Annotated in this window: 50 protein-coding genes and 1 pseudogene (2 of these 51 running past the window's edge); 20 read left to right on the top strand and 31 right to left on the bottom strand. The window is 70.0% G+C overall.

Going from position 1 to position 56810, the window contains the following annotated elements; genetic code table 11:
- Both ACIQBL_RS09070 and ACIQBL_RS09065 read left to right on the top strand, forming a co-directional pair.
- A protein-coding gene (locus ACIQBL_RS09070; protein WP_401938553.1) for a helix-turn-helix transcriptional regulator crosses the window boundary here: on the top strand, positions 1–215 show its end. It extends 661 nt beyond the left edge of the window; the window shows 215 of its 876 coding nt (coding positions 662–876); its start codon lies off the left edge, out of view; it ends in the stop codon at positions 213–215.
- Complete coding sequence (locus ACIQBL_RS09065; RefSeq protein WP_401938552.1) at positions 212–709, top strand: NUDIX domain-containing protein; 498 nt, start codon at positions 212–214, stop codon at positions 707–709. The genes ACIQBL_RS09070 and ACIQBL_RS09065 overlap by 4 nt, the downstream gene beginning before the upstream one ends.
- Positions 710–731: 22 nt before the next feature.
- On the opposite strand, the gene ACIQBL_RS09060 is transcribed toward ACIQBL_RS09065, so the two are convergent.
- The 3 genes and pseudogenes from ACIQBL_RS09060 to ACIQBL_RS09050 all read right to left on the bottom strand — a co-directional run bounded on the left by ACIQBL_RS09060 (position 732) and on the right by ACIQBL_RS09050 (position 3188).
- Complete coding sequence (locus ACIQBL_RS09060) at positions 732–932, bottom strand: type II toxin-antitoxin system VapB family antitoxin (protein ID WP_401938549.1); 201 nt, start codon at positions 930–932, stop codon at positions 732–734.
- Positions 933–1070: 138 nt separating this feature from the next.
- Positions 1071–1964: pseudogene (locus tag ACIQBL_RS09055) on the bottom strand (ATP-binding protein); the annotation flags it as partial.
- Positions 1965–3011: 1047 nt separating this feature from the next.
- Positions 3012–3188: a hypothetical protein gene (locus ACIQBL_RS09050; RefSeq protein WP_401938547.1), complete on the bottom strand. Its 177-nt coding sequence runs from the start codon at positions 3186–3188 to the stop codon at positions 3012–3014.
- A gap of 558 nt (positions 3189–3746) precedes the next feature.
- Between ACIQBL_RS09050 and ACIQBL_RS09045 the strand changes: the two genes are divergently transcribed.
- From ACIQBL_RS09045 to ACIQBL_RS09030, 4 genes are all read left to right on the top strand, one after another.
- The gene (locus ACIQBL_RS09045) at positions 3747–4193 is read left to right on the top strand and encodes a hypothetical protein (protein ID WP_401938544.1); all 447 of its coding nucleotides are present in this window, start codon (positions 3747–3749) and stop codon (positions 4191–4193) included.
- The gene (locus tag ACIQBL_RS09040) at positions 4190–5578 is read left to right on the top strand and encodes a hypothetical protein (RefSeq protein ID WP_401938541.1); all 1389 of its coding nucleotides are present in this window, start codon (positions 4190–4192) and stop codon (positions 5576–5578) included. Before ACIQBL_RS09045 ends, ACIQBL_RS09040 begins: the two co-directional genes overlap by 4 nt.
- A gap of 62 nt (positions 5579–5640) precedes the next feature.
- A complete protein-coding gene (locus ACIQBL_RS09035) occupies positions 5641–5889 on the top strand; it encodes a hypothetical protein (RefSeq protein ID WP_401938540.1) in 249 nt (82 codons plus the stop codon).
- A gap of 235 nt (positions 5890–6124) precedes the next feature.
- Positions 6125–6862 carry an SIR2 family NAD-dependent protein deacylase gene (locus tag ACIQBL_RS09030; RefSeq protein ID WP_401938538.1) on the top strand — a complete coding sequence of 246 codons (738 nt, stop codon included), beginning with the start codon at positions 6125–6127 and terminating at the stop codon, positions 6860–6862.
- On the opposite strand, the gene ACIQBL_RS09025 is transcribed toward ACIQBL_RS09030, so the two are convergent.
- The 3 genes from ACIQBL_RS09025 to ACIQBL_RS09015 all read right to left on the bottom strand — a co-directional run bounded on the left by ACIQBL_RS09025 (position 6859) and on the right by ACIQBL_RS09015 (position 9695).
- Positions 6859–7632: a DeoR/GlpR family DNA-binding transcription regulator gene (locus ACIQBL_RS09025; RefSeq protein ID WP_401938536.1), complete on the bottom strand. Its 774-nt coding sequence runs from the start codon at positions 7630–7632 to the stop codon at positions 6859–6861. The genes ACIQBL_RS09030 and ACIQBL_RS09025 overlap by 4 nt on opposite strands.
- A gap of 94 nt (positions 7633–7726) precedes the next feature.
- Entirely contained in the window at positions 7727–8212 is a 486-nt protein-coding gene (locus tag ACIQBL_RS09020; RefSeq protein WP_401938533.1) for a methylated-DNA--[protein]-cysteine S-methyltransferase, read from the bottom strand.
- Positions 8213–8228: 16 nt separating this feature from the next.
- On the bottom strand, positions 8229–9695 hold the full coding sequence (locus ACIQBL_RS09015; RefSeq protein WP_401938531.1) for an AlkA N-terminal domain-containing protein: 1467 nt from the start codon (positions 9693–9695) through the stop codon (positions 8229–8231).
- Positions 9696–9870: 175 nt separating this feature from the next.
- On the opposite strand from ACIQBL_RS09015, the gene ACIQBL_RS09010 reads away from it, so the two are divergent.
- Positions 9871–11157 (top strand): aminotransferase class I/II-fold pyridoxal phosphate-dependent enzyme, encoded by a 1287-nt coding sequence (locus ACIQBL_RS09010; RefSeq protein ID WP_401938528.1) that lies wholly within the window; start codon positions 9871–9873, stop codon positions 11155–11157.
- A 112-nt stretch (positions 11158–11269) separates the two neighbouring features.
- The gene (locus ACIQBL_RS09005) at positions 11270–11656 is read left to right on the top strand and encodes a luciferase family protein (RefSeq protein WP_401938526.1); all 387 of its coding nucleotides are present in this window, start codon (positions 11270–11272) and stop codon (positions 11654–11656) included.
- Positions 11657–11760: 104 nt separating this feature from the next.
- Here the strand turns inward: ACIQBL_RS09005 and ppk2 are convergent, their stop codons facing one another.
- The 3 genes from ppk2 to ACIQBL_RS08990 all read right to left on the bottom strand — a co-directional run bounded on the left by ppk2 (position 11761) and on the right by ACIQBL_RS08990 (position 14119).
- Positions 11761–12651 (bottom strand): polyphosphate kinase 2, encoded by an 891-nt coding sequence (gene ppk2, locus ACIQBL_RS09000; RefSeq protein ID WP_401938523.1) that lies wholly within the window; start codon positions 12649–12651, stop codon positions 11761–11763.
- 62 nt (positions 12652–12713) lie between these two features.
- Positions 12714–12947 carry a hypothetical protein gene (locus ACIQBL_RS08995; RefSeq protein WP_401938520.1) on the bottom strand — a complete coding sequence of 78 codons (234 nt, stop codon included), beginning with the start codon at positions 12945–12947 and terminating at the stop codon, positions 12714–12716.
- 17 nt (positions 12948–12964) lie between these two features.
- Positions 12965–14119 (bottom strand): anion permease, encoded by a 1155-nt coding sequence (locus ACIQBL_RS08990; RefSeq protein ID WP_401938518.1) that lies wholly within the window; start codon positions 14117–14119, stop codon positions 12965–12967.
- Positions 14120–14411: 292 nt separating this feature from the next.
- Here ACIQBL_RS08990 and ACIQBL_RS08985 point away from each other — a divergent pair, with 292 nt between their 5' ends.
- The gene (locus tag ACIQBL_RS08985) at positions 14412–16301 is read left to right on the top strand and encodes a M1 family aminopeptidase (RefSeq protein ID WP_401938515.1); all 1890 of its coding nucleotides are present in this window, start codon (positions 14412–14414) and stop codon (positions 16299–16301) included.
- A 56-nt stretch (positions 16302–16357) separates the two neighbouring features.
- Here the strand turns inward: ACIQBL_RS08985 and ACIQBL_RS08980 are convergent, their stop codons facing one another.
- Positions 16358–16555: a hypothetical protein gene (locus tag ACIQBL_RS08980; RefSeq protein WP_401938512.1), complete on the bottom strand. Its 198-nt coding sequence runs from the start codon at positions 16553–16555 to the stop codon at positions 16358–16360.
- Positions 16556–17055: 500 nt separating this feature from the next.
- Between ACIQBL_RS08980 and ACIQBL_RS08975 the strand changes: the two genes are divergently transcribed.
- The 5 genes from ACIQBL_RS08975 (at position 17056) to ACIQBL_RS08955 (ending at position 24294) form a co-directional block, all read left to right on the top strand.
- Entirely contained in the window at positions 17056–18846 is a 1791-nt protein-coding gene (locus tag ACIQBL_RS08975; protein WP_401938511.1) for a serine/threonine-protein kinase, read from the top strand.
- 108 nt (positions 18847–18954) lie between these two features.
- Positions 18955–19740, top strand: a complete 786-nt coding sequence (locus tag ACIQBL_RS08970) for an IclR family transcriptional regulator (RefSeq protein WP_401938508.1) — start codon at positions 18955–18957, stop codon at positions 19738–19740.
- A gap of 161 nt (positions 19741–19901) precedes the next feature.
- Positions 19902–21956 carry an FAD-dependent oxidoreductase gene (locus tag ACIQBL_RS08965; RefSeq protein WP_401938505.1) on the top strand — a complete coding sequence of 685 codons (2055 nt, stop codon included), beginning with the start codon at positions 19902–19904 and terminating at the stop codon, positions 21954–21956.
- A 50-nt stretch (positions 21957–22006) separates the two neighbouring features.
- Entirely contained in the window at positions 22007–23260 is a 1254-nt protein-coding gene (locus tag ACIQBL_RS08960) for an aromatic ring-hydroxylating dioxygenase subunit alpha (protein ID WP_401938502.1), read from the top strand.
- The gene (locus tag ACIQBL_RS08955) at positions 23257–24294 is read left to right on the top strand and encodes a 2Fe-2S iron-sulfur cluster-binding protein (protein WP_401938499.1); all 1038 of its coding nucleotides are present in this window, start codon (positions 23257–23259) and stop codon (positions 24292–24294) included. The genes ACIQBL_RS08960 and ACIQBL_RS08955 overlap by 4 nt, the downstream gene beginning before the upstream one ends.
- 21 nt (positions 24295–24315) lie before the next feature.
- On the opposite strand, the gene ACIQBL_RS08950 is transcribed toward ACIQBL_RS08955, so the two are convergent.
- From ACIQBL_RS08950 to ACIQBL_RS08920, 7 genes are all read right to left on the bottom strand, one after another.
- The gene (locus tag ACIQBL_RS08950) at positions 24316–24831 is read right to left on the bottom strand and encodes an O-acetyl-ADP-ribose deacetylase (RefSeq protein ID WP_401938498.1); all 516 of its coding nucleotides are present in this window, start codon (positions 24829–24831) and stop codon (positions 24316–24318) included.
- A complete protein-coding gene (locus ACIQBL_RS08945; RefSeq protein ID WP_401938495.1) occupies positions 24828–26237 on the bottom strand; it encodes a phytoene desaturase family protein in 1410 nt (469 codons plus the stop codon). Before ACIQBL_RS08945 ends, ACIQBL_RS08950 begins: the two co-directional genes overlap by 4 nt.
- A 109-nt stretch (positions 26238–26346) precedes the next feature.
- Positions 26347–27189, bottom strand: coding sequence for an inositol monophosphatase family protein (locus tag ACIQBL_RS08940; protein ID WP_401938493.1), 843 nt, complete (start codon positions 27187–27189; stop codon positions 26347–26349).
- 106 nt (positions 27190–27295) lie between these two features.
- Positions 27296–29095 (bottom strand): gamma-glutamyltransferase family protein, encoded by a 1800-nt coding sequence (locus tag ACIQBL_RS08935; protein ID WP_401938491.1) that lies wholly within the window; start codon positions 29093–29095, stop codon positions 27296–27298.
- Positions 29096–29130: 35 nt separating this feature from the next.
- Positions 29131–31140 carry a LamG-like jellyroll fold domain-containing protein gene (locus ACIQBL_RS08930; RefSeq protein ID WP_401938489.1) on the bottom strand — a complete coding sequence of 670 codons (2010 nt, stop codon included), beginning with the start codon at positions 31138–31140 and terminating at the stop codon, positions 29131–29133.
- Between the two features lie 191 nt (positions 31141–31331).
- A complete protein-coding gene (locus tag ACIQBL_RS08925; protein WP_401938488.1) occupies positions 31332–32039 on the bottom strand; it encodes a response regulator in 708 nt (235 codons plus the stop codon).
- Positions 32036–33151: a sensor histidine kinase gene (locus ACIQBL_RS08920; RefSeq protein ID WP_401938485.1), complete on the bottom strand. Its 1116-nt coding sequence runs from the start codon at positions 33149–33151 to the stop codon at positions 32036–32038. Before ACIQBL_RS08920 ends, ACIQBL_RS08925 begins: the two co-directional genes overlap by 4 nt.
- Before the next feature lie 165 nt (positions 33152–33316).
- Here ACIQBL_RS08920 and ACIQBL_RS08915 point away from each other — a divergent pair, with 165 nt between their 5' ends.
- Together ACIQBL_RS08915 and ACIQBL_RS08910 are read left to right on the top strand one after the other, a co-directional pair.
- Positions 33317–34312 carry a carboxymuconolactone decarboxylase family protein gene (locus ACIQBL_RS08915; RefSeq protein WP_401938482.1) on the top strand — a complete coding sequence of 332 codons (996 nt, stop codon included), beginning with the start codon at positions 33317–33319 and terminating at the stop codon, positions 34310–34312.
- Positions 34313–34475: 163 nt separating this feature from the next.
- Positions 34476–35147 carry a hypothetical protein gene (locus tag ACIQBL_RS08910; RefSeq protein ID WP_401938479.1) on the top strand — a complete coding sequence of 224 codons (672 nt, stop codon included), beginning with the start codon at positions 34476–34478 and terminating at the stop codon, positions 35145–35147.
- Positions 35148–35173: 26 nt separating this feature from the next.
- Here the strand turns inward: ACIQBL_RS08910 and ACIQBL_RS08905 are convergent, their stop codons facing one another.
- From ACIQBL_RS08905 to ACIQBL_RS08860, 10 genes are all read right to left on the bottom strand, one after another.
- A complete protein-coding gene (locus tag ACIQBL_RS08905) occupies positions 35174–36724 on the bottom strand; it encodes an NCS1 family nucleobase:cation symporter-1 (RefSeq protein ID WP_401938477.1) in 1551 nt (516 codons plus the stop codon).
- Positions 36725–36850: 126 nt separating this feature from the next.
- Positions 36851–37870, bottom strand: a complete 1020-nt coding sequence (locus ACIQBL_RS08900; protein WP_401938476.1) for a TIGR03842 family LLM class F420-dependent oxidoreductase — start codon at positions 37868–37870, stop codon at positions 36851–36853.
- 11 nt (positions 37871–37881) lie between these two features.
- A complete protein-coding gene (gene hydA, locus ACIQBL_RS08895; protein ID WP_401938473.1) occupies positions 37882–39285 on the bottom strand; it encodes a dihydropyrimidinase in 1404 nt (467 codons plus the stop codon).
- Positions 39286–39382: 97 nt separating this feature from the next.
- Entirely contained in the window at positions 39383–40225 is an 843-nt protein-coding gene (locus tag ACIQBL_RS08890; protein WP_328676852.1) for a nitrilase-related carbon-nitrogen hydrolase, read from the bottom strand.
- Between the two features lie 155 nt (positions 40226–40380).
- Positions 40381–41943, bottom strand: a complete 1563-nt coding sequence (locus tag ACIQBL_RS08885) for a PucR family transcriptional regulator (protein WP_401938470.1) — start codon at positions 41941–41943, stop codon at positions 40381–40383.
- Between the two features lie 24 nt (positions 41944–41967).
- The gene (locus ACIQBL_RS08880) at positions 41968–43254 is read right to left on the bottom strand and encodes an aspartate aminotransferase family protein (RefSeq protein ID WP_401938469.1); all 1287 of its coding nucleotides are present in this window, start codon (positions 43252–43254) and stop codon (positions 41968–41970) included.
- Positions 43251–44093: a nitrilase-related carbon-nitrogen hydrolase gene (locus tag ACIQBL_RS08875; RefSeq protein WP_401938466.1), complete on the bottom strand. Its 843-nt coding sequence runs from the start codon at positions 44091–44093 to the stop codon at positions 43251–43253. The genes ACIQBL_RS08880 and ACIQBL_RS08875 overlap by 4 nt, the downstream gene beginning before the upstream one ends.
- Before the next feature lie 158 nt (positions 44094–44251).
- Positions 44252–46000 (bottom strand): hypothetical protein, encoded by a 1749-nt coding sequence (locus ACIQBL_RS08870; protein WP_401938463.1) that lies wholly within the window; start codon positions 45998–46000, stop codon positions 44252–44254.
- A 315-nt stretch (positions 46001–46315) separates the two neighbouring features.
- Positions 46316–46528, bottom strand: coding sequence for a hypothetical protein (locus ACIQBL_RS08865; RefSeq protein ID WP_401938461.1), 213 nt, complete (start codon positions 46526–46528; stop codon positions 46316–46318).
- A 197-nt stretch (positions 46529–46725) separates the two neighbouring features.
- Positions 46726–46977, bottom strand: a complete 252-nt coding sequence (locus ACIQBL_RS08860) for a helix-turn-helix domain-containing protein (protein ID WP_043678733.1) — start codon at positions 46975–46977, stop codon at positions 46726–46728.
- Between the two features lie 32 nt (positions 46978–47009).
- Between ACIQBL_RS08860 and map the strand changes: the two genes are divergently transcribed.
- Entirely contained in the window at positions 47010–47780 is a 771-nt protein-coding gene (gene map, locus ACIQBL_RS08855) for a type I methionyl aminopeptidase (RefSeq protein WP_401938458.1), read from the top strand.
- 135 nt (positions 47781–47915) lie between these two features.
- Entirely contained in the window at positions 47916–50438 is a 2523-nt protein-coding gene (locus tag ACIQBL_RS08850) for an ATP-dependent Clp protease ATP-binding subunit (protein WP_401938456.1), read from the top strand.
- Between the two features lie 62 nt (positions 50439–50500).
- Here ACIQBL_RS08850 and ggt read toward each other — a convergent pair whose 3' ends face one another.
- Positions 50501–52300: a gamma-glutamyltransferase gene (gene ggt / locus ACIQBL_RS08845; RefSeq protein ID WP_401938454.1), complete on the bottom strand. Its 1800-nt coding sequence runs from the start codon at positions 52298–52300 to the stop codon at positions 50501–50503.
- 143 nt (positions 52301–52443) lie between these two features.
- Here ggt and ACIQBL_RS08840 point away from each other — a divergent pair, with 143 nt between their 5' ends.
- Positions 52444–53199 carry a hypothetical protein gene (locus ACIQBL_RS08840; RefSeq protein ID WP_401938451.1) on the top strand — a complete coding sequence of 252 codons (756 nt, stop codon included), beginning with the start codon at positions 52444–52446 and terminating at the stop codon, positions 53197–53199.
- A gap of 120 nt (positions 53200–53319) precedes the next feature.
- Positions 53320–54888: an alpha/beta fold hydrolase gene (locus tag ACIQBL_RS08835; protein WP_401938449.1), complete on the top strand. Its 1569-nt coding sequence runs from the start codon at positions 53320–53322 to the stop codon at positions 54886–54888.
- A gap of 36 nt (positions 54889–54924) precedes the next feature.
- Here ACIQBL_RS08835 and ACIQBL_RS08830 read toward each other — a convergent pair whose 3' ends face one another.
- The 3 genes in view from ACIQBL_RS08830 to ACIQBL_RS08820 are tightly spaced (at most 11 nt apart) and all read right to left on the bottom strand, a layout consistent with a single transcriptional unit that may run on beyond the window.
- Positions 54925–55782: an amino acid ABC transporter permease gene (locus ACIQBL_RS08830; protein WP_401938447.1), complete on the bottom strand. Its 858-nt coding sequence runs from the start codon at positions 55780–55782 to the stop codon at positions 54925–54927.
- Entirely contained in the window at positions 55779–56423 is a 645-nt protein-coding gene (locus tag ACIQBL_RS08825) for an amino acid ABC transporter permease (RefSeq protein WP_401938446.1), read from the bottom strand. The genes ACIQBL_RS08830 and ACIQBL_RS08825 overlap by 4 nt, the downstream gene beginning before the upstream one ends.
- 11 nt (positions 56424–56434) lie before the next feature.
- On the bottom strand, positions 56435–56810 hold the end of the coding sequence (locus ACIQBL_RS08820; protein ID WP_401938443.1) for a glutamate ABC transporter substrate-binding protein. 536 nt of this gene lie beyond the right edge of the window; 376 of the gene's 912 nt are visible here — the last part of the coding sequence; its start codon lies beyond the right edge, outside the window — the gene reads right to left on this strand; its stop codon occupies positions 56435–56437.

The following is a 56810-nucleotide window of genomic DNA, read 5'->3' as shown; positions in this document are numbered from 1 at the left end:
GCCCGCACTTCGCCCGCCGGTGGGAGGCGCACGAGGTGGTGGAGTTCCGGTCCTCCCTGCGCCGCTACCACCACCCCCTCGCGGGTGACATCGAGGTGTCGTTCGTACGGCTCGCGGTGCAGGAAGCGCCCTGGCTGAGCCTGATCTGTCACTTCCCGGAGCCGGGCAGCGAGTCGGAGAGGCGGCTGCGCGGGCTGGTTACCCTTCCTGAATGACCACCACGCAAGACTTCGCCACGTACCTCGCGGGCCTCCCCCGCATCCTCGCCGGGGCCGCCGCCCTCTTCCGCGACACCGAGGGCCGTGTCCTGCTCGTCGAGCCCAACTACCGTGAGGGCTGGGCCCTTCCGGGCGGCACGATCGAGTCGGACGACGGCGAGACACCACGCCAGGGCGCACGCCGCGAGACCCTGGAGGAGATCGGCCTCGACATCGAACTCGGCCCCCTGCTCGCCGTCGACTGGGTCTACCACGGCCCGACCTACCCGCCGCTGGTGGCCTACCTCTACGACGGCGGCCTCCTCACCCCGGACGACCTCAAGTCGATCCAGCTCCAGGAGGAGGAGCTGCTGTCGTGGCGCCTCGTACCGCGCGAGGAACTCACGGAGTACCTGCCGGGTTCGCTGGGGCTTCGGGTGCTGGTCGCGCTCGATGTGCTGGAGGAGGGGGCGGGGACGGCGGAGTTGGAGAACGGGAAGCGGGTCGGCTGAGACCCTTACGGCCCGGGCGGGTTCAGCCCTCGACCTCCCGGGGTTTCACCTCCACCTCGCGCAGCGCGTCGTCGCGTGCCTCGGCCCTTGCCTCCGTGCGGTGGCCGCGCTGGATGTAGTCGCGGACGACGAGTTCGACGGCGTCCCGCGGGTTGCCCACGCCCGCGAGGACCATGACTTCCACGACGAGCGCTGCGTCGAGCGAGACGGTCACCTTGGCCATGCGTGGGACGCCAGCACCCACCGGCGCACGCCCGATATCCGCTCGCCGCCCCCAGCCCACCCCACCTACGCTCGACCGCATGAGCAAGCCTCTTGCCGTCCTTCTCACTGGGGCCAGCATCTCCACCGGCTACGGCACCCCGCCGGCCACGGCCCAAACCGGCAACGTCACCAAGGCAGTCGTGCCGACCTGGTCATCGGAGGGACGTAGATAAACGAGGATGCCGTGCCGACCGGACAGCCTGCCGACTATGTACAGGCCCATGCGCTGGGGAATCTCGACGCCCACGGTCGGCGGGCCAGACAGCTTGTCGTTGATGTCCGCGAAGTCCTCGGCGGTGAGACCGATGCCCTTGTCGTGGATCTCGAACCTGACCAGACCGTCGGGGAGACACGTGGCGATCACGCGGACCATGGTCTGCGCGGAGGAGAACCTCGTCGCGTTCTCCAGCAACTCGGCCAGCAAATGCACGAGGTCGGTGGCCACACGACCGTCGACTTCGGCCTCGGAGAGGCCGTACAGCTGGATGCGCTCATGCTCCTCGACCTCGGAGCAGGCGGCACGCAGCACATCGCTCACCGCGACCGGTCGGCCAGTGCGGTGCCCAGGCTCCACGCGCGTCAAAGTCAGCAGGTTCTCAGTGTTGCGCCGCAGACGAATCGCGAGGTTGCCCAGCCGGTTGAGGTTCTCCAACTGGTGCGCGTCGGTTTCGCCCCTCTCCAGGTGAGTGATCAATGTCAACTGGTGAGCGATCAGCGACTTGGTTCGGTGCGAGAGGTTGGTGACGATTGCCTTGCTGTTGCTGCGCAGCAGTACCTGCTCGGCGGCCAGTCGGACAGCCTCACGGTGTACTTGGTCGAAGGCACGGGCGACCTCTCCGATCTCGTCGGTGGTGGTGATGGGGATCGGAACGACCCTGGTGTCGACCTGGCTGAAGTCAGTGTGCGAAAGCTGGTCGATCAGCGTCGGCATACGCTGCTCAGCTATGTCGACTGCCCTGTCCCGCAAGAGGCGCAGGGCGGCAGACCTCCCCACTACCGAGGGCCGGATCCTCGTCACTTTGACAGTGGCCTCCTCGATGATCTCTCTCGCCTTCGCTTGTGCTTCTTCGAGTCGCGCGGCGGCGTCCCGAGCTGCTGCGAGACGTATCCGTTCAGCTTCCCTCTGAACACGCTCAAGATCGGCGAGCCGCTGATCGGCAACACCGGCGGCCTTCACAAGACGCAGCCGTTCCTGCTCTGCCTGCCGCCGCAGTTCCTCACGCTCCGCCAGGTCCTGCGCCACCGCGAGTTCCGCCTCCAGCTCCGCACAGCGACTCTGCGCGGCATCGCGTTCGCGTACTGCTTCGTCGAGAGCCGTCTCCAGCGCCTCGATGGTCTCGCGTAGCTGTTCGCGCTCGTCCACAAGGTCGTCTTCCTGACGTCCGTGCAGAACCAGCTCGGCTCCGAGACCGTGGCGCTCACGGGTACCGGTTGCCTGCACCTGCCGAATCCACTCCTCACGTTGCTGCAACTGACTTCTCTGGGACAAGAGTTCGCCCCGAAGCTCGTGGATCTGCAGCTCGGCCTGCTCCTTCTGCAGGACCACCTCCTCCAGGCGATCGCTGGCCATCTGCTCGCGATACCTGGCAGGCTGGATGGCGAGCAGCGCCTCACGATGGAGCTGGTAGATGTGTCCAAGCACCTCTGACGTGACGTCTTGGCCATGGGCCTCGCAGGCGAACTCCATCAAGGAGTCAAGAAAGTGTTTCTCCGAGATCCGTTCTCCAGATAAGTAGCGACAGACCGTAGATGGTCCGAAGTGCGCGCGAGCAGCGAACGTGCGCAGTGACATCCCAGTGGCCTTGAACAGCCCCCGTAGGGCGAGTGCCAGATCGCGTACCTCCGGCGCGAGGTTGCCTGACAACTCTTTGAAACCCTTGAGGTCGTCCGCGTCCCCGAAGGGAACGCCTTCGCTGCAGGGCCCGTGCTTTCCCATCTCTCTCCTGTCCAGATCGCCATTGGTTCGCCGTACCGAGGGAGGGGCGGCCAGTGATGACCCGAGAGGGCCGTTGTCGGCGGCCGACCGACTGCACAGGGGTCAGTCAACGAGCGTATTGAAGAAGGGAACTGCGAAGCCAAGCGCTGCCATACCGGACAGCACCGCTCCCGCAGGGCTTGCTCCGGTGAAAGCGGTCAGAATTCCTGTTCCCGTGCCGCAGAGAATGCCCAGCAGGAAGATGAGAGCCGATCTCGTGGTCAGCAACGTGCGGTTCACAACAGATCTCCTTGCCTCAGTCGGCATATGGCCACAGACGTCGTCCTTGCCTCGAAGTGCGAGAGGCAACCTGCAGCCGATAGTGGCTGTCCCAGAACGGGAACAACTGGTGTTTCCGCTGGTCGGGAACACGCTTGTTGTCATGCTGCGGTGTTCCCGACCGAGAACGAGTCGACGCGTGGGACCCACTGGACAGTCAGCCGGGACCGGACTCCTGGCCCCGTACCGCACGCTCGATGCGAAGCACATCCCACGACCCTGCCGCAGCGGCGGCATCGAGCTGAAGGCCAGGCGGCCGAACGCGCACTGCGTCAACGGGGCCGTGCCGCTGCGTCCGACAGCCGACGGGTTGCCCACAACCTTCGACTGCCGGTTCAAGCAGGAAGGTCGAAGGTCTGGCCCCATGACCACCCCGGACAGAGAGGTTCGCGGGCTCCAGCCGGCAAGCATTCGCGTCAGTCCTCAACTCGGTAAAGAGGTAACGAGGTTTCGGCAAAGCCCCTCTCAATGGCATGATCGACTGGTTGTTCGAGACAACGAGCTGGAGGGGGAACGGAGTTGTCTTTCGACGAGGAGTGGGCCCAGCTGAAAGCCGATGCCCTGGCGCGCCGGGCGACGGGCATGCAGATCGACCAACTGCCTGCGGATGGGGGCGGCTTCGTGGCTCCGGCCGCAGGATCCCTGGTGGCCAAGACCGACTCCATCAACGGCAACGCGAACCTGCTGATCGAGATAGCAGGCCTCCTCCAGGAGGGCCGGCCGGATGCCGAACTCACCACCATGGCCCGTGAGCCCAGGGCTCACGAGGACGTGGCCACGCAGGTGGCCCGGTTCGCAGAGTTCACGGATGACCAGTACCGGGACGCGGTCGCTCTCTTCGCAGCACTCTCCACTCGCCTGCGCACAGCGGGCAGCGACTTCGTGAAGACCGACGACGGCACGGCGCAGCACTTCCTCGACGACGTCCTGCGCTACGGTCAGTACGTCGCCCCGGAGGCACGATGAACGGCGGTATCAGTCACCGCAGGGACGTCGACTATCTGGAAGGCTGCAACCCTCCCCTCGTCGAGCGAAACGCGGCCGAGTTCAAGCGCCTGCACGACATGCTCGTGGCGGTCGATCCGTCCGCAGAGCGGGCCGAGAAGCACACGCAGTGGAAGAGCGAAGGCAGCCAGCACTACGAAGCCCGGCTCACTGAGGCACGCAAACTACTCACGCAGCTCGCCGAGGGCTACAACAAGGCTGCCTGCGCCCTGACCGACTACGCCTTCGCGCTGCAGGTCGCCAAGGCGCACTACTCCCATGGCAGGGCGAACGAGCAGAACCTCGCGAACCTGATCCACACCAAAGGTACGGCGATCACCCGCGAAGCCCAGGAGGCGGAGCCGATGCGTCAGTGGGAGGACATGCGGGCCACCACCGGCGTCATGGACTTCTTCGCCGAACTCACCATGGATGTCGACGACATCCGCGACGACGCGAACCGACTGCACGATGCCGCAGGTGGCGATTTCCATCTGGCGAAGACCACGGAGCAGGAGGCACGTGAGCTTTGCGTCCACCAGCTCAAGCAGGCGTACGACCTGCTGCCGGACTTCCGCATGGGCTTCATCCAACGGGTCGACATCGTCTCGGCCATCACGAACCTGCGCCGCGAGGCGGCCGAAGCGCGTGCAAACTCGCTGACGCATCTGCCCGGCAGCAGCCCCAAACAGGACTACTCCCCCATCGCCGGGAGCGACATCGTCTCCCCGACTCTGCGCGACATCCGCCTCCAGATCGCCAACCTTCCTGGAGCAAAGGACAGTTACTGGAACCCACCCGCCAATGCCCAGGAACGCACCGACTGGATCGCGGCGAACAAGGACATCATCAACGCGGCGGCACGGAACTCGGGGCTCCCACCGGACATGGTCGCCGGTATCGCCTGGCAGGAGATCGGCGGACAGCCCGGCGTCCTGGACGACATCACCGACACCATCCGCGAACAGGCCGACTCGCCGCTCAGCCCGATCGCCCCCGAGAGCCTCCCCTGGCGCCTCGGAGGCGATCCCGACAACACGTCCATGGGGCCCATCGCCATCCAGGTGCGACGCGGCGCCGAGGTCCTCGGCTACGACCCCGACCACCTCACCGACCAGCAGCGCAGCATGGTGGAGGAGTCCCTCCAAGACCCTGCTCAGAACATCTTCGTCGCCTCGGAGTACCTGGCCCAGCTCAAGGCCGAGAGCGAGTTCGCCGACGTGCCGGCCGAGGAGATGACCCCGGCCCAGTACCAGGAGCTCGCCGCGCGCTACAACGGGGGCCCGTACTGGCAGACCGACGATGCCCAAGCCTACGGGCGTGGCTTCACGAACAACCTGGCCGACGCAAGGAACGCACTGCGCTGATGACTCAACCCGCTCTTCCGAACGACGACCGCGGCTGCCTCCGCCTGGTCCTCGCGGTACCAATGACCCTGCTCACCCTTGTCGCCGCGTACTTCTGCTGGACGGCGCTGACCATCCGCCCGTTGGGCTCTTGGGACAACGACGCGTACGCCGGCATCGTTCTGTCCTGCGTTCTCACCATCGGGGCAGCCGGTGCGGCGGCGATGTTGTGGCTGCTGCCGCCTGTACGCCGCGTCCTCCGGTGGTGGTGGGTGAGCCCGGCCGTGTTGTTGGGTGTGATCGCAGTGATCCGGTGGGTGACGGGCGCCTAAGCCCCGAGTATTCCGAATGCTCCTTTGTGCTACATCCATCGATGCCTTGCGAACCGAACGTTCCGTCAGCTTCTTCGCCGTACGCCCGCCCGGCAGTGAGCGCACCTGGTGCCGACGGACGTCGGTCTGAGATCAGCGAGGCATAGCGGGATACGGCTGAAGCAGTGCGCCGGGGACCCAACCGCACCTTGATATCCGTTCGCCTCCATCGGCGCAGGCGACCTACCCTCGCCCCATGAACAAGCCTCTCGTCGCCCTCCTAAGTGGCGCGGGCATCTCCACCGACTCCGGGATCCCCGACTACCGCGGTCCCAACGGGCTGTGGCGGCGGGATCCCGAGGCCGAGAAACTCGTGACGTACGAGTACTACATGGGCGACCCCGAGATCCGGCGCCGCTCGTGGCAGATGCGCCGCGACAACCGCGCGCTCCAGGCCGAACCGAACACCGCGCATCGGGCGATCGTCGAGCTGGAGAAGTCCGGCGTACCCGTGCGGGTCATCACGCAGAACGTCGACGGACTGCACCAGCTCGCCGGCCTGCCCGCCCGCAAACTGCTCGAACTGCACGGCACCGCCCGGGAGTTCAGGTGCACCGGATGCCATGCGCACGGACCGATGCAGGACGCCCTCGCCCGGGTCGCGGCCGGCGAGGCGGATCCGCCGTGTCCGGAGTGCGGCGGGATCCTGAAATCGGCGACCGTCTTCTTCGGTGAGCGACTCGACCCCGTCGTCCTCGGCGAGGCCGTCGCCATCACCAAGGCCTGCCAGGTGTTCATCGCCGTGGGCAGCAGCCTCCAGGTCCAGCCCGCCGCCGGCCTCGCCGGAGTCGCCGCCGACCACGGGGCACGGCTGATCATCGTCAACGCCGAGCCGACACCGTACGACGAGCGAGCCGACGAGGTCGTACGGGAGCCGATCGGGACGGCTCTGCCCGAACTGCTGCACCGGCTGAGTCAGGAGCAGGACTGCTAGGCGCCGACGGCATCGACGGGATTCGCCCGGATCACGTCCACGCCTGCTTCCTCGAAAGCCGTCCAGGCCGCGGCGCCGGGCACCGCGTTGGTCACGACGACATCCAGGTCCTCCGGACCGCAGATCTTGACCATGCCGGTGCCGGGGAACTTGGTGTCGTCGACGAGCAGCGCCACCTTGTCACTGGCGGCGATCATGGCCCGCCTGGCCGGCACTTCGGCGACCGTGGTGTCCATGACCTGAGCACCCGCACGGACCCCGCAGGCTCCCATGAAGAGCCAGTCGGCTTGCACCTGGCGAAGGTTGTCCTCCGCCATGAAGCCGTCCAGCATGCGCGACTCCCGTACGACCATGCCGCCGAGCAGCATGAGTTGGACGTGCTCGTCCTGGACGAGTTCGTCGTACACCGCCAGGTTGTTGGTGATCACGGTGATCCGGCGCCCGTGCAACCGACTGGCGAGCCGGTGGACCGTCGAGCCGGAGTCCAGGATGATCGACTGGCCGTCCTCGATCATCCTGGCCGCTTCGACGGCTATGGCGTCCTTGGCGTCCACCTGGGCCTTCTCAGCCTCGGTGAACGGCGCGGGGGCCTCCTCTACGACCGCCCCGCCATGCACCCGCGTGAGCAGCCCGTCCGCTTCCAGCTTGAGGAGGTCACGACGGATTGTCGCGGCACTGGCGTCCAGGTGGCCGGCGAGATCCGTCACGGTGACAGTGCCGCCGGTTCTCAAGGCCCGCAGGATGAGTTGGTGTCGTTGTTCAGCCAGCACGCGACAGGACACTACACGGACCTGCCGAACGACTCCTTTCAACTTCCTTGTCCGCAAAGCACTTTGGCTGGTCCGGCGCCCTTCGGGTGAGCGCTCAGAGAAGCGCCGCCCCGCTCTCGAAGTCCAGCAGCCGCTGCTTGCGGTCGAGGCCGCCGCCGTAGCCCGTGAGGCTGCCGTTCGCGCCGACGACACGGTGGCAGGGGACGATGATCCCGATGGGGTTCTTGCCGTTGGCGAGGCCTACGGCTCGGGAGGCGCCCGGGTTGCCGAGGGCGTCGGCGAGGTCGCCGTAGGAGCGGGTCTCGCCGTAGGGGATGCGGCGGAGCTGGTCCCAGACCGTGCGTTGGAACGGGGTGCCGTGCAGGCGCAGTTCGAGGGTGAACTCCTTCAACTTGCCCGCGAAATACGCCTGTAGCTGGTCGATCGCGGCGAGGAAGGAGGTGTCTTCGCGGGTACCGAAGTTCTCCTCCGGAGGGCGGTGGCGCTGGTCGACCATGTAGAGGCCGCAGAGGGTGCCGTCCTCGTCGGCCACCAGGGTCAACGGGCCGTACGGGCTGTCGATCACGGTGTGGTGCTTCATGTCGTCCGCAATCCCCTTACACGGGAAGGAAGTTGATCGGGCGGCTGTCCGTCGCCCACAGGTACTGGACCGCGTACGCCCGCCACGGACGCCACGCCGCCGCGCGGGCGGTGAGGGCGGCCGGGGTCGACGGGAGGCCCAACTCCTGGGCTGCGCGGCGGATTCCGAGGTCGGTGGGGAGGAAGGCGTCGGGGTCGCCGAGGGCGCGCATGGCGATGACGTCGACCGTCCAGGGGCCGAAACCGGGGAGGTTCAACAGTTGCGTTCGCGTCTCCGCCCAGTCGCTCTCCACGCCCAAGTGGACGGTTCCGTCGGCCAGTTGGGAGACCAGGGTGGCGAAGGTCGTGCGGCGGGTGTGCGGCATCGCCAGTGACTCCGGGTTGACCGCCGCGAGGGACTCCGCGGACGGGAACAGATGGGTCAGGCCGCCCTCGGGGTCGTCGACCGGTTCGCCGTGCGCGGTGACCAGGCGGGCCGCGTGGGTGCGGGCCGCCGCCGTGGAGACCTGTTGGCCGAGGACTGCCCGTACGGCGAACTCGGCCTCGTCGACCGTGCGCGGGACGCGTCGGCCCGGGGCCTTGTCCACCAGCGGCGCCAGTACCGGATCCGTGCGCAACTGGTCGTCGACCGCGACCGGATCGGCGTCCAGGTCGAGCATGCGGCGGCAGCGGCTGATCGCCACGGGCAGGTCGCGCAGGTCGCTGAGGGTGAGGCGGCAGGCGATGTGGTCGGACTTGGGGGTGAGGGACGCGATGCCGTGGCCGTAGGGGAGGCGGAGGGTGCGGCGGTACGCGCCGTCCCGCCACTCCTCCACGCCCGGTACGGCGGTCGCCGCCAGGTGGCCGAAGAGGTTGTCGGGGTTGAGGGGCGCGCGGAACGGCAGCCGGAGGGTGAGCGTGCCGGGGGTCAACACGGTTGTCTTCGGGCGCCTGTTGCGCAGCTCGCTCGGGGACAGGGCGAAGACCTCGCGCACGGTGTCGTTGAAGGTGCGGATCGAGGAGAAGCCGGCGGCGAAGGCGATCTCCGCCATCGGGAGCGCGGTCGTCTCGATCAACAGCCGTGCCGTCTGGGCACGTTGGGCACGGGCCAGCGCGAGGGGGCCGGCGCCGAGTTCGGCGAGGAGCTGGCGTTCGATCTGCCGGGTGCTGTAGCCGAGGCGGGCGGCGAGGCCGGGGACGCCCTCGCGGTCCACGGTTCCGTCGGCGATCAGGCGCATCGCGCGGGCGACGAGGTCGGCCCGCTGGTTCCACTCCGGGGAGCCGGGGCTGGTGTCGGGGCGGCAGCGCTTGCAGGCCCGGAACCCCGCCTGCTGGCAGGCCGCCGCGCTCGGGTAGAACGTCATGTTCTCCGGCTTGGGCGGGACGACCGGGCAGCTGGGCCGGCAGTAGATGCGGGTGGTCGTGACGGCCGTGAAGAACCAGCCGTCGAAACGCGCGTCCTTGGACTGGACCGCGCGCACGCAACGCTCCGTGTCGGTGTGCATGCCGTTCTGCATACGTCCAGCATCCGGTACCGGGCGGGCCGGGGCTGGCGGGAATCCGACGTCAACCTTGTGTGGCCTGGTCACGGGCGGATCACCGTACTACGGCGGGAGGTGTAAGGGGCGTCCGCGGTGATGCGTTTGTGGTGTGACTCCCGGCTTTGTAGCGTCGACCTCCGTGACCCCTCCCTCACCCGCCCACACCGCCGATTCCCTCCCGGCCCGTCTCGACGCGGCCCGGAGCGACTACGAAGCCCTCCTCGCGAAGAAACTGTCGCTCGACCTGACCCGGGGCAAGCCGTCCGCGCGGCAGCTCGACCTGTCCGCCGCGCTGCTCTCGCTGCCCGGCGACCGCTACACCTCCGCCGACGGCACGGACTGCCGCAACTACGGTGGCGCGGAAGGGCTGTTGGAGCTCCGGGAGATCTTCGCCGGGTTCCTCCAGGTGCCGGCCGGGCAGCTGCTCGCCGTGGGCAACTCCAGCCTGGAGCTGATGCACGACTGTCTGGTGCACGCGCTGCTCGGCACGCTTCCCGGGGCGGCGCGCCGCTGGGCGGACGAGGAGCGGGTCGCGTTCCTGTGCCCGGTCCCCGGGTACGACCGGCACTTCGCGCTGTGCGAGCGGTTCGGCATCGAGATGATCCCCGTGCCGATGACCGCCGAGGGCCCGGACATGGCGGTCGTGGAGCGGCTGGTCGCCGAGGACCCGGCGGTCAAGGGGATCTGGTGCGTGCCCAAGTACAGCAATCCGGACGGGACTTGCTACAGCGACGAGGTCGTACGGCGACTCGCCGCCATGCCGACGGCCGCGCCCGACTTCCGGATCTTCTGGGACAACGCCTACGCCGTGCACCACCTCACGGACGAGGAGGTGGAGATCGCCGACATCCTGGCCGCCTGCGCCGACAGCGGGCACCCGGACCGGGTCTTCGTCTTCGGGTCCACCTCGAAGATCACGCTGGGCGGTGCGGGCGTGGCGTTCTTCGGTTCGTCCCCGGCCAACGTGGCCTGGCTGCGCGGCTACAGCGCGAAGCGCTCCATCGGCCCGGACAAGGTCAACCAGCTGCGGCACGCGATGTTCCTGCGCGATCCCGACGGGGTGCGCGCCCATATGCGCAGGCACCGTGAGCTGTTGGAGCCCAAGTTCGACACGGTGCTGCGCATCCTCGCCGACCGGCTCGGCGACACCGGTCTCGCCACCTGGTCCACGCCCCGGGGCGGCTACTTCATCACCCTCGACGTCCCCGACGGCTGCGCCCGCGAGGTGGTGCGCCGCGCGGCCGACGCGGGTCTCGCCCTGACGCCGGCGGGCGCCACGCACCCGTACGGCGACGACCCCAGGGACCGTACGATCCGGATCGCCCCCTCCTTCCCGGACCTCTCGGAGATCGAGGAGATCATCGACGGGGTGGCCACCTGTGTACGACTGGTGGGCTACGAAAAGCTTGTGGCCGACGGGAGTTGACCAGCGGCGGGTACCGCACACCGGACGGTCCTCAGGTGTGCGGTACCTCACGCCCCGGTTACAAATCGCTCAACCTCTGGTTGCGAAGCGGTGAGCAGTACACCATGGGCACATGACCCTGGCCGAGAGAGCCATGCAGCGACTGGAAGGCTGGCGCGACCTCAGCGCGGTCCCGGCGAGTTGTGGCACGGGGCGGGCACTGCGGTCCGCCCACAGCGAGATCGTGCATTTCCACTCGGACCACGATGTGGACCTGCATCTCACGGTCGGGGCCATCCTGCGGTTCCACCACGACCTCAGCGAGTCGACCGCGATCCGGATCATCCCGGGCTCCCGCTGGGTGACCGTCCACCTGGACTGCGAGACGGACGTCGACCTGCTGCTGAGCCTGGTCAGCGTCGCCCTCAAGGCACACGCGGGCGGGCCCCCGTCCGGGAACCCGCCCGCGACCGGCTGCAATTTCCACCGGGTGACACTGGTGCCGCGCGACGGCGACTAGGCGCTCCGCCAGAGGTGCCGCGATGTGCCGTCGTTCTTTTGCTATCGCGCCGTCGTGGCTTGTCGCGCAGTTCCCCGCGCCCCTTACGGGGTGCTGAGGCCCCCCTAAAATACCGCCGCCGTGTCGTCCTCCCCCGCCTCCAGCAGCGTGGCCGCCGCGCCGACGACGCGTGGATCGGGGCTGCCGACGACCTCCTCGTCCTTGTCGGCGTAGTCGAAGCGGGCCAGCACGCTGCGCATGGCCTCGACGCGGGCCCGCTTCTTGTCGTTGCTCTTCACCACGGTCCAGGGCGCCTGCTCGGTGTCGGTCTCCCGGAACATGGCGACCTTGGCGGCCGTGTAGTCGTCCCAGCGGTCCAGGGACTCCAGGTCCATCGCGCTGAGCTTCCACTGCCGTACGGGATCCACCTGGCGGATCGTGAAACGGGTGCGCTGTTCACCTTGTGAGACGGAGAACCAGAACTTGATCAGGTCGATGCCGTCGTCCGCCAGCATCCGCTCGAACAGCGGGGCCTGGCGCATGAAACGGCGGTACTCGTCGTCCGAGCAGAAGCCCATCACGCGCTCCACGCCCGCCCGGTTGTACCAGGACCGGTCGAACAGCACGATCTCGCCGGCGGTCGGCAGGTGCTGGACGTACCGCTGGAAGTACCACTGCCCGCTCTCGCGCTCGCTCGGCTTCTCCAGCGCCACCACGCGGGCGCCGCGCGGGTTCAGGTGCTCGGTGAACCGTTTGATCGTGCCGCCCTTGCCGGCCGCGTCGCGCCCCTCGCAGACGATGACGAGACGGCGGCCGGTCTCCTTGACCCAGCGTTGCAGCATCAGCAGTTCTATCTGCTGGAGCCGCTTGTGCCAGTCGTACTCCTTGCGCTCCATGCGCTGTTCGTACGGGTAGTTCTCCCGCCAGGTGTCCACCGGGCTGCCGTCGGGCCGGATCAGCACCGGGTCGTCCTGGTCCGTGTAGTCGACGCGCAGCCCCGACAACAGCTCAGTCATCCCGGCCTCCTTCTCGATGGTGTTCGGTTGATCAGTGGTGGCATCAGTGGCATGAGCGGCGTTCAGTGGAACTGCGGCACGATGAGATATATGCCGTATGCCACGACAGCCGCACAGGCGAGAAAGCACAAGCCCGCCTGCGCGATGCCGAGCGCATGCGTGCCGCCGTCCCGTTCGCGGGCGGTCTCGACCTGGGCGACGCCGAGCACGCCCAGCGCGAAGACGACGACCACACCGACGGTCACTCCGACGCTCACCGCGGCGACCTCGCCGAGGGCGTTCCAGTCCAGACTCATTCCTCAACTCCCTTGACTCAGGCGGCCGTACGGACGTCGGTGGACGCCCCGCCGCGGAGGGTGACCTCGTGGGTCTCGTTGACGTTCTCCGCGTGCACGGGGTTGCGACGCGAGGCGATCACGATGAATCCGGCCACGGCGGCGGCGATCAGGGCGATCAGGGCCGTACCGAGGTTTCCGCCGTGCTTGACGACGGTCGCGGACAGGCCGCCGACCAGGGCGGCGGCCGGCAGGGTGACCAGCCAGGCGATGACCATGCGGCCGGCGGTGCCCCAGCGCACCTCGGCCAGGCGCCTGCCCAGTCCCGCGCCGAGGATGCCGCCGGAGCAGACCTGGGTGGTGGAGAGCGCGAAGCCCAGGTGCGCGGAGGTGAGGATGACGGTCGTGGAGGCGGCCTCGGCCGCGAAGCCCTGCGGGGACTGGATGTCGGTGAGGCCCTTGCCCATCGTGCGGATGATGCGCCAGCCGCCGATGTAGGTGCCGAGGCCGATCGCGAGTCCCGCCGCGGTGATGACCCACACCGGCGGACCGGCGTCGTGGCCGAGCGCGCCCACGGAGATCAGGGTCAGGGTGATGACGCCCATCGTCTTCTGGGCGTCGTTCGTGCCGTGCGCGAGGGAGACCAGCGAGGCGGAGGCGATCTGGCCGAGCCGGAAGCCCCTGGTGACCGAGTCCTTGCGGGCGCGGGCGGTGATCCTGTACGCGAGGTAGGTGGCGAGGAGAGCGGCGATTCCGGCCACGAGCGGGGAGGCCACCGCGGGGATCAGGATCTTCGCCACGACCTTGTCGAAGTGGACCCCGCCCGAGCCCGCGCCGACCCACACGGCGCCGATCAGGCCACCGAACAGGGCGTGCGAGGAACTGGACGGCAGTCCCAGCAACCAGGTCAGGAGATTCCAGAGGATCGCTCCGACGAGCCCCGCGAAGATCATCCCGGGAGTCACGAGGGTGTCGTCGACGATGCCGCCGGAGATCGTCTTGGCCACTTCCGTGGACAGGAAGGCGCCGACGAGGTTGAGGGCACCACTGATCAGAACCGCCGTTCTGGGCTTCAGCGCCCCGGTGGCGATGGACGTCGCCATCGCGTTGGCGGTGTCGTGGAATCCGTTGGTGAAGTCGAAGGCCAGGGCCGTGACGATCACGACCGCCACGAGGAACGTGATGTGGTCCATCGTTCGATGGAAGCAATCGAAGGCGTACATTCGGCCAAGCCGAGGCCAATTCCAGGCATGGCCCGGTCAACGCGGGCGTGCACACGTCTCCCCTCCGCCCGCCGTTCGCACCTTCCCCCACTTCATGCGCACACTTCCTTCTTTTTATGGCATGCCCCGGTCAAATCTGCGAAGCTTCCCCCGCGATCACGCAACCGCAACGCGCACCCCGCGACCGCCCACCGGCACACCCAGTCCGGCCGGGCGGCCACCGAGCAGGCCGGGATCCCGGCCGCCGTAGAAGGAGTTCCGTGTGAGATCGACCCCCCACAAGGCCCCAGGGCCTGTCGCGAAAGTCCCGTCCGCCCTCGCCGCCGGCGTCTTCGCCGTCGCCGCGCTGGCCGCCCTCTCGCTCCCCGTCACCCCGGCCGCCGCGGCACCGTCCGCGGCTCCCCTGGCCGCCGCCTGCACCCCGGCGCAGGTGGTCACGGGCGGCGACTTCGAGAGCGGCACCTCGTCCTGGACCCAGTCCTCGACCAGTGTCATCACCAGCCGTACCGGCCAGAGTGCCCACGGCGGCACCAGCTTCGCCTGGCTGGACGGCACCGGCGGCACGCACACCGACACGCTCTCCCAGAGCGTGACGATCCCGTCCGGCTGCAGCAGCGCCACCCTCACCTTCTGGCTGCACATCGACACCGCCGAGACGACCTCGTCCACCGCGTACGACAAGCTCACGGCGAAGATCGGCAGCACGACTCTCGCGACGTACTCGAACCTGAACAAGGCCACCGGCTACGTCCAGAAGTCGTTCGACGTGTCGTCGTTCGCCGGCCAGACCGTGAGTCTCGCCTTCTCCGGCGTCGAGGACTCCAGCCTCCAGACCAGCTTCGTCCTCGACGACATCGCCCTCAACACCTCCGGCGACACGGCCCCGCCGGCCGACTCGACGCGCACACCGGCCGCCCCGGCGTACACCGTGAGTCTGAGCAGCAACACCGCCGGTACCGTCTGGACCGGCCACGAGAGCACGACCTTCACCAACGCCTCGGCGACCCCGCTCACCGAGGTGTACCTGCGGCTGTGGGACAACTACCACGGCACCTGCTCCGCGCCGCCGATCACGGTCACCAATGTCACCGGCGGCACCGCGGGCGCCCTCTCGGTCGCCTGCACGGCCCTCCAGATCGCGCTGCCGACCCCGCTCGCACAGGGTCAATCCACCACCATCGGCTTCGACTTGGGGATCACCGTCCCGAGCGGCGCCGACCGGTTCGGCTACGACGGCGCGTTCAGCATGATCGGCAACGCGCTGCCCGTCCTCGCGATCAAGGACGGCTCGGGCTGGCACCTGGACCCGTACACGAACAACGGCGAGTCCTTCTACTCCCTGGCCGCCGACTTCAAGGTGACCCTGGACCACCCGACCACCCTGCTGGTCCCGGCCACCGGCACCTCGGTCGACACCGCCGGCTCCAGCGGCCGTACGATCACCACGGCCACCGCGTCCAAGGTCCGCGACTTCGCGTGGGCGGCGGGCCCGTTCACCAAGATCTCCGGTACGTCGACCGCGGGCACCCCGATCAACATCTACTCGGTCACGGGCATCAGTTCGTCCAACGCCCAGTCGATGCTCACCACGGCCAAGTCGGCGGTCGACGCCCACGCCGGACGCTTCGGCGCCTACCCGTACGGCGAGTTGGACGCCGTCATCGACAACAACTTCTGGTTCGGCGGCATGGAGTACCCCGGCTTCGTCCTCGACCTGGTCAGCACCACGGCACTCACCCATGAGATCGGCCACCAGTGGTTCTACGGCATCGTCGGCGACGACGAGTACAACAGCCCCTGGCTGGACGAGGCGTTCACCGACTACGCCACCGACCTCGCGCAGGGACTGACCGGCACCAACTGCTGGAACAACGTCTCCTGGGCCTCCTCCGCGGAGAACATCACCAACTCGATGGCGTACTGGGACGCCCACTCGTCCCGCTACTCCACCGTCGTCTACGGCTACGGCAAGTGCGCCCTGCACGACCTGCGCCGCACCCTCGGTGACACGGTGATGGCCAAACTCCTGAAGGACTACGCCACTTCGCACTGGTACGGCGTCTCGACCACGGCCGAGTTCAAGGCGGCGGCCCAGGCCGTGACGACCACGGACCTGACGTCGTTCTGGACGACGCACCGCATCATCGGCTGACGGAAGGGGAGTTGGCGGTGCGGTCGGGTATGCGCACCGCCAACTCCCTTTCGCGGTCAGGCCCGTCGCGTAGGCGCCGCCGCAGTCGGCGGTACGGCGATCCCGCCGGCCTCCGTGCGCCACGCGTCCGCGAGTTCGGCGGGGAAACGCCGGCCGCTGCGGGTGAGGACGACACCGGAGGGGAGTTCGACCTCGTCGCCGGGCCGGAAGGACCGGTCGGCACCCGGCGGCAGCCTCTCCCCGGAGCCGGGCACGCCTCTACGACCGGCTCTGCGCGTCCGCGTCCCGTACGTGCTGACGTCGCGAACAAGGACCGTCCCGCCCCGCGCGGAGACCGCCCCGCGCCGACGGCTGACCTGCGCGGCGACCTCCGGGGGCAGCAGGCTGTGCAGGGCGATGCCCTCCGGTCCGGGCAGGCGTCCGACGTGCGCAGTCGGCGGATCTCGGCCGGGTCGCCGAACTCCCGGTGCCCGCCCAGCAGACTGGTGCCGGCGACGAGGTAGACGGTGACGTCGGGGTCCCCGGGGGCCGACGGAGGTCTGGCGTACGACGTTGGAGAGTTCCACCAGATAGCCGGCGCCCTCCGCCGAAGGGGACAGATGTTGTTCCGGGCACGCCTCCGGGTCCGACGAGACCACTCAACTGCCCTGATTCTCCCGGGCTTTCGCCCTTGTTGCTTGATCTCCTCGGATACTTCCGGATGACCGGGTCGCGCCGGTACGATCACTCGCCTGGCGAGGGGGGGCTGAACATCTTGAACAACGCTGGAAACGCCGACCACTTGAGACCTCTGGGCCCCGACGACCCGCGGGACGTGGCAGGTTACCGGCTCCTCGCCCGGATCGGCGAGGGCGGCATGGGTTCCGTCTACCTCTCGCGCACGCGCGGCAACCAACCGGTCGCCCTGAAGGTGATCCGCCGGGAGTACGCCCAGGACGAGGGGTTCCGCCGCCGCTTCGAGCAGGAGGCGACCTCCGCCCGCCGGGTGCAGGGCTACCACATCGTCCCGGTCGTCGACCACGACACCACCGGCCCACAGCCCTGGCTCGCCACCGTCTACGTCCCCGGCCTCGCCCTGGACCGGGTCCTCGCCCTGCACGGGCCGCTCCCGTTGCCCACGGTGCTCCACCTCACGGGCTGTGCGGCGGAGGCGCTGCACGCCGTGCACAAGGCCGGCGTGATCCACCGGGACCTGAAGCCGAGCAACATCCTCATCGGCTCCGACGGCCCCTGGATCATCGACTTCGGCATCGCACGGGCCGCCGACGCCACCCGGCTCACCCGCAGCGGCGGACTCATCGGCACCCCCCAGTACATGTCGCCCGAGCACGCAGGCGGCCAGGAACAGACCCCGGCCGCCGATGTCTTCTCCCTCGGCCTGATCGCCGCCGTGGCCGCGACCGGCCGCCATCCGTACGGCGACTCCGGGGCCATCACCCTGGCCGCGAAAATCGCCAACACCGAGTTCCGCCCACCGGACCTGACGTCGTACCCCGAGCCTCTGCGCTCGGTCCTCGAACGCACACTGGCCGCCGACCCGGCCGCCCGGCCCGCACCCTCCGAACTGGCCGCCCTGTGCCAGGAGTTGGCCGAACGCCCGTTGCGGGACTTCGGCGACTGGCTGCCGGCGGTGGTCGCGGCGGACATCGCTCGGCTGGAGCAACTTGCGGGTGAGCAAGGGGAGTTGGCGGGTGACGTGGGTCTCGCGAGTGCCTCGCCGGGCGCGGGCGCGGCGGGTGCGACCACCGTGCCTCCCGCCGCTGCGGCATCCCGCTCCTCGGCGCCCGGTGGGTACACGCCCACGCAAACGCCGGGATCCGACCAGTCGACACAGGGCGCCCCGGCACGGCAGCCAGAGCCGGTCGCAGGCCCGGCGCCCTTGTTCCCGCCCGGGGCACCGCCCTCACCTGCGGCTCCGAACCGCGGCCGGACCCCGCTGGCGGTAGGCGCCGCCGCGCTGGCCGTGGTCGTCGTAGCGGCGGCGGCCTGGGTCTTCACCCGTGACGACAGCAAGGACACCGGCGCCCAGGGAAAGGGAAGCACCGGCCGGACCGACTCGTCGTCCCCCGCCGGCGCCTCCGCATCCCCCTCCACGAGCGCGACGACGGCCGGCTACACCGCGGTCTTCAAGGACAAACCGCTCACCCTGCGCGCCCAGTTCACGACCGGCCGCAGCTCGTACACCAACGTCGACCTGGACTCACCGCGGATCGACACGCACGCCTCCAGCTCGACGACGGGGGCCGAGGTGCAGTACGCGGAGTGGGGCACCGCCCACACGCTGAACCTCGTGACGACCACGGGAAAGAGCGCGGGCCCCACCCCCGAGCAGTGCGCCGAGGGCGCGGCGGCGAACGCGCTGCCCTCCCAACTCGCCGATGCCGACCAGGACAAGGAACTGACCAAGGGCACACTGCTGTGCACCGTCACCGACGAGAAGAACCTGGCGATGATCGAGATCAAGGACGTCGTCGTCCAGAAGGACGCGTCCGGCGTCAGGGCCCGCGACTACGTCACCGAGCTGACGCTCTGGAAGACGCCCTGACGGTCGAGTGAGGGCCTGACGGCCGAGTCGGGCACCCGCGCACGAGGGTCCTGGAAGCAGGCGCCCGGGGCTCGCTGCCGGTGTCCGCCGCTCGGTTACCCTTCCGCCATGACCAGCAACGGGACCCGCCCACGTGATCACTCGGTGCAGTCCGTCGACCGGGCGGTGTCGATCCTCCAGGTGCTGGCCACGCGGGGTCCCAGCGGTGTGACGGAGATCGCCGAGGAACTGGGCATCCACAAGTCGACCGTGTTCCGGCTGCTGGCGACCCTGGAGTCACGGGGCCTGGTCGAACAGGACACCGAGCGCGGGCGGTACCGCATCGGGTACACGATGGTCGAACTCGCCGCCGGGGCGAGCAAGGTGAACGACCTGTCCCTGCTGAGCCGCCCCGTCTGCCAGGAACTGGCCGCGGCCGTGGGCGACACCGTGAACGTGGCGATCCACGACGGGCACGACGTGATCAGCATCGACCAGGCGATCGGCGCGGCGGCCATCACGAGCATCGACTGGGTCGGCCGGCGCACCCCCCTGCACGCCACCGCGGCGGGCAAGCTCTTCCTGGCGCACATGACTCCCGACCAGGTCACGGAGGTCTTCGCCAGGGGGGCGGAGAAGTACACCCCGCATACGATCGTCGACGCGAGGGTCCTTGCGGCGGCGCTGGAGACGATCCGCGAGCGGGGCTACGCCACCACCAGCGAGGAGCACGAGATCGGGCTGGCCGCCATCGCCGCCCCGATCCGCGCGCTGGACGGCAAGGTCATCGCAGCCGTGACGCTGTCCGGACCGACCTTCCGCATCGACGAGGACACCGTTCCCGGTCTCGCGGAGCAGCTGCTGGCTGCCGCCGCGAAGATCTCCTGGCGCCGGGGGTATGTGAAACGCGGATGAGCACCGTGGCCACGTGAAACGCGGATGAGCGCAGCACGCACGGCGAGTTAACACGGCGGGCTCTTGACGGCCGGGATTCCCAGCTCCACCATTTGTCTCGTATGGCGATGCTGTTCTGCATCGCGAAACAGACGCGCCACAGCATCCTTCGAGGAGCAGCCGTGCCCTCAGCCATCCTGGATCCCCTGCTCCAACCCTTCCGGCTCAAGCATCTCACCCTGCGCAACCGCGTGGTCAGCACCTCCCACGAACCGGCGTTCGGCGAAGACGGCATGCCCAAGGACCGCTACCGGGCCTACCACGTCGAGAAGGCGCGGGGCGGGGTCGGTCTCACGATGATCGGCGGCTCGGCGGTCGTCTCGCCCGACAGCCCGCCGGCGTTCGGCAATCTGCTCCTGTACCGCGACGACATCGTCCCGTGGCTGCGCCGGCTCGCCGACGAGGTGCACGAGGCCGGGGCCGCCGTCATGTGCCAGGTCACCCATCTCGGCCGCCGCACCAGCAACTTCACCGGCGACTGGCTCCCGGTGGTGTCCGCCTCACCCCTGCGCGAACCCGCGCACCGCGCCTTCCCGAAGGCCGCCGAGCCCTGGGACCTGGACCGGATCGTCGCCGACTACGCTTCCGCGGCGGTCCGTTGCCGGGAGGGCGGTCTCGACGGCATCGAACTGGAGGCGTACGGCCATCTGTTGGACAGCTTCCTGTCCCCCGCGACCAACCACCGCGACGACGAGTGGGGCGGCGGCCTGGAGAACCGCATGGCGTTTCCGCGCCGGGTGATCCGCGCGGTGCGCGAAGCCGTCGGCCCGGATTTCATCGTCGGGATCCGGATGTCGCTGGACGAAGCACAACCCGGCGGCCTCACTTTCGACGAGGCACTCACCGCCGCCCGGCGATACGCCGCCGACGGCATCGACTTCATCAGCACCGTCCACGGCTCCATCGAGCGGGACGCCTCCCTGGCGAAGGCCATCCCGTCCATCGGCACCCCGCTCGGCCCGTACCTGGACTTCACCGGCGAGATCAAGCGACGCCTCTCCGTCCCCGTGATGCACGCGGCCCGCATCGCCGACGTCGCCACCGCGCGGCACGCCCTGCGCGAAGGACTGCTCGACCTGGTCGGCATGACCCGCGCGCAGATCGCCGATCCACACCTGGTCGCCAAGGTGAGGGCCGGCCAGGAGGACCGCATCCGGCCCTGTGTCGGGGCGAGTTACTGCCTCGACGCGATCTACGACTCCGGCGACACCAAGTGCGTCCACAACCCGGCAATCGGCCGCGAACTCCACCTGCCCCACATCGTCCCCCGCACAACCGGCCGTCATAGAAAGGCAGTTGTCGTCGGGGGCGGTCCGGCCGGGCTGGAAGCAGCACGCGTGCTGGGCGAACGCGGCCACGACGTCGTCCTGTTCGAGGCGAGCGACCAGCCGGGCGGGCAGATCAGGCTCGCCGCGTCGAACCCGCGCCGGGCCGACCTGATCCAGATCGTCGACTGGCGCCTCGCCGAGTGCAAAATCCTCGGCGTCGACCTACGACTGGGCACGTACGCCGAGGCCGACGACGTCCTCGCCGAACACCCCGACCTCGTGATCGTCGCCACCGGTGGCCTGCCCAACCGCAGCTTCCTCACCGCCGGCGAGGACCTGGTCTCCGACACCTGGGACGTGCTGACCGGCTCGCTGCGCCGCCCGCGCGGCGAGATCCTGGTCTACGACGACCACGGCGGCTACCCGGCGATGGACGCCACGGAGGTGCTCACCGCCTCGCCCGACGTCCGGATCGAGTACGTCACCCCGGAGCGCGCCCTCGCCCCCGACGTCGGCAGCATGAACTCCCCCGCCTACCTAAGGGCGTTCACCGCCCACGGTGTCACCATCACGCTCGCCCGGCGGCTGCGCTCCGTGCGCCGCACCGGGGACGGACGGCTGGCCGCCACCCTCTACAGCGAGTACGCGGACACCGAGACCGAGCGGCTCGTGGACCACGTGATCGTGGAGCACGGGACCCTGCCGACGGACGAGCTGTACGTCGAACTCCTCCCCGGATCAAGCAACTTGGGCGAGGTCGACCACCGCGCCCTGCTGGCCAACGAGCAGCAGTCCGTGGTCCGCAACGAGGCGGGCCGCTACCAGCTCTTCCGCGTCGGCGACGCCGTCGCCTCCCGCAACATCCACGCCGCGATCCACGACGCGCTGCGGTTGTGCCTGCCGGCCTGAGCGCCACGCCCGTCCGCACGTCAACTCCCCAGTCGTACCGGAGAGATGAGATGAAGCAAGCGACCACCGACGTCGGCGACCTCGTCGCCCGACGTACCGCCGGTCAGAGCCTCGAAGCCCCGTTCTACGTCGGCGAGGAGTTCTTCGACCTCGACATCGAGGCCGTCTTCGCCCGGAGTTGGCTCTTCGTGGCCGCCGAGGCGGAGCTTCCCGAACCCGGCGACTACGTGACGGTCGACCTCGGGTCGTACTCCCTCATCGTCGTGCGCGACGACGACGAGGACGTCCGGGCCTTCCACAACGTCTGCCGCCACCGCGGGGCGCGCATCCTCAACGAGGAGCGCGGCTCGGTGGGCAACATCGTCTGCGGTTACCACCGTTGGACGTACGGCGTGGACGGCAAGCTGCTGTACGCCGAGTCCCAGGCACCCGGCTTCGACCCGTCGTGCTTCGGGCTGCGGTCGGTGCACGCGCGCACGGTGGCCGGGCTGGTCTTCGTCTGCCTCGCCCAGGAGCCGCCGGAGGACTTCGACGAGGTCGCCGCCCGCATCGCGCCGTACCTCGCACCGCACCGCCTGGCCGAGGCGAAGGTCGCCACGCAGATCGACCTGGTCGAGAACGGCAACTGGAAGCTGACCATGGAGAACAACCGGGAGTGCTACCACTGCGTGGGCCACCCCGAACTCCAGGCCTGCTACTTCCCCATCTACGGCTACCAGGAGAAGGACATCCCGCCCGCGCTGCGCCCCGCCTACGAGCGCTTCCTCGTGGCCGACGCCGAGGCCCGCGAGACCTACGACTCCCTGGGCCTGCCGTATGCCGAGATCGAGGAACTGGACACCCGGCCCACCGGTTTCCGCATCCAGCGCGAACCCCTCGACCTCGCCGGGGAGTCGTACACCCCCGACGGCACGGCCGCGTGCGCACGCCTGCTGGCGGACTTCCCCACGGCCCGCCTGGGCCGCCTGTCCATGCACATCCAGCCGAACGCCTGGTTCCACTTCATGGCCGACCATGCGATCACGTTCTCCGTGATCCCGCTCGGCCCGGACCGCACGCTCGTCCGCACCACCTGGCTCGTCCACGCCGACGCCGTCGAGGGGATCGACTACGACCTCGACACCCTCACCAAGGTGTGGAATGCCACGAACGACCAGGACGCGGTGCTGGTCGCCCGCGCCCACCAGGGCATCAGCAGCCCGGCCTATCTGCCGGGACCGTACGGTCCGACCGAGGAACAGGTCGAGGCGTTCGTCAACTGGTACGTGACCAGGCTCAGGGCACACCTGGAGCTCCGGCCATGAGCGAGACCGATGAGCTGCTGGTGTGCCGTCAGGTGCAGCCGCTCACGCACGACGTCACCACGTTCGTGTTCGCGTGCGCCGAACCCCGGCTGTCCCGGCACGACCCGGGCCAGTTCCTGACCCTGACCCTCGACATCGACGGCCGGCCGGTCCAGCGCTGCTACACCATCTCCTCACCGCCCACCCGCCCCTTCCTGCTCTCGATCACGGTGAAGCGCGTACCGGGCGGGCTCGTCTCGAACTGGCTGCACGACCACCTCGGGCCGGGCGACACCGTACGGGCGCGCGGACCGCTCGGCGAGTTCTCCACCGCCCGGCATCCGGCACCCAAGTACCTCTTCCTGTCCGGGGGCGTCGGGGTGACGCCGTCGATGGCGATGACCAGGACGCTGTACGACCTCGCGGACCCCGCCGACGTGGTGTTCGTGCACAGTGCGCGCACCCCGGCGAACATCGTCTTCCGCCACGAACTCGACCTCATCGCCGCGACCGCGCCCGGCATCCGGATCGTCCACATCTGCGAGGAGGACGACCGCCCGTACGCCCCCTGGGGCGGACACCGCGGCCGGCTGACGATCGAGGCGCTCCGGCAGATCGCGCCGGACTTCCTCGAACGGGAGGTCTTCACCTGCGGCCCCGCCCCCTACATGGCCGCCGTACGGCACATGCTGTCGGACGCGGGCCTCGACATGGACCGCTACCACGAGGAGAGCTTCACCTTCGAGACACCGACCGGGCAGGCCGACGCCTCGCTCGCTGCCGCTACGGACACCGGTTTCAAGGTCGAGTTCACCCGCACCGGACGGACCGTCGAGTGCGACGCCGACACCTCGCTCCTCGCCGCCGCGTCCCGAGCCGGCCTCAGCCTGCCGGCCTCGTGCGCCCAGGGCATGTGCGGCACCTGCAAGACGACCCTGCTCTCCGGCTCCGTCGACATGCGGCACAACGGAGGCATCCGGCCACGCGAGATCGCCCAGAACAAGATCCTGCTCTGCTGCTCGAAGCCGTTGGAGGACGTCGTGATCGACGCGTGAGCACCATCCCACCAAGCTCTGTCAGCGGACCTGCCGGTCGAACGCCTCGTACGCCGCCTCGTCGAACAGCACGAACGTGACCTCCTCGACCGCCGTCTCCGCCGCCCGCACGGTTGCTACGGCGATCCGCGCCGCGTCGTCCATCGGCCAGCCGTAGATCCCGGCGGACACGGCGGGGAACGCGACCGTACGGGCGCCGAGTTCGTCGGCGACGCGCAGCGACTCCCGGTAGCAGGAGGCGAGTTGCGCCGAGCGGTCCTCCTCGCGGGAGTGGACGGGGCCTACGGTGTGGATCACCCACTGGGCGTCCAGGTCGCCGGCGGTCGTCGCGACCGCCTTGCCCGTGGCCAGGCCCTTGCCATAGTGGCCGGCGCGCAGTTTTCGGCAGTCCGCCAGGATCGCCGGGCCGCCCCGACGGTGGATCGCGCCGTCGACTCCTCCGCCGCCCAGGAGGGAGGAGTTGGCCGCGTTGACGATCGCGTCGGCGGTCTGCCGGGTGATGTCACCCCGGACGAGGGTGATGGTGACGGCGGTCATGACTGCCTCAGTCTTCGCCAGACGGCCTTCGCCGCGTTGTGTCCCGACATGCCGTGCACGCCGGGGCCGGGCGGGGTGGCCGAGGAGCAGATGAACACGGCCGGGTGCGGGGTGCTGTAGGGAGAGAGGGTGAGTTTGGGGCGCAGGAGGATCTGGAGTCCGGAGACCGCGCCGGAGGCGATGTCGCCGCCCACGTAGTTGGCGTTGCGGGCGGCGAGTTCGGGCGGGCCCGCGGTCGCCCGGGCGAGGACGCGGTCGCGGAAACCCGGGGCGAAGCGCTCCAGTTGACGTTCCAGGGCGTCCGTGAGGTCGCCGGTCCAGCCGCTGGGGACATGGCCGTAGGCCCAGAAGACGTGCTTGCCGGCCGGGGCCCGGGTGGGGTCGACGACGCTGGGCTGGACGGTGATCATGAAGGGCCGCTCGGGGGCGCGGTTCTCGCGGGACGCGGCGCGCAGGGCGTTGCCGATCTCCGTGCTGTCGGCGCCGATCTGTACGGTGCCGGCGGTGCGCGCCTCCTTGGCGGTCCAGGGCACCGGGCCGTCCAGGGCGTAGTCGATCTTGAAGACGCCGGGGCCGTAGCGGTAGTTCTCGTAGTAGTTGCCGAAGCCGGCGATCTTCGCCAGGGCGGTGGGCGAGGTGTCGAAGACGTAGGCGCGGGCCGGGGGGAGGTCGTCGAGGCGCTTGACCTCGTAGTCGGTGTGGATCTCGCCGCCGAGGTCCTTCAGGTAGGCGGCGAGGGCGTCCGAGATGGACTGGGAGCCGCCCCGGGCGACCGGCCAGCCACGCGTGTGCGCCGCCAGGGCGAAGACCAGGCCGACCGCTCCGGTGCCGAAGCCGCTGAGCGGGGCCATGACATGGCCGACCAGTCCGGCGAACAGGGTCTTGGCGCGCTCGTCCCGGAAGCGGCTGGTCAGCCAGGTCGACGGGGGCAGGCCGACCAGGCCGAAGCGGGCGAGGGTGACCGGGTCGCGCGGCAGCGCGGTGAGCGGCAGGGACATGAAGTCGCGGACCAGGGTGTCCCACTTGGGGAGGAAGGGCTCGACCAGCCTGCGGTACGCCCCCGCGTCACGCGGCCCGAACGAGGCGGCCGTCTCCGCGACCGACCGCGACAGCACGGCCGCGCTGCCGTCGGTGAACGGGTGCGCCATGGGCAGCTCGGCGTGCAGCCACTCCAGGCCGTAGCGCTCCAGGGGCAGGGCGCGGAAGGCGGGCGAGCTGATGCCGAGGGGGTGCGCCGCCGCGCACGGGTCGTGCCGGAAGCCGGGGAGGGTCAGCTCCTCGGTGCGGGAGCCTCCGCCCACGGTGTCCCGTGCCTCGAACAGGGCCACGGAGAAGCCGCGCCGGGCCAGCTCCACGGCGGCCGTCAGTCCGTTCGGCCCCGCACCCACCACGACCACATCGAACATCGACGGCACCTTCGGACCCCTTCGTCAGCCGATGGCCACTCGGGGCCAGGATATGCCGCGGGACCGACAACCCCGGGGCCAGCCCGTCAGCCGAGCGGAACCCGTGACCCTACGACGCCCTCAGCAGCTCCATGACGCGCCGGGCAGTCGCCGCATCCCGGGCCGTCGTGAACGGCAGCGCGTTGCCGCCCGTGATGCGGAACGGCTCTCCGGTGAGGGTGAGGTGGGCGCCGCCCGCCTCCTCGACGAGGAGCAGGCCGGCCGCGTGATCCCAGGCCGCTTCCCAGCTGAAGGCGGTGGCGTCCAACTCGCCCCGGGCGATGGCGAGATACTCCAGGCCGGCCGAGCCGCACGGGCGCGTGCGCACACCGTCCGCCCACAGGCCGAGCAGGGCGCGCTTCTGCGCGTCCGTCGTGTAGTCCGGGTGGGAGGTGGCCACTTCGAGGTCCCGGCCGAGGTCCGGGGCACCGGAGCGCAGCCGTACGCCGTCGAGGAAGGCGCCGCCGCCCCGCACCGCCGTGGCGAGTTGGTCGCGGGCGGGCGCGTAGGTCCAGGACGCGAGCAGTTCGCCGCGCCGGGCGAGCGCGATCAGTGTGCAGAAGCCGGTCTCGCCACGCACGAACTGCCGTGTCCCGTCGACCGGGTCGACTATCCAGACCGGCGCGTCGCCCTGTATCGCCTCGTACGTCTCCGGGTCGGCGTGCACCGCTTCCTCGCCGACGACGACGGAGCCGGGCAGGAGGTCGCCGAGCACCTGCGTCAGATACCGCTCGGCGTTGCGGTCGGCGTCCGTGACCAGGTCGTGCGGGCCGCTCTTCTGGTCGACCTCGTGCGCGGCGAGCTGCCGGAAGCGGGGCATGATCTCGGTCGCCGCCGCCTTGCGGATCGCGTCTTCGACGTCGGCCGTGTGCTGTACGAGAAACTCGTCGATGGTTTCGGTGTCTTCGATCATGCCTCCATGAGAGCACGCGTCACTGACAATCCCCACCCGCCCGGTGCACTCCGGGTGGAATCACCATGAACACCCGGAGCCGGAGATCACCGCTCCCGCGAGGGCCTCAGCGCCCCACGGCGTACCCCTGCATGCCCCGCGGGTTCGCCGCCGCGGACAGGATCCCGGCCTCCGGGTCCCGGGCGACCGCGCACAGCCGCCCTTCCGACCAGGCGTCGGCGACGGTCACGTCATGCCCGCGCCGACGGAGTTCCTCCACCACGGCCGCGTCCGTGCGGGACTCGACCGTCACGCTCCCCGGTCGCGTGCCGCGCGGGTAGAAGGAGCCGGGGAAGCCGTCGTTGTGCCAGTTCGGTGCGTCGATCGCGCCCTGGAGGTCGAGGCCGCCGCGTACCTTCGCGCGCGTGGCGACCGCCAGGAAGAAGTGCAACTGCCACTGGTCCTGCTGGTCCCCGCCTGGCGTGCCGAACGCCAGGACCGGTACGCCGTCGCGCAGGGCGAGCGACGGGCTGAGCGTGGTGCGCGGACGGCGGCCCGGAGCAAGGGAGTTGGGCAGGCCGGGCTCCAGCCAGGCCATCTGGAGCCGGGTGCCGAGAGGGAAGCCCAGCTCGGGCACCACCGGGTTGGACTGCAGCCAGCCGCCGCTGGGCGTGGCCGCGATCATGTTGCCCCAGCGGTCGACGACATCCAGGTGGCAGGTGTCGCCCCGGGTGCCACCGTCGGCGGCGACCCGCGCGACGGTCGGCTCGCCCGCCCCCATCGCGTTCAAGTCCGGCTCCGCGGGCGCCCCCACGCGCGCGTGCCCGCACAGTCGCGGCTCACGCCCTCCAGGGCTGCCCGGCCGCAGCTCGTACGACGCCTTGTCGCCGATCAGCTCCCGCCGCGCCGCGTTGTAGTCCGCCGACAGCAGCTCGCCCAGCGGTACGGCGCCCTCGCCCGCGTCCCCGTACCAGGCCTCCCTGTCGGCCATCGCGAGCTTGCAGCCCTCGATCAGCAGATGGACGTAGTCGGCGGACCCGTAGGTCGGCAACTCGGCAGGGAGAAGCGCGAGTTGCTGAAGGAAGGCCGGGCCCTGGCTCCAGGGGCCCGCCTTGCACAGCGTCCAGCCGTGCCAGTCGTATGTCGCCGGTGCCTCGTAGGACGCGGACCAGGAGGCCAGGTCCGCGGCCGTCAGGGTGCCGGTGTGGCGCTCGCCGCTGGTGTCCATGGTGGGCCGCCCGGACTGCCGTACGAGGGCCTCGGCGATGAACCCGGAGCGCCACACCGCCCGCGCCGCCTCGATCTGCGCCTCCCGGTCCCCCGTCCCGGCGACCTCGGCGAGCAGCCGCTTCCAGGTCGCGGCGAGGGCGGGATTGCGGAACAGCTCGCCGGGCCGGGGCGCCTTCCCGCCGGGCAGGTACACGTCCGCCGACGAGATCCACTCCGTCTCGAACAGCGCCCGTACGGTCTCGACGGTCGCCCCGACGTTGTCCACGCACGCGTGCCCGTCCTCGGCGTACCCGATGGCGTACTTCAGGACGTCGGCGAGGGACTTCGTGCCGTAGTCGCGCAGGAGCAGCATCCAGGCGTCGAAGGCGCCGGGGACGGCCGCCGCGAGGGGTCCCGTACCGGGTACGAGATCCAGACCGAGTCCCCTGTAGTGCTCGATCGTCGCTCCTGCGGGTGCCACGCCCTGTCCGCACACCACCCGCACCTCACCGCGCGCCGGGGCCAGCAGGATGGGCACCTCACCGGCGGGTCCGTTGAGGTGCGGTTCCACGACGTGCAGGACGAAGGCCCCGGCGACGGCGGCGTCGTACGCGTTGCCGCCGTCCTCCAGGACGGCCATCGCCGACTGCGAGGCCAGCCAGTGGGTGGAGGACACCATGCCGAAGGTGCCCTGGAGGGTGGGGCGGGTGGTGAACATACGGAAAATCTACCGACCCGGGGATGCCGCGGAACCTAGGCGTTCATGAACTGGCCGGGCCGCAGCGCCCGGTCGGTGATGCGGACGTCGCCGATCGTGCCGTGGAAGACCTGGCTGACCGCGCCCGCCCACTGGTAACCGCCGAGGAGGAACGGCATGTCGAGGGCGGTCAGACCGATGGCCGTGCCGGTCGGGTTGCGGCCCTCCTCGCAGCCGTTGACGTAGAGCTTGCTGATCCGGCCGTCGTTGGCTACGGCGACGTGCCACCACTCCTCCTGCTGGAGCAGGTGGCTCCAGGCGGTCGTGGCGCCGTTCTGGTTGAGCGGGTAGGCGTTCCACTGGAGTTCGACGGAGCTGGAGAGGCTGAGGGTCAGGACGGGTTCGTCGGCGGTGGCGGAGGGGCCGTTCTTGCCGGCCTGGGCCGCCGTGCCCGCGCGGCTGAGCATCGAGGACCAGCCGTTGCGCCCGCCGTCCCAGTCCGCGGGCACCTTGAAGAAGACCTCGAAGGTGTAACCGTGCGCGAAGGTCTCACGGTTGAGCGGTGCCCTGTCGACGGTCCGGAGGTACGCGCCGCTGACCGGGTTGCCCTGGCCCGCGAACACCAGCCCCGCGTGGGCGGGTTGGTCGGGGTGGTGGTCGGCGGTCCAAGTGAGCGCGTGCGGCGGGGAGTTCGGGACGCTCTTCAGGATCAGGTCGTTGCCGTTGCCGGCCCGGTCCTTGACGACCGTATCGGCGGCGACATCGGCACCCGCCGTACCGCCCTCGTCGAACCGCCAGTAGGCCAGCGTGCCCGGCAGCAGCATCCGGCGCGCGGGGCGGGACGTGCGCGGCGCGACCGGCGCGAAGCCGGCGAAACGCTTGTCGAAGTCGATCGTCGTCGAGAAGTAGTCGACCTTCGAGGTCAGTTCGAGTTCCTTCGCCGCGAGGGCGTTCAACTCGCCCTTCTCCGCCAGTTCGCGGATCCACGGCGAGAAGGTCGCGACGTCGATCATCCCGCGGTCGAGGTCGAAGCGGTAGGAGCGGATCATGCCCGCCCCGCCGTAGTAGCGGTCCTGGTAGTTGGTGATGTGCAGGTGGACGTCGTTGCCCGCGCTGTTCTTCAGCACCGTGCTGCCGGGCGGCCAGTAGTGGCCGTTGAGGGTGAGGAAGACCTGGTCGTTGTCCTTGATCAGGCCGTCCCACAACTGCCGTCCGTAGTCGGACAGTTCGGCCGTGCCGTCCTCGTCCGAGCCGACGATCTCGTGCGTGGTGACGAGCACCGGCAGCGTCGGGTTCGCGGCGATGACGGCGTTGGCCCACGCGAAGCCCTTCACCGACAGGCGCCAGTCCAAGGACAGCAGCAGCCAACTCCGGCCGCCCGCACGGAAGATGTAGGCGGTGTTGTAGCCGTCGGGGCTGGAGGAGTGGTGGCCGGGCGTCTTCCTGGCCCGGGCCGGGCCGAAGGTGTCCAGGTAGGGCGTGGCGCCCCGTTGGTCGTCGGCGTGGACGTCGTGGTTGCCGGCCAGCACACCGTACGAGGCGCCCGCGCGGTCGAGCATGTCGAACACCTTGGTGACCGCCGCGTACTCCTCGGCGAGGCCGTTCTGCGTCACGTCACCGAGGTGGGCCAGGAACACGATGTTCTCGTCGTTGCCACCCGCGCGGCCCGCCGGATCGAGGACGTAGCGGAACGACGCCTCCATCGGCGCCGGGTGGATGCGGTCCTGGTCGAACATGTACTGCGTGTCGGGCATCACGACGACCGTGAACCGGGGGCTGTCGGGATCCGGGTCCCACTTCCCGCGCGGCACCGGTGACATCGTTGTCTGCCCATACGGATCACCCTCGCCCCGTTCCGCATGCGCGGGAGCCCCGCCCAGCAGTCCTGCGGCTGCCGTTCCCGCACCGAGCGCACCGGCCCGGTGCAGGAACGTACGGCGGCTCGACGCGGCGACGCCGTCGCCGTCGAGGTCGGCGGTGCGGGGGCAGTCGCAGCCCGCCGCATGCACGTCGTGCCGCTCGTGGTCGTCGTCGAAGCCTCTGTCACCCGTGGGAGAGCTGTCCATGTCCGCTCCAATGCCGAGTAGGAGAACGGCGTCAGGCTACGGACGGCCGCGGTACGGGGGACCTGCGCACCGGGTACCGGCTGCCGAACGCTCCCCCAACACCACCCGCCCCACTAGGACTTGCGCCTGCCGGTGGTGAGCAGATGTCCGCTGGTGCCGGGCAGGGTGGGCTCGGACTCGGTGCGCCTCGGTCATCGCCCCGGACTGCGATCCCGCGCGCCCGGCTCGCAACGGGATTCCGGGGCGCGTGCCGTCACCAGCCCCGACTCGTAGGCGAACACGACGAGTTGGGCCCGGTCGCGGGCCCCGAGTTTGGTCATCGCCCGGCTGATGTGGGTCTTCGCCGTGAAGGGGCTGATGACCATGTGGGCGGCGATCTCCTCGTTGGTGAGGCCGTGGGCGGCGAGCGCGGTGACCTCGCGTTCGCGGCGGGTGAGGTGTTCCAGGCCGTGGGGTGTGGCGCGGTCCGGGGGCCGGGAGACGAACTCGCCGATGAGGGTGCGGGTGACGGCCGGGGAGAGGAGGGCCTCGCCGCCTGCGACGATCCCGATCGCCTGGAGCAGGTCCGCCGGGTCGGTGTCCTTGAGGAGGAAGCCGCTGGCGCCCGCGCGCAGCGCCTCGAAGACGTATTCGTCGAGGCCGTAGTTGGTGAGGATGACGACTCTGACCGCCGAGAGGGCCGGGTCGGCGGCGATGCGGCGGGTGGCCTCGATGCCCGTCATCACCGGCATCTGTACGTCGATCAGCGCGATGTCGGGGAGCTGCGCGCGGACGAGGGCCACGCCCTGTTCGCCGTCGGCCGCCTCGCCGACCACCTCGATGCCGTCCTCGGCGTCGAGCAGGGCGCGGAAGCCCGCGCGCATCAGCGCCTGGTCGTCGACGACCGCCACCCGGATCATCCCGTCTCCCCGAGTGGCAGTTCGGCCCGGACCGCGAAGCCGCCCTCCGCGCGCGGGGCGGTGTGCAGGGTGCCGCCGAGTGCCGTGACGCGCTCGCGCATGCCGGTGAGGCCGATGCCCGGCTTCGGCGGACAGCCGGGGTCGGCAGTCCCGTCGTCCTCCACCCGTATCGTCAAGTCCTCGTTGCCGTAGTCGAGTTGGACGTTGACCTTCGCCGGGCCCGCGTGCCGGGCCGCGTTGGTGAGGGCCTCCTGGACGATGCGGTACACCGCGCGGTCGACCGTCGCCGCCAGGGGGCGCTCCTCGCCGGTCACCGAGAGTTCGACGGCGAGGCCGGCCGCGCAGGCCCGCTCGACGAGCAGCGCGGGGGTGCCGGTGGGCTCCTCGGTGGTGCGCAGGATCTCCAGGGTGGCCCGCAGTTCGCGCATCGCCTCGCCGCCCGCCTCCTGGATGGCGAGCAGCGCGGGCGGCACCTCCTCGCCGCGCTTGCGGGCGAGATGGACGGCGACACCCGCCTGGAGCTTGACGATCGAGATGCTGTGGGTGAGGGAGTCGTGCAACTCCCGCGCGATACGCAGGCGTTCCTCGCCCGCGCGGCGCAACGCGGCCTCCTCGCGGGTGCGTTCGGCCTCCAGGGCGCGCTGTTCGGTCTGGCGCAGATACGCCTGCCAGTTGCGGTCGGCGAGGCCGGTGACGACCGCGCACAGGAACCAGCCGGCGATGAGCGCGGTCCGCTCGACGACCTGCTGGGTCGTCGGCCCCGTCGCGAAGTACGCCCCCAGGAACACCGCGCCCGCCCCGGCCGCCCAACCCCGGTGTCCCGCGCGGGCCGCCGTGTGCATGGCGGCCAGGACGGGCAGACCGGCGACCGGCCCCGGATGCGCGTGCAGGACGTAGGCCGCCTCTCCCGCCGTGGCCACGACGAGGACCGCCCTCGGGGCCGTCTGGTAGAACGCCAGGGCCGCCGAGGCGAGGGCGACCAGCACGTAGTCGACGGCCGTCGTGTCCGCGTCGAAGGCCGCGACGGTCACGACGAGGGCGCCGATCACGACCGCGAGGGACGCGTCGGCGAGGCGCCTGCGTGGGGTCACATCGACCGGGTACCCGCTCATGCCCGCACACTAGACCGCCGCGCCGACCCGGGCGTCAGCCCTGTGGACAACTCCTGGACTACTCCCCCCGCAGTACTCCGCGACGCCCCGGACCTCCCCGTCGTAGCCCCAACTGCCTTCGCCCGTACGACGACCCGGGCCGCCCCGGCCGCGCACGCTGCTGCCATGCCCACACCCTTCCGTCACACTCAGCCGCCGTCACCGAAGTCGGCCACCGGCCGCACCGCCGAGGTCTTCGAGCAGATCGCCGTCGACTTCGGGATAGAACGGCCCCCGACCTTCGTGGTCCTGTCGTCCGTGCCCGAACTCCTTGCCCCCGCTTGGGCGTTGATGCGTGAGTCGCTGATCGCCGGCGACGGCAGCCGTACCGGCAAGGAGCTGGCCGCGCTCGGGGTCTCGCTCGCCAACAAGTGCCCGTTCTGCGCGGACGCGCACACCGTCCTGCTGCACGCCACCGGCGACCACGCCCTCGCCGAGCACCTGGCGCGCGGCGGCACGCCCGAGAACGAGGAGCACGCGCGCGTGCTGGCCTGGGGGCGCCGGACGCGTGTCCCCGGGGCGGACCTCGCGCCGTATCCGTTCCCGCGCGAGCAGGCGCCCGCCTACCTGGGCACCGCCCTCACCTTCCACTTCGTCAACCGCGTCGTGTCGGCCCTGCTGACCGAACAGCTCCTGCCGGGCAACGCCCAGCGGTTCCGGGCCGTACGGAGCCTCGCGGGCCGCGCCGTCGCCCGCACCGTACGCCGAACCGCCGTACCGGGAACGGCACTTCCCCTGCTCGACGGACCCGGACCCGGCCCGGACTGGGCCGCCGGAACTCCGGTCGGCCCGGCCTACGACGCCCTGCGCACGGCCGCGCTCGCGGGCGCGGACCTCCTCGACGCCGACGACCTGACCCTCGTACGGGAGACGCTGTGGGCCTGGGACGGGTCGCATCCGCCGGTCGTCCTGCGCGGCTTCCCGAACCGGCGGGAGCGGCCGGCGGCGCGGCTCGCGGTGCTGGCCGCGCTCGCGCCGTACCGGATCACCGAGGAGGATGTCGCCGCCTGGCGCGGGCCCCGGCACACCGACGCGAGTCTGGTGCGGCTCGTCGCGTACGGGGCGTTCGCGGCCGTCGAACGGATCGAGACGACGATGCGGGTGCCCGCCGCTCGGGCATGACGCGCGGACATAAGGGGACACACAGCCCGCGAACAGTGAGGCACTGTCACCGCACAGGCACGGAGCGAGTTCGTACTTCCGCCTCACAGGGAGTCATGTGACACTGGCGTCCCCGTCCGCAGTGCGGACCCGCTCCGCACCCTTCCCCCACGAGAAGTGCGACTTGCGTTCTCTTCCTCTGCCGCTCGCTCTCACCGCGCGTCTGTCGCCGGTCGTCGTGCTCGCCGCGATGGGCTGGGCCCTGACGTCCGGTCCGTTCGCCGCGACGACGACCGCCGACCACAAGTCGGCGCCCGACTCCGGCACCCCGTCCGGGACCTCGGCCCCGTCGACGGCGCCCGTGGCCAAGACGTACTCCACCTCCCCCGCCCCGTGCGGCAGTGTGACGGTGGCGACGATCAAGTCGCTGGTGCCGGGCGCGAAGACGGCCGGCAAGGAGATCCCGTCAACGGACACGAAGGTGCGCCGCACCTGCTCGTGGAACGCGCTCAAGGGGTACGACTACCGCTGGCTCGACGTGTCGTACGAGATCACCGAATCGGATGAAGCGGCGAAGAAGTCGTATACCGAGACCACTACGGAGAAGAGCGGCGGCGGAGTGGTTCCCGGGCTCGGGGACTCGGCCTACTCCATCGTGAACCTCACCACAGAGGACAAGCAGCAGACGCGCGAGGGCACGGTCGTCGTCCGCGCGGGCAACGCGCTGGTGACCATCACGTACAACGGCAGCGACTTCGAGAACAAGAAGGCGCCGACCACGGACGTCATCAACAAGGGCGCGATCAAGGCCGCCAAGGAGGCGGTGACCGCGCTGGAGGGCGGCAGGGCCGGCTAGCCCCACCGCCCTCCGACCACCGGGACCTACGCGTCGACGGGCTCCGTCCCCGGCTCCGGTGCCGGTTCCCTTCCGGTGAGCACCGTCAGCAGCACGTAGAGCGCCATCGACGTGCCCAGGCCCACGGCCCAGCCGTAGTCGGCGAGCGAGGACAGCCACGGGATCGGCCGGCCGTCGATCAGCGGATGGAAGTCGGCGCCGCCGACGGCGAGTACGCCACCCACCAGGAAGGCGACGACGGCCCGCCAGTTCCAGCCGCCGTCGTACCAGTAACGGCCGCCCGCCTTGTACAGGTCGGCGAGGTCGAGCTTGCCGCGGCGCAGGATCCAGTAGTCGGCGATGAGGATGCCGGCGACCGTGCCGAGCAGACCGCCGACCAGGCCGAGCCAGGTGAAGATGTAGCCCTGCGGGTCGGAGTACAGCTTCCAGGGGAAGATCAGCACGCCGAGGACGCTGGTCACCAGGGCGCCGGTGCGGAAACTGATCTTCCGGGGCGCGATGTTGGAGAAGTCGAAGGCCGGCGAGACCAGGTTGGCCGCGATGTTCACGGACAGGGTCGCCACCAGGACGGTCACCAGCGCGTAGAGCAGACCGACCACGTTGTCCGTCTTGGCCGCCAGCTGCACCGGGTCCCAGATCGCCGTGCCGTAGACCGCCTGCGAACCGGAGGTGACCATCACCGACAGGAACGCGAACAGCGTCATGGTGGTCGGCAGACCGAGCGCCTGGCCCCACGTCTGGGCCTTCTGGCTCTTGCCGTAGCGGGTGAAGTCCGGGATGTTCAGCGACAGGGTGGACCAGAAGCCGATCATGCCCATGAGCGAGGGCCAGAACAGCTTCCAGAAGCTGCCGCCCCAGCCGAGCTTGGACGGCTGGTCGAGCAGCGGGCCGAAGCCGCCGGCCTTGGTGCTCATCCACCACAGCATCACGAAGGCGCCGACGAGCACGAAGGGCGCCGCCCAGTTCTCGAAGCGGCGGATCGTCTCCATGCCCCGGTAGATGATGGCCACTTGGAGCACCCAGAACAGCGCGAACGACAGCCACATCGTCCAGGCGTACCCGCCGATGTGCGAGGCGTTGGCCCAGCTGTCCCCGATCAGCTTGCCGGCGAGGAAGTAGATCGCCTCACCGCCGATCCAGGTCTGGATGCCGAACCAGCCGCAGGCCACCAACGCCCGTACGACAGCGGGGAGGTTGGCGCCGCGCACACCGAAGGAGGCACGCGCGAAGACCGGGAAGGGGATGCCGTACTTCGGTCCCGCGTGCCCGGTGAGCAGCATGGGCACGAGCACGATCAGGTTGGCCAGGGCGATGGTGAACACCGCCTGCTTCCAGTCCATGCCCACGGCGATGAGCCCGGAAGCGAGCGTCCAGGAGGCCGTGTTGTGGGCCATGCCGACCCACAGAGCGGAGAAGTTGTACGTGGTCCAGGTGCGCTTCTCGACGGGAACCGGCAGCAGGTCGTCGTTGGCGTACGGCCCGGCGGGCAGCGGCGACCCCGGGGCGATCTCCACCCGCCCGTCGGCGAGGGTGACTTGAGCGGTCGGCTCTATGGCCGTGGGAGCGGTGTCGGTCATGGGCAGGCCAATCAATGAGATGGGTCCGGAAAGGCCGTGCGGGCTCCGGTCCCCCTCCCCAGGACGGTGGGGAGGGGGAGAACTGGAGTGGGGGGACGGGGAGTTGAGCGGCTTTACAGCTACGGATCAGGCGTTGACGGCCGGGATGATCGTCGCGCCGTACGCGTCGATCGTCGCTTCCTGCGCGTCGTGCATGTCGTAGACGGCGAACTGGTCGACGCCCAACTCACGGAGGGCGTTGAGCTTCTCGATCTGCTTCTCGGCCGATCCGATGATGCAGAACCGGTCGACGATCTCGTCGGGCACGAAGGCGGTGTCGGGGTTGTCGGCGCGACCGTGATGCGAATAGTCGTACCCCTCACGGGCCTTGATGTAGTCCGTGAGTTCCTCGGGTACGGCGGCGGAGTGCTCGCCGTACTTGGAGACGAGGTCGGCCACATGGTTGCCGACCATGCCGCCGAACCAGCGGCACTGGTCGCGCGCGTGGGCGAGTGCCTCGGGCGAGTCGTCCTCGGTGACGTAGGCGGGGGCGGCGACACAGATCTTGACCTCGGACGGGTCTCGTCCGGCGGCGACGGCCGCGTCCTTGACCGCCTTCACCATGTACTCGGTGAGGTAGAGGTCGGAGAGCTGGAGGATGAAGCCGTCGGCCTCCTCGCCGGTCATCTTCAGGGCCTTGGGGCCGTACGCGGCCATCCAGACCGGGAGTTGGGCGTCCTCCTTGGCCCAGGGGAACTTGATGACCGTGCCGCCGAGGTCCGCCTCCTGGCCGGAGCCGAGCGCCCTGATGACCTTCATGGCCTCGCTGATCCGGGCCAGGGTGTTCGGGGTGCGGCCCGCGACGCGCATCGCGGAGTCGCCGCGGCCGATGCCGCAGACCGTGCGGTTGCCGAACATGTCGTTCAGGGTGGCGAAGGTGGAGGCGGTGACCTCCCAGGTGCGGGTGCCCGGGTTGGTGACCATCGGGCCGACCGTCAACTTCGTGGTGTTGGCCAGGATCTGGCTGTAGATCACGAACGGCTCCTGCCACAGCACGGCGGAGTCGAAGGTCCAGCCGTAGGTGAAGCCGTTGCGCTCGGCGCGCTTCATCAGGCTGATGACCCGCGAGGCCGGCGGGTCGGTCTGGAGGACAAGTCCGAAGTCCATTGGCGCCACTCCTAGTTGAGGTACTGACTGGTGGAGCGCGGGGTGTAGACGCCGTGGCCCGCGTGCCCGGTGTACTCCCGCTCGGTGATGACGAGTTCGCCGCGCGAGAGGACGGTCTCGACGCGGCCGGTGAGGCGCTTGCCCTCGTAGGCCGAGTAGTCGACGTTCATGTGGTGCGTCTCGGCGGAGACGGTCTGCTCGGCGTGCGGGTCGTAGATGACGACGTCGGCGTCGGCGCCCGGGGCGATGGTGCCCTTCTTCGGGTAGAGGCCGAACATCCGCGCCGGGGAGGCGCAGGCGATCTCGATCCAGCGGCGACGGCTGATGTGCCCGTCGACGACGCCCTGGTGGAGCAGGTCCATGCGGTTCTCGACGCCCGGCATGCCGTTGGGGATCTTCGAGAAGTCGCCCCGGCCCAGTTCCTTCTGGCCCACGAAGCAGAAGGGGCAGTGGTCGGTGGAGACCACCTGGAGGTCGTTCGTGCGCAGGCCCTGCCACAGCTTGGCCTGGTGGTCCTTGGGGCGAAGCGGCGTGCTGCACACGTACTTCGCGCCCTCGAAGTCGGGCTCGGCGAGGTTGTCGGTCGACAGGAACAGGTACTGCGGACAGGTCTCGCCGAAGACGGGGAGGCCCTCGTCGCGCGCCTTGGCCAGCTCGGCGACGGCCTCCATGGCGGAGACGTGCACGACGTAGAGCGGGGCCCCGGCAACCTGCGCGAGCTTGATGGCGCGGTGGGTGGCCTCGGCTTCGAGGAGGGCCTTGCGGACCTCGCCGTGGTAGCGGGGGTCGGTCTCGCCGCGGGCCAGCGCCTGCTCGACGAGGACGTCGATGGCGATGCCGTTCTCGGCGTGCATCATGATCAACCCGCCGTTGTCGGCGGCGCGTTGCATGGCACGCAGGATCTGGCCGTCGTCGCTGTAGAAGACGCCCGGGTAGGCCATGAACTGCTTGAAGGAGGTGACGCCCTCCTCGACCAGCAGGTCCATCTCCTTGAGGGTGTCCTCGTTGACGTCGGAGACGATCATGTGGAAGCCGTAGTCGATGGCGCAGTTGCCCTCGGCCTTGGCGTGCCAGGCGTCGAGGCCCTCGCGGAGGGCTCCGCCGACGCTCTGGATGGCGAAGTCGACGATGGTCGTCGTACCGCCCCAGGCGGCGGCCCTTGTACCGGTCTCGAAGGTGTCGGCGGCCTTGGTGCCGCCGAAGGGCATCTCCATGTGGGTGTGGGCGTCGACCCCGCCCGGGATGACGTACTTCCCGGTGGCGTCGATGACCCGGTCGGCGGTCCAGCCCTCGGCGACGGTGGTGCCGGAGGTGGCGAGGGCGGCGATGCGGCCGTCCTCGATCAGGACGTCGGCGTGGAGTTCGTCGGACGCGGTGATTACTAGGCCGCCGCGGATTACGGTACGGGTGCTCATTTTGACTCCGCTGGGTTGTCGTCGGGTGCGGGTCGTTGGGGGCTGGTCGCGCAGTTCCCCGCGCCCCTGAAGACGGGGCGCGGGTGCCCTGCGTGTCTTACGGTGCGGTCAGCGGGCCGTACGCGTCCGGGCGGCGGTCGCGGTAGAACTGCCAGCGGTCGCGGACCTCGCGCAGCTTCGCCAAGTCCAAGTCCCGGACGACGAGTTCCGGCTCCTTGTCGCTGGCGACCTCGCCGACGAACTGGGCCTCCGGGTCGACGAAGTAGGTCGTGCCGTAGAAGTCGTTGTCGCCCAGCTCCTCGACACCGACCCGGTTGATGGCGCCGACGAAGTACTCGTTGGCGGCAGCGGCGGCCGGCTGCTCCAGCTGCCACAGGTAGGCCGACAGGCCACGTGAGGTCGCCGACGGGTTGAAGACGATCTCGGCGCCCGCGAGACCCAGTGCGCGCCAGCCCTCCGGGAAGTGCCGGTCGTAGCAGATGTAGACGCCGATCCTGCCGACCTTGGTGTCGAAGATCGGCCAGCCGCTGTTGCCCGGGCGGAAGTAGAACTTCTCCCAGAATCCGGGGACTTGGGGGATGTGGTGCTTGCGGTACTTGCCGAGGTACGAGCCGTCCGCGTCGATCACGGCGGCCGTGTTGTAGAGGACGCCGGGCTGCTCCTCCTCGTACATCGGCAGGACCAGGACGATGCCGTGTTCCTTGGCGAGCGCCTGGAAGCGCTTGACGATCGGGCCGTCCGGGATCGCCTCGGCGTACTCGTAGAACGCCTTGTCCTGGACCTGGCAGAAGTACGGTCCGTAGAACAGCTCCTGGAAACACAGGACTTGAGCACCCTGCGCGGCGGCATCGCGGACCGCCTGCTCGTGTACCTGGATCATGGACTCCTTGTCGCCCGTCCAGGCTGTCTGGAAGAGAGCGGCACGAATCACTGTGCTCATCGGGACCTCCGGTCGCTAGGTGTGCGAGGAGCTTAGGAAGCCCTGAAGTCGGGTTTGAGTTGCACGGTGTCACGTCTGCGGACGCGTGGCGTTCCACGGTGTCACCCTGTCGTGGCCGCATGTTTCACCGCCGTTTTCGCAGGTAGTCCCATGTTTCACCCCTGTTGCGCGTCGTGCGCGAGGAGCGCGATGTGCACCGAGGCGGCCTGCTCGAAATCGTCGAGGTCCACCCCGAGCCGGCCCTCTATGGCCTCCAGCCGGCGGTACAGCGCGGGCCGTGAGACGTGGTGGAGCTGCGCGGTGCGCGACTTGTTGCGGCCGGTGGCCAGATAGGTGCGCAGTACGGCGAGCAGGTCCTCGCCGGCCGCGCACAGCAGCCCGTCCAACTCCCGCTCCGCGAACGACTGCACCTGCGGGTCGTCCCTGAGCAGCCGGATCAGGCCACGCAGATGGACGTCCTTGAGGCGTACGACGGCGGGGAGTTCGAGGGCGTCGCTGGAGTCGGCCACGGCGTCGGCGACATGCTGTGCCTCGCGCAGGCCTGCGGGCACGTCGTCCCACACGGTGCGCTGCCCGGCGGCGGCCACCACCGCTTTCAACGCCCCCGACTCGGTGCGCAGCCGGCTCGCGAAGTGTGCGGCGAGGGCGTCCGCGTCCTGGTCGCGGGGCAGGCTGAGCAAGACGGCGGTGACACCGTCCGCCAGTTCCGCGACGAGTCCGGGCAGTCCCAACAGCCGTAGCACGCGGTCTAGTTGGGCGGTGTCGCCGTCGCGTACGACCATCGGTACGAAGGTGCGCCGGTTGACGGGGAGTCCTGCGGCCCGGGCGCGGGGCAGGAGTTGGCGGGCCGGTACGACGCCGCTCGCCAGGTCGGTCAGCAGGCTCTGCGCGGACTGTTCCTCCCAGGTGTGGGCGGAGCCGCCGAGCATGCGGTGCAGGACGAGGGCCTCGGCGGCGCGGTCGGCGAGGAGGCGTCCGGTGGCGGTGTCGCCGCGGTAGCCGCAGAGCATGATCTGGCCCCAGCGCTCGCCGCGTCCGCCCAGTTCGGCGCGGATCCAGCCGTCGCCCTCGTTGCCGCCTGCCTGCCGGGAGATGCGCTCCCAGTCGCGCAGCACGTCGTCGACGGCCGACCGCTCCCCCGCCGTGGCGAGGACGCGGTGGGCGAGGTTGGTGACGACGACCGGGCAGGCGCTGTGGGTGGCGACCTCGTCGAGCAGGCTCTGGAGCGGGGCGCCGCCGGTGATGAGCCCGGTGAGCGCGGTCCGTACGGCCTCGGAGAGGCTGACCGCGGCGAACTTCCGCCGTACGAGCCGGGATTGGACCTCCTCCGTCAACTCCGCGAAGGGGAAGGGGCGGTGGAGCACCACCATGGGCAGCCCGCACCGCTCGGCCGCGCGGCGCATCACGTCCGGCGGGGCGGGGAACGCGCGGCCCAGTCCCAGGACCACGGCGGATGCCTCCGCGCGGTGCAGGGACTGGATGTACTCGGCCTGCGCGCCCTCGTCGCCGGCGAGCAGGACCCCGGTGGTGAGGATCATCTCGCCGCCGCTCAGCATCACGCCGACGTCGGCGGCCTCGGCGACGTGCACCCAGCGCACGGGCCGGTCGAGTTGGCTCGCGCCGGCCACCACCTCGGGTTCCCCGGCGAGGACCCGTTCCAGGCCGAGGACCTGACGGACCGACAGGGCGGGCTCCAGGGTGTCCAGGGTGGTGGCCATGACGATGTTCCCTTGCTCGTACTGCTACTGCGTGCTCCTCAGAGCCTGTTCGAGGATGGCGGCGCCTTCTTCGGCCTCCGCGACGGTCAGGGACAGCGGCGGGGCGACGCGCAGGGCGCTGGTGTTGTGTCCGCCGCCCTTGCCGATCAACAGGCCGCCCTCGCGGGCCGCTTCCAGCACGGCGGAGGCGGCTTGCGGATCGGCCTCGTCGGTGCCCGGTTTCACCAGTTCGATGCCGATCATCAGTCCGCGCCCGCGCACTTCCCGTACGCCGGGATGCTGGGCGCCGACGGCCCGCAGCCGCTCGATGAGGAGGCCGCCGACGCGCCGGGCGTTGCCCTGGAGGTCGTGCTCCAGCAGATAGGTGAGGTTGGCGAGGCCGGCCGCCATGGTGATCTGGGTGCCGCCGAAGGTCGAAATGCTGTTGGAGTCCAGGCAGTTCATGATGTCGGCGCGGGCGACGACACCGCCGATGGACATGCCGTTGCCGATGCCCTTGGCGAAGGTGAGGATGTCCGGCGGGCCGTTCTGCGCGTGGGCCTGCCAGCCCCAGAAGTGGTCGCCGGTGCGGCCCCAGCCGGTCTGCACCTCGTCGGCGATCCACAACACGCCGTGCTCTGCGAGGACTTCGCGGAAGGCCGCGTACAGACCGTCGGGCGGGGAGGTGAACCCGCCGACGCCCTGCACGGGTTCGGCGATGAGGGCGGCGGGCGGCCGGACGTGACCGAGCAGATCCTTGAGGTCCTCGACGCAGGCGGCGATGAACTCGGCGTCGGACAGGTGGGCGTAGGGTCCGCGTGTCCGGACTCCCCCGTGGACGTACAGCGTCTGGAGCGGGGACAGCGAGGTCGGGGACCAGCCGCGGTTGCCGGTGATGCCGACCGAGCTGAAGGACCGGCCGTGGTAGCTGTTGCGCATGGCCAGGATCTGGTTGCTGCGCCGGTACGAGGTCGCCAGCATGAGGGCGGTGTCGTTGGCCTCGGTGCCCGAGGTGGTGAAGAAGACGCGGGCGTCGGGGATGCCGGACAACTGGGCGACGCGCTCGGCGAGTTCGACCATCGGCCGGTTGAGGTAGAGCGTGGACGAATGGATGATCCGCCCGGCCTGCTCGCTGACCGCCTTGGTGACCTCGGGGAGGGCGTGCGCGGTCATGGTGGTGAGGATGCCGCCGAAGAAGTCGAGGTACTTGTTGCCCTCGGTGTCCCAGACGTGCCGGCCCTCGCCGTGCGTGATCTCAAGAGGGTTCGCGTAGTAGAGGGCGAGCCAGTCCGGGAGCACGGCCCTGTGCCGTCCCAGCAGGTCCTTGGTCACGGCTGTACCAGCCCTTCGTAGGCGTCGGGGCGGCGGTCGCGGTAGAACGCCCACTGCTGCCGCACTTCTTCGATGAGGCCGAAGTCGAGGTCGCGGACGAGGAGTTCCTCGTCCTTGTCGCCGGCGACCTCGCCGACGAACTGGCCGCGCGGGTTGACGAAGTACGAGGTGCCGTAGAAGTCGTTGTCCCCGTACTCCTCCTGTCCCACCCGGTTGATGGCGGCGATGAAGTACTCGTTGGCGACCGCGGCGGCGGGCTGCTCCAGCTGCCAGAGGTAGGCGGAGAGGCCGCGCGAGGTGGCGGACGGGTTGTAGACCAACTGGGCTCCGTTGAGACCGAGTTGGCGCCAGCCCTCGGGGAAGTGGCGGTCGTAGCAGATGTAGACGCCGACCTTGCCGACGGCGGTGTCGAAGACGGGCCAGCCGGCGTTGCCCGGCCTGAAGTAGTACTTCTCCCAGAAGCCCTTGACCTGGGGGATGTGGTGCTTGCGGTACTTGCCGAGGAAGGTGCCGTCGGCGTCGATCACGGCCGCGGTGTTGTAGTAGAAGCCGTCCTGCTCGATCTCGAAGACCGGGACGACGATCACCATGCCGGTCTCGCGCGCGAGCTGTTGCATACGACGCACGGTCGGCCCGTCGGGCACCGGCTCGGCCCAGCTGTAGTGCTCCGGTTCCTGGACCTGACAGAAATAGGGGGCGTTGAACACTTCCTGGAACCCGATGATCCTGGCACCCTGACGGGCCGCCTCGCGGGCGTGTTCCTCGTGTTTCGCCACCATGGACTCGGTGTCTCCGGTCCAGGTGGCCTGGACCAGAGCGGCGCGTACGACGTTGGCCATGAGCTGCTCCTTCGACGGGACGTCAGAGCCTCTACGCCCGTAGACAAAGGCCGTAGAGGGATGAACGTAAGCCTCCGGAGGAGCCTTGCCAAGACCATCGTCGTTAACCCGCGGAGTCGATCGTGTTTCACACTCCGGTGGGTGAGCCGCTGGGCCGGTCAGGCGGTGAAGCCCGCCACTCGCAGGGCGTGGACCAGGTCCCAGTGGCATTCGTCCGAGACGCCCTGGGCGGCCTCCACCAGGAGCGGGACGAGCTGCTGCGGGTCGGCCGCGACGCTGCGGGCCGCCTCCTCGGGGGTGCGGACGCGGACGTAGGCGTCGAGCAGGGCACGGATCTCGCGGCGGCGGCCCTCGGCGGCCAGCGCGAGCACGGCCTCGCCTATCTCGCCGGCGGGGCGGGCCACGCCCTGCCGGAGGATCTGGTCGCCGTCCGCCGTACGGCCGGCCGCGACCAGCGCGTCCGCCGCGCCGACCAGCCGGTCGGCGGGCAGTGAGGCGGCCTCCCACAGCAGCGTCGCCCAGTCCGCGCCGAGCCCGGCCCGCTGCAGCTCCGCCGCGAGCAGCGGGAAGCGCGCGGCGGGCCAGTAGGCGGCCTCGACGAGCAGCGCGTGCGCCTCGCCGCTACGGCCCTCCCGCCGTAGCCCCACGAGCCGCTGAACGGCCTCCACGGTGCCCTGCCGGGCCTCCGCGTCCAAGGGCTCCCGCTTCGGCTGCGACCGCTCGACCGGCCGGGCGGCCCCGGCGAAACGGGCTCCGCGCGGGGTGCGGCGGGCGGCGGGCGGCGGCGCGGGGAGTTCCGGTACGGCGGCTGCGGGGTCCGGGGCCGGGGTGGTGGCGGTGTCGTCCTCGACCATGCCGGCGAAGCGGGCGCTGCCCCGGCGGCGCTTGCGTTGTTTGGGGGCGGGGGCCTGGTCGGGGACGGCCTGGTCGGGGGACGCGGTCGCCGGGGTGGCGCCGGGGCTCTGGAAGTCGCCCCTCGTGGGGTCCGGATCACCGTAGCCGGGGTTCGCGCGCTCGAATTCCTGGTAGCCGCGGCGCGCGTCCGGTGCGCCGTCGCTCCGGTGCGCCCCTTCGTCACCGCGGTGCGCGTCCGGGGTCCCGCCGTCCCGGTACGTCCCCTCGTGGCCGACGTGATCGCGGCTCGCGTGGTCCGGGTGCCGGTAGTCGGGGCTCGTGCCGCGTTCGGCGCTGTCGTATCCGCCCGGCGCGTTGTCCTGGCCGGGGCCCGGCGCGTACTCCGGGTCGCGCTGGCGGGGCAGTCGGCGCGGGGCCTGATTCCGGTCGTACGCGGCATTGCCCTGGTCGTACGCGGGGCTGTTCGGGTCCTGGAAGGTCTCGTCGACGCGGAACACGTCGCCGTGCCGGTCGCGATGGACGCCCCGGTCGCCCTGGAGGCGGACACGGTTGTCCAACTCCTCGATGCGGGCGTGGAGTTCGGCGCAGCGGGCGGTGGCGCGCTCGTGGTCGTCGTGGGCCCAGGCGAGGTCGAGGCGGAGGGCGTCGGCCTCTTCCCGGGTGCCGGCGGAGTTGAGCAACCGCCCCAGTTCCGCCTGCCGTTCGGCCGCGTACTTCTGTTCGCGGAGCATCACGTCGAGCCGGTCGCCGAGGGCGTCCCGGCTGCCGGGCCGGGCGTCGAACGCGGTGAGCGCCGCCGCGTGCAGGGTGCGGGCCCGGTTCTTCTCCTGGCTCGCGACGCCGTGGCCGTACTCCGCCGCGAGGTCCTGGAGGAGGGCCTCCACCACGTCCCAGGGCGGTACTTCACGCCCGCTCAGACAGGCCTGCATGCCGTCGGGATCGCGCTGCCAGAACACCCCGCACCAGCCGCCGCCCTGGTCCAGGCGCGCCAGGAGTCCGTCGAGGTAGTTCGCGAACTCCCGCACCTGTCCGGGGAGTTGATCCACAGCCATGCTCCAACTCCCGCCAGACCGGAGTACTCCGGTCCGTAGAAAACACCATTTGTGTTACGACGCGGCTACGGAAGCTTTTCGAGCCGGGCGCAGAGGTCTCGGAGCCTACGCCTCCCGACTGTGCGCCCGCCGGGTTCACGCCGGATCCGCTGTCTCCCGGACGGTCATGGGCACGGCGAGCCGACCCCGGGACAGAGCACAGGACCAGGGCGCCCGCACTCACCCCGGAGGCGCCGAGCGCCGCCGCGACCGGCAGCGCGGAACCGGCGAGGAGCAGGCCCGTCACGGCCGATCCGGCGGCGATCCCGGCGCCGATCAGGGCCACAGGGCGCGCAGACACGGCTCCAGGGGCGGCGCGGCGGCACCCGCGACGACGGCCCCGGCGAGAGTGCCGTAGAGCGATCCGGGTGCGAGCGCGAGGAGGGCGTACCCCGCGCCGGACACCACGGCGGACCCGACGAGCACGCGTGGCCGGCCGGTGCGGTCGACGAGCCGCCCGAGCAGCGGGCCGCCGATCGCCCCGACCACGGCGAAGACACCGGTGGCGATCCCGACGAGGCGGTAGCCCGCGCCGCCTCGCGCAAGGAGAGGGCGATGGCGAGCGCCGCCATGGCGCTGGGCATACGGCCGACGAGGGAGCCGGCGAGCAGCCGTACGGCATAAGGACGCCGAATCGGCGGCAGACACGGCACACGTCTCCCGTCGAGGGGCGGTCTCTCTCGGCCTCAGGCCGCCAACGGCGCGCACCTGACCACGAGTTCGTCCATGGACAGTCCGAGCGCGTCGGCGAGGGCGGCGACGGTGAAGAAGGCGGGCGTGGGAGCCCGGCCCGTCTCAATCTTGCGGAGGGTTTCGGCCGAGATGCCCGCGTTCGCCGCCACCTCCGTCATGCTGCGGCCACCGCGGGCCTCGCGGAGCAACCGGCCGAGCCGTTCGCCGCGTTCATGTTCTTCGGGAGTGAGCGGGGTGCGTACCATGCCGTCATTCTAATACCGGTATAGTAATTGGCATGGTGGAACTCAAGACGGACACGTCTATCGATGCGATGTACGAGGCGGGCCAGGTCGTGGCCCGCGCCCTCACGGCCGTGCGGGAGGCCGCCGACGTGGGCGTGTCCCTGCTGGAACTGGACGAGTTGGCGCACGACGTGCTGCGCGCGGCGGGCGCGACCTCGCCCTTCCTCGGCTACCGCCCCTCGTTCGCGCCCACCCCGTTCCCGGCGGTCGTCTGCGCCTCGGTGAACGACGCGATCGTGCACGGCATCCCGGACGGCTACCGGCTGCGCGACGGCGACCTGGTCTCGATCGACTTCGGCGCCGAGCTGGGCGGCTGGGCCGGCGACTCGGCCCTCAGCTTCACCGTCGGCACACCGCGCCCCGCCGACGTACGCCTGATCGACACCGCCGAGCGCGCCCTCGCGGCGGGCATCGCGGCAGCCGTCGTCGGCAACCGCATCGGCGACATCGCCCACGCGATCGGCACGGTCTGCCGTACGGCCGGCTACGGCATCCCCCAGGGCTTCGGCGGCCACGGCATCGGCCGCCAGATGCACGAGGACCCCGCGATCCCGAACGAGGGCCGCCCCGGCCGGGGCCTCCCCCTCCGCCACGGCATGGCCATCGCGATCGAGCCGATGCTGATCGCGAGCGGAAAGGACGGCTACCACGAGGCACCCGACGGCTGGACCCTGCGCACGAACGACGGGTCGAGGGCGGCACACGTTGAGCACACAGTGGCGATTACGGATGGCGGGCCCAGGGTCCTTACCGAGCGACGGTGAGGTCAGCGCCCCTTCGGGGGCGCGGGGCCGTGTCGATGTGCGGCTCCGCCGCGTGGGCGCGACCAGCCACAACGCGCCCGCACTCGCAAACCATCTGCACATGCCCCACGCAGTGACCCGTGCCATGGTGGATTGATGACCAGCGGCCACACCAACCCCGAAAACGACCCCTTCGGCGAGTTCCTGGCCCGGTTCTTCGGTGGAGAAGCCCGTCCCGGCCCACGCCACATAGACATCGGCCGCCTGCTGAGCCAACCCACCAGGGACCTCCTCCGCGGCGCCGCCCAGTACGCCGCGGAACACGGCAGCCACGACCTCGACACCCAGCACCTCCTCCGCGCCGCCCTGTCCGCGGAGCCGACCCGCGGCCTCCTCACCCGCGCAGGCGCGGACCCCGACTCCCTCGCCGCGGAGATCGACCAGCGCTCAGGACCCGCCCACCCCCCGGACGGCACGTCGCTCGCCCTCACCCCGGCCGTCAAACGCGCCCTCCTGGACGCCCACGACCTGGCCAGGGCGGGCGGCACCGGTTACATCGGCCCCGAACACGTCCTCGGCGCGCTCGCCGCGAACCCGGACTCCGCCGCCGGCCACATCCTGAACGCGGCCCGCTACGCCCCCACGGGCCTGCCGCCCGAGCCGCTGGACGGCACACAGCCCCGCACGGACCAGCCCCGCCCCACCGGCACCCCCACGCTCGACAAGTACAGCCGCGATCTCACCGACCTGGCCCGCCACGGCCGTATCGACCCGGTGATCGGACGCGACGAGGAGATCGAGCAGACCATCGAGGTGCTGTCCCGGCGCGGCAAGAACAACCCGGTGCTGATCGGCGACGCAGGGGTCGGCAAGACCGCGATCGTGGAGGGCCTCGCCCAGCGCATCACGGACGGCGACGTACCGGACGTGTTGGTAGGGCGGCGAGTCGTCGCACTCGACCTCACCGGCGTCGTCGCGGGCACCCGTTTCCGGGGCGACTTCGAGGAGCGGCTGACGAACATCGTCGGCGAGATCCGCGCGCACTCGGACGAACTGATCGTGTTCATCGACGAGTTGCACACCGTGGTCGGCGCGGGCGGTGGCGGCGAGGGCGGATCCATGGACGCCGGCAACATCCTCAAACCAGCCCTCGCGCGCGGCGAGTTGCACATCGTCGGTGCCACGACGCTGGAGGAGTACCGCCGGATCGAGAAGGACGCGGCGCTGGCCCGCAGGTTCCAGCCGATCCTGGTGCCCGAGCCGACCGTCACGGACGCGATCGAGATCCTGCGCGGACTGCGCGACCGCTACGAGGCCCACCACCAAGTCCGCTACACCGACGAGGCGTTGGTGGCCGCCGTGGAACTGTCCGACCGCTATCTCACCGACCGCCGACTCCCCGACAAGGCGATCGACCTGATCGACCAGGCGGGCGCGCGGGTACGGCTGCGGGCGCGCACGAAGGGCACGGACGTACGGGCCCTGGAACGCGAGGTGGAGCAGCTCTCCCGCGACAAGGAACAGGCGGCGGCCGACGAGGACTACGAGAAGGCCACCCAACTCCGTGACCGCATCGCCGAGTCGAAGGTACGGCTGGCCGAGGCCGGCGGTGAGGACACGGGCGACGAGGGGCAGCACCTGGAGGTCACCGGTGAGGCGATCGCCGAAGTCGTGTCCCGGCAGACCGGTATCCCGGTAAGCAGTCTCACGGCGGAGGAGAAGGACCGGCTGCTCGGCCTGGAGGAGCATCTGCACCGGCGGGTCGTCGGCCAGGAGGAGGCGGTCCGGGTCGTGTCGGACGCGGTGCTGCGCTCCCGCGCCGGTCTGGCGAGCCCGGACCGGCCGATCGGCAGCTTCCTGTTCCTCGGCCCGACCGGCGTCGGCAAGACGGAACTTGCCCGCGCGCTGGCCGAGTCCCTGTTCGGCAGCGAGGACCGCATGGTCCGCCTCGACATGAGCGAGTACCAGGAACGGCACACGGTCAGCCGTCTCGTCGGCGCCCCGCCCGGCTATGTCGGCCACGAGGAGGCCGGTCAGCTGACCGAGGTCGTGCGCCGCCACCCGTACTCGCTGCTCCTGCTCGACGAGGTCGAGAAGGCGCACCCGGACGTGTTCAACATCCTGCTCCAGGTCCTGGACGACGGCCGGTTGACCGACTCCCAGGGCCGCACGGTCGACTTCACCAACACGGTGATCGTGATGACCAGCAACCTCGGCTCCGACGCGATCACCCGGAGCGGCGCCGGCATCGGCTTCGGTCCGGGCGGCGCAGACGCGGACGAGGAGGCCCGGCGCGAGCAGATCCTGCGCCCGCTGCGCGAGCACTTCCGCCCCGAGTTCCTCAACCGCATCGACGAGATCGTCGTCTTCCGCCGGCTCACCGCCGGGCAACTCCGGCTGATCACCGAGCTGTTGCTGGAACGCACCCGCCGCCTCCTGCGCGCGCAGGGCATCACGGTCGCGTTCACCGACCCGGCCGTCGACTGGCTGTCCCGGCAGGGCCACCAGCCCGAGTACGGCGCCCGACCGCTGCGCCGCACCATCCAGCGCGAGGTCGACAACCGGCTGTCGCGGCTGCTCCTCGACGGCACTATCGCGGAGGGCGGTCAGGTGACGGTGGACGTAGAGGGCGATCACTTGGTGTTCAACAGGCAGAACCAGTCGAGCGCCCCTCACTGAGGCGCCCTCAAAGGGGCGCGGGGAACTGCGCGACCAGCCCCCACGCTCCCGCGGACCGCGTACTACGGAGCAGGATCCACCACCTGCGCGGAACCACCACCCCGCCGAACCGTCTCCGCCGCCGCCAGCCACTTCCCACCCGGCAGCCGCTGCACACCGGTCGCCGCCCCGATCTCGGGGTTCAAGGTGAAGGAGTGCCCGATGGCCTGCAGCTGCGTCTTCAAGTCACTGTTGTAGAGCGCCGGTTCGAGGTCCGTGTTCGCCGCGTTGCGCTGACTCGCGCGCGGCGCCGCGATCGCGTCGACCAGCGGGAGCCTCCGGTCCAAGAACTCCGTGAGGGTCTGCAGCACGGTCGTGATGATCGTCGAGCCACCGGGTGAACCGAGGGCCACGACCGGCTTGTTGTGCTTGTCGAGGACGATCGTCGGCGAGATCGACGAGCGCGGGCGCTTGCCCGGTCCCGGCAGGTTCGGGTCGTGGACGGCCGGGTTGGCCGGGGTGAAGGAGAAGTCGGTCAGCTCGTTGTTGAGCAGGAAACCGCGGCCGGGCACGGTCATCGCGCTACCGCCGGTCTGCTCGATGGTGAGCGTGTAGGAGACGACGTTGCCCCACTTGTCGGCGACGGTGAGGTGCGTGGTGTTCTCGCCCTCGTACGTCGTCGGGGCGGCCGTCCCGGTGGCGGTGCAGGCCGTCGGGTGGCGCGGGTCGGCGGGCGCCAGCGGGCTGGTGAGCACCGCGTCGTCCTTGATGAGGCAGGCGCGCGAGTCGGCGAACTTCTGCGAGAGCAGTTCCTTCGTGGGCACGTCCTCGAAGGCGGGGTCGCCGACCCAGCGCCCCCGGTCCGCGAACGCGATCCGGCTGGCCTCGATGTAGTGGTGCAGGTACTGGACCTCGCTGGCCTTCGAAAGGTCCGTCTTCTCAAGGATGTTGAGGGCCTCGCCGACAGTCGTGCCGCCGGAGGAGGAGGGCGCGATGGAGTAGACACCGAGTCCGCGGTACGACGTCTTCGTGGGCGCCTGGAGTTTGGCGCGGTAGGCCGCGAGGTCCTTGGCGGACAGCTTGCCGGGGCGGGCGTTCCACCCGGAACTGGCGTCCACCTTCGGGGTGTTCACCGTGGCGAGGATGTCCTTACCGAGGGCGCCTCGATAGATGTCACCGATCCCCTTCTTGCCCAACTCCTTGTAGGTAGCGGCGAGTTCGGGGTTCTTGAACGTCGAGCCGACGACCGGTAGCGCGCCGCCCGGCAGGAACAGCTTTGCCGTGTCGGGGAAGTAGCGGAAGCGGGTCTCGTTGGCCGCCGTCTGGGTGCGGAAGGTGTCGTCGACCGTGAAGCCGTCGCTCGCGATCCGTTCGGCGGGCTTGAGCACCGTGCCGAGCTTCTTGCTGCCCCACTGGTCGAGCGCCGTCTGCCAGGTGGCGGGCGTGCCCGGGGTGCCGACGCCGAGGCCGCTGCTGACGGCGTCGGCGAAGGCGAGGGCCTTGCCGTTCTCCACGAAGAGGTGGGAGTCGGCGGTCAGCGGCGCGGTCTCGCGGCCGTCGATGGTGTGCACCGTACGGGACTTGGCGTCGTAGTAGACGAAGTAGCCGCCTCCGCCGATGCCGGAGGAGTAGGGCTCGGTGACGCCGAGGGCGGCGGCGGTGGCGACGGCCGCGTCGACCGCATTGCCGCCCTTCTTCAGGACCTCGATACCGGCGGCGGTGGCGTCCGCGTCGACGCTCGCCACGGCGCCGCCGTAGCCGACGGCGACCGGAACCTTCGTCGGTGTGCTGCTCGTTGCGGCCGGTGGAGCCGTGGCCCCTACCGACACTACGGCGGCCGAGACCGCCAGGACCGACAGTTTCCGTGCCACAGGGCGACGCATCCGTACCTCCAGTCCAGAACCGTCCGCGCAGCGTATCCACCTGGCACGGGCCCCGACAGACCGCTTCCGGCCGCCGCCACACGAACGTCACACGTCGAACACCGGTACGTACCAGCCACGTCGGGCCGCTAGCATGCGCGCCCATGAATGACGACGTGCGCAACATCGTTCTGGGCGTGGCCGCCGCCGGCGTCAGTGCCGCGCTCGGCTGGCTGGCCCGCACCTATCTGTGGAAGCGCAAACTCCGGCGCAAACAGGCGTTCTTCGGGCTGCCCGACAACTCCGAGTCGCTGCTCGTGGTGAACCGCGAGGCGGGCGGCCCCGAACTCACGGTGATGCGGCACGACGTGTTCGCCCTCCTCGAACTCGCCGCCCTGATCAAGGACTGCAACGCGCACGCCCAGGTCGTCGCGCACGACGCGGCCCAGCAGGGCTTCGGCGAACGCACCGAGTTCTGCGTGGGCGGCCCGGCCTCGAATCGCCGGATGGCCGCGCATCTGGCGTCCCTGCTGCCCGGCATCCGCGTCAACGTCGACCCGGAGCCCGGGCCGGACCGGGGCGCGTTCCAAGTAGGCAGCGAGCGCTACCGGCTTGAGCCCGGCAAGGGCGAGTACGTGCTTCTCGCCCGCCTCACCGCCGGCCAACTCGGCGGCGCCCGGCCGGTGTTCCTCTTCTGCGGCCAGCGCGCGATCACCAACCAGGCGGCGACCCGCTATCTCGCCCGCAACCACGAGAAGCTGGCCCGCAAACACGGCGGCAGCTCCTTCGTCCTGCTGCTGAAGGTGGTCAACTCACAGGCGTACGGCCCCGATGTGGTCGAGCTGGTGGCGGACGTGACACGGGCGGCGGAGACTCCGCTACCCGCACCGGCACCACGCAGTTCGCACCGCGCCTCCTGAGTTCGCGCACACTTCAACAATCGTTACTGGCACGTAACTTACCGACGGGTTACCTGAGGTAAAGGGCCAAGGTTACCGTCGGGTCACTTTGCACTTACACGAGTGAGGAGTGGCCCGTCCGTGGCACACCACCGCAAGGCCCTGCGTACGACCGCCGTGGGCGCCGTCTCCGCGACCCTGGTCGCCGGAAGCGTCCTCGGGCTCGCCCCCGCCGCCCAGGGCGCCACGAACGGCGTGCGCTTCGTCGACATCACCGGCGACGGCGGTACGAAGCTCGCGGCGAACGTCGTCACGCCCGCGGGCGCGGACGGTTCGCGCAGCTACCCCCTCCTGGTCATGCCCACGAGCTGGGGCTTCCCGCAGGTCCAGTACCTGGCCCAGGCCGAGAAACTCGCGAACTCCGGCTATGTCGTGGTGAGTTACAACGTCCGCGGCTTCTGGCAGTCCGGTGGCGGAATAGAGGTGGCGGGTCCGCCCGACGTGGCCGACGCGTCCAGGGTGATCGACTGGGCGCTCGCCAACACCCCGTCCGACGCGGGGCACATCGGCATGGCGGGCGTGTCGTACGGCGCCGGCATCAGCCTCCTCGCCGCCGCACACGACAAGCGGATCAAGGCAGTTGCCTCGCTCAGCGGCTGGGCGGACCTGATCGACTCGATCTACTCGGGCCGCACCGAGCACGTGCAGGCGACCGCCCTGCTGGACGGCGTCGGCCTCGTCACCGGCCGCCCGAGCGCGGAGACGAGCCAGGTCTTCAAGGACTTCTTCGCCTCCGACCTGTCCAAGGAACAGGAGTTGATCGACTGGGGGAAGGAGCGCTCCCCCGCAACGTACGTCGATCAGATCAACAGGAACGGCGCGGCGATCATGCTCGCCAACGCATGGGGCGACACGATCTTCCCGCCCAGCCAAATAGCCGAGTTCTACGGCACGTTGAGCGGCCCCAAGCGGCTCGAACTCCGCCCCGGCGACCACGCCACCGCCGAGCTGACCGGACTGTTCGGGCTGCCCAACGACGTGTGGACGGACACCGAGCGCTGGTTCGACCACTACCTCAAGGGGGAGGACAACGGGATCGACCGCGAGCAGCCCGTGGAGCTCAAGTCCCGTTCCACGGGCGGCTACGAGGGCTACCCGGACTGGAAGTCGGTCGGCGCGACGCGGAAGAAGATCGACCTCGCGGGCACGACCACCCTCCACACCAACGTCGACTCGGGCGCGGACGGCGGAATCGTCTTCCTGTCCAGCATCCTCGACCAGGTGGCGCAGATGCCCCCGGTCGCCGCGATCCCCCTGCTCCCCCGCCGCTGGGCCGCCGTGTGGCAGTCGGGGAAGTACCCGAACGCCCAACAGGTGCGCGGCACCGTGAAGTTGCATACGACGGTCACGGACACCAAGGAGAGCGGCACCCTCGTCGCCTACCTCTACGACGTGGGCCCGCTCGGCCTCGGCAAGCTGGTCGGCAACGCGCCGTACACCTGGCACGGTCGGACACCCGGCAAGCCGTTCGGTGTGGACCTGGAGTTGTTCTCCACGGCCTACGACGTCCCGGCAGGGCATCGTCTCGCGCTGGTCGTCGACACGGTCGACCCGCTCTACATCGAGCACAACCCGTCCGGCGCGCAGCTGACCTTCTCCTCGCCGGCGAACGACCCGTCGTACGTGTCGATCCCGCTGCGCGAGCAGTGATCTCCGGCTGCCGCCGGCCGGGCACGTGCCCTTCTACTACTGCATCCGCGGCAGCAGCGTCCCTGGTTCGGCCGGTGCCACGTCCTCGGCCTCGGTCTTGGGACTGCGCTGCTCCCGGCGGGACACCCATCCGGCGAACCAGGAGAGCAGCATGCACATCCCGATGTAGATCGGCGAGATCACCATCACCACGGGGATGAACGGCAAATCGTAGTCGAGGTTCGACGCGATCAGCTTCCCGGCGTGGAGAAACTCCTCATAGGTGATCAGATAGCCCAGCGAGGTGTCCTTCAGGGCGACCACCAACTGGCTGATGATGGCGGGCAGCATGGCCCGTACCGCCTGCGGCACCAGGACGTACGACATGACGTGGACCTTGCGCATGCCGAGGGCGAACGCGGCCTCCCGCTGGCCGCGTTCGACGCTGTTGACACCGGAGCGGAACACCTCGGCGAGCACCGAGCCGTTGTAGAGGGTGAGGCCGGCGACCAGCGCGGGCAGCGGCTGGACCTTGAGCGCCACGAAGATGAAGAAGATCATCACCAGGACGGGCATGGCGCGGAAGAACTCCACGACGAGCGTCGACAGCCAGCGCACGGGACGGTGGTCGGAGAGGCGTCCCACCGCGAGCAGGGTCCCAAGTGCCAGTGACAGTACGGCCGCCAGCCCGAAGGCCTTGAGCGTGTTGCCGAGGCCGCGCAGCAGCAGTTCCTGAATTCCCTTGTACTCGAAGGGCATCCACTTCGTGTAGGTGAACTGGTCGGTGTCGAACAGGAGATAGAGGATCCAGCCGAGCAGCCCGAGGATGACGGCTGTGGACGCGATGCCGTAAAGGCGGTGCCGCTTACGGGTCTTGGGGCCGGGGACGTCGTAGAGGGCGTTGGCGGTGGTCATCGGGCGACTCCCCACTTCCTCTCCAGCACGTTGAACAGCGCGCTGATGGCGAGGGTGATGATCAGGTAGCCGAGGGCGATCCAGACGAAGGTCCAGACGATGTTGTAGCCGAGTTCGCTCAACGTCCGGTACGTGCCGAGGAGTTCGGTGACGCTGAACGCGCCCGCGATCGCCGAGTTCTTGGCGAGGGCGATCAGTGTGGAGCCGACCGGTGGGATCACCGAGCGGAACGCCTGCGGCAGCACGACCAGTCCGAGGGTCTGCCCGAAGGACATCCCGAGCGTACGAGCCGCCTCCCCCTGTCCCCTGGGCACGGTGTTGATGCCGGAGCGCAGCGCCTCGCAGATGAACGCCGAGGTGTAGCAGCCGAGTGCCAGGACCGCGAACACCTTGAAGGGCAGCACGAGTCCGAAGCGCGGCAGCCCGAGCAGCACCGCGAAGAACAGCAGGGTGAGCGGGGTGTTGCGGAGCACGGTCACCCACACCGTTCCGAACACCCGCAGCGAACCGACGGGGGCGACCCGGAAGGAGGCCATGAGGAAGCCGAGGACGAGCGCCAACACCGAGGCGTAGACGGTGAGTTCGACGGTGCCGAGGAAGCCGTCGCCGAAGGTCGAGAAGTTGTCTGTCAGTACGTTCACATCGGCCTCGCTCAGCTCGCCGGGTAGCGGTCGATCGCGGGCGGGGTGGGCGCGGGCACTCCGGACAGGCCGAGCGTCGCCTCGTACGCCTTCTTCCAGTCGCCGTTCTTCTCACGGGCCTCCAACGCGTCGTCGAGGGCGAAGCGCAGGGCGTTGTCGCCGTGCGGGACTCCGATGCCGTACGGCTCCTTCGAGAAGGGTGTGCCGACGACCTTGAGCTGATCGGGGACCTTCGCCGCGTAGCCGATGAGGATCGCGTCGTCGGTGGTGACGGCGGCGACCTGGTAGGTGAGGAGGTTGTCGACGCAGACCGAGTAGGTGTCGTAGGCGACGAGTTGGGCCTTGGGGTAGTCGTCCTTGATGCGCTGGTACGGCGTGGAGCCGGCC

Origin of the sequence: Streptomyces sp. NPDC088350 (genome assembly GCF_044753545.1) — a bacterium.
Classification (GTDB): domain Bacteria; phylum Actinomycetota; class Actinomycetes; order Streptomycetales; family Streptomycetaceae; genus Streptomyces.
Note: the sequence above shows the minus strand (reverse complement) of the source record. Positions and strands in the feature narration are given on the sequence as shown.

Excerpts from the sequence above, each read along its gene's own strand:
- ACIQBL_RS09065 (WP_401938552.1), top strand. The coding sequence starts at position 212 with ATGACCACCACGCAAGACTTCGCCACGTACCTCGCGGGCCTCCCCCGC.
- ACIQBL_RS09060 (WP_401938549.1), bottom strand. The coding sequence starts at position 932 with ATGGCCAAGGTGACCGTCTCGCTCGACGCAGCGCTCGTCGTGGAAGTC.
- ACIQBL_RS09040 (WP_401938541.1), top strand. The coding sequence starts at position 4,190 with ATGAACGGCGGTATCAGTCACCGCAGGGACGTCGACTATCTGGAAGGC.
- ACIQBL_RS09035 (WP_401938540.1), top strand. The coding sequence starts at position 5,641 with ATGACCCTGCTCACCCTTGTCGCCGCGTACTTCTGCTGGACGGCGCTG.
- ACIQBL_RS09030 (WP_401938538.1), top strand. The coding sequence starts at position 6,125 with ATGAACAAGCCTCTCGTCGCCCTCCTAAGTGGCGCGGGCATCTCCACC.
- ACIQBL_RS09020 (WP_401938533.1), bottom strand. The coding sequence starts at position 8,212 with ATGAAGCACCACACCGTGATCGACAGCCCGTACGGCCCGTTGACCCTG.
- ACIQBL_RS09015 (WP_401938531.1), bottom strand. The coding sequence starts at position 9,695 with ATGCACACCGACACGGAGCGTTGCGTGCGCGCGGTCCAGTCCAAGGAC.
- ACIQBL_RS09005 (WP_401938526.1), top strand. The coding sequence starts at position 11,270 with ATGACCCTGGCCGAGAGAGCCATGCAGCGACTGGAAGGCTGGCGCGAC.
- ppk2 (WP_401938523.1), bottom strand. The coding sequence starts at position 12,651 with ATGACTGAGCTGTTGTCGGGGCTGCGCGTCGACTACACGGACCAGGAC.
- ACIQBL_RS08995 (WP_401938520.1), bottom strand. The coding sequence starts at position 12,947 with ATGAGTCTGGACTGGAACGCCCTCGGCGAGGTCGCCGCGGTGAGCGTC.
- ACIQBL_RS08990 (WP_401938518.1), bottom strand. The coding sequence starts at position 14,119 with ATGGACCACATCACGTTCCTCGTGGCGGTCGTGATCGTCACGGCCCTG.
- ACIQBL_RS08970 (WP_401938508.1), top strand. The coding sequence starts at position 18,955 with ATGACCAGCAACGGGACCCGCCCACGTGATCACTCGGTGCAGTCCGTC.
- ACIQBL_RS08960 (WP_401938502.1), top strand. The coding sequence starts at position 22,007 with ATGAAGCAAGCGACCACCGACGTCGGCGACCTCGTCGCCCGACGTACC.
- ACIQBL_RS08955 (WP_401938499.1), top strand. The coding sequence starts at position 23,257 with ATGAGCGAGACCGATGAGCTGCTGGTGTGCCGTCAGGTGCAGCCGCTC.
- ACIQBL_RS08950 (WP_401938498.1), bottom strand. The coding sequence starts at position 24,831 with ATGACCGCCGTCACCATCACCCTCGTCCGGGGTGACATCACCCGGCAG.
- ACIQBL_RS08945 (WP_401938495.1), bottom strand. The coding sequence starts at position 26,237 with ATGTTCGATGTGGTCGTGGTGGGTGCGGGGCCGAACGGACTGACGGCC.
- ACIQBL_RS08940 (WP_401938493.1), bottom strand. The coding sequence starts at position 27,189 with ATGATCGAAGACACCGAAACCATCGACGAGTTTCTCGTACAGCACACG.
- ACIQBL_RS08935 (WP_401938491.1), bottom strand. The coding sequence starts at position 29,095 with ATGTTCACCACCCGCCCCACCCTCCAGGGCACCTTCGGCATGGTGTCC.
- ACIQBL_RS08930 (WP_401938489.1), bottom strand. The coding sequence starts at position 31,140 with ATGGACAGCTCTCCCACGGGTGACAGAGGCTTCGACGACGACCACGAG.
- ACIQBL_RS08925 (WP_401938488.1), bottom strand. The coding sequence starts at position 32,039 with ATGATCCGGGTGGCGGTCGTCGACGACCAGGCGCTGATGCGCGCGGGC.
- ACIQBL_RS08920 (WP_401938485.1), bottom strand. The coding sequence starts at position 33,151 with ATGAGCGGGTACCCGGTCGATGTGACCCCACGCAGGCGCCTCGCCGAC.
- ACIQBL_RS08915 (WP_401938482.1), top strand. The coding sequence starts at position 33,317 with ATGCCCACACCCTTCCGTCACACTCAGCCGCCGTCACCGAAGTCGGCC.
- ACIQBL_RS08905 (WP_401938477.1), bottom strand. The coding sequence starts at position 36,724 with ATGACCGACACCGCTCCCACGGCCATAGAGCCGACCGCTCAAGTCACC.
- ACIQBL_RS08900 (WP_401938476.1), bottom strand. The coding sequence starts at position 37,870 with ATGGACTTCGGACTTGTCCTCCAGACCGACCCGCCGGCCTCGCGGGTC.
- hydA (WP_401938473.1), bottom strand. The coding sequence starts at position 39,285 with ATGAGCACCCGTACCGTAATCCGCGGCGGCCTAGTAATCACCGCGTCC.
- ACIQBL_RS08890 (WP_328676852.1), bottom strand. The coding sequence starts at position 40,225 with ATGAGCACAGTGATTCGTGCCGCTCTCTTCCAGACAGCCTGGACGGGC.
- ACIQBL_RS08885 (WP_401938470.1), bottom strand. The coding sequence starts at position 41,943 with ATGGCCACCACCCTGGACACCCTGGAGCCCGCCCTGTCGGTCCGTCAG.
- ACIQBL_RS08875 (WP_401938466.1), bottom strand. The coding sequence starts at position 44,093 with ATGGCCAACGTCGTACGCGCCGCTCTGGTCCAGGCCACCTGGACCGGA.
- ACIQBL_RS08870 (WP_401938463.1), bottom strand. The coding sequence starts at position 46,000 with ATGGCTGTGGATCAACTCCCCGGACAGGTGCGGGAGTTCGCGAACTAC.
- ACIQBL_RS08860 (WP_043678733.1), bottom strand. The coding sequence starts at position 46,977 with ATGGTACGCACCCCGCTCACTCCCGAAGAACATGAACGCGGCGAACGG.
- map (WP_401938458.1), top strand. The coding sequence starts at position 47,010 with ATGGTGGAACTCAAGACGGACACGTCTATCGATGCGATGTACGAGGCG.
- ACIQBL_RS08850 (WP_401938456.1), top strand. The coding sequence starts at position 47,916 with ATGACCAGCGGCCACACCAACCCCGAAAACGACCCCTTCGGCGAGTTC.
- ggt (WP_401938454.1), bottom strand. The coding sequence starts at position 52,300 with ATGCGTCGCCCTGTGGCACGGAAACTGTCGGTCCTGGCGGTCTCGGCC.
- ACIQBL_RS08840 (WP_401938451.1), top strand. The coding sequence starts at position 52,444 with ATGAATGACGACGTGCGCAACATCGTTCTGGGCGTGGCCGCCGCCGGC.
- ACIQBL_RS08830 (WP_401938447.1), bottom strand. The coding sequence starts at position 55,782 with ATGACCACCGCCAACGCCCTCTACGACGTCCCCGGCCCCAAGACCCGT.